General features: G+C 72.5%; 52 protein-coding genes, 1 tRNA gene and 3 pseudogenes (1 of these 56 only partly in view). 27 read left to right on the top strand and 29 right to left on the bottom strand.

What is annotated here, in order from left to right; all coding sequences use genetic code 11:
* Window positions 1–469 precede the first annotated feature (469 nt).
* The 7 genes from ACZ4SV_RS23625 to ACZ4SV_RS23595 all read left to right on the top strand — a co-directional run bounded on the left by ACZ4SV_RS23625 (window position 470) and on the right by ACZ4SV_RS23595 (window position 5,541).
* Window positions 470–709: a chaplin gene (locus ACZ4SV_RS23625; RefSeq protein WP_397939754.1), complete on the top strand. Its 240-nt coding sequence runs from the start codon at window positions 470–472 to the stop codon at window positions 707–709.
* A 172-nt stretch (window positions 710–881) separates the two neighbouring features.
* Complete coding sequence (locus ACZ4SV_RS23620; RefSeq protein ID WP_468006269.1) at window positions 882–2,027, top strand: hypothetical protein; 1,146 nt, start codon at window positions 882–884, stop codon at window positions 2,025–2,027.
* Between the two features lie 194 nt (window positions 2,028–2,221).
* Window positions 2,222–2,509 (top strand): hypothetical protein, encoded by a 288-nt coding sequence (locus ACZ4SV_RS23615; RefSeq protein WP_365871429.1) that lies wholly within the window; start codon window positions 2,222–2,224, stop codon window positions 2,507–2,509.
* A 220-nt stretch (window positions 2,510–2,729) separates the two neighbouring features.
* Window positions 2,730–3,233 (top strand): DUF5949 family protein, encoded by a 504-nt coding sequence (locus ACZ4SV_RS23610; RefSeq protein WP_468006268.1) that lies wholly within the window; start codon window positions 2,730–2,732, stop codon window positions 3,231–3,233.
* Between the two features lie 157 nt (window positions 3,234–3,390).
* The gene (locus ACZ4SV_RS23605) at window positions 3,391–3,912 is read left to right on the top strand and encodes a hypothetical protein (RefSeq protein ID WP_468006267.1); all 522 of its coding nucleotides are present in this window, start codon (window positions 3,391–3,393) and stop codon (window positions 3,910–3,912) included.
* 239 nt (window positions 3,913–4,151) lie between these two features.
* Window positions 4,152–4,691, top strand: coding sequence for a tyrosinase family oxidase copper chaperone (locus ACZ4SV_RS23600; RefSeq protein WP_468006266.1), 540 nt, complete (start codon window positions 4,152–4,154; stop codon window positions 4,689–4,691).
* On the top strand, window positions 4,675–5,541 hold the full coding sequence (locus ACZ4SV_RS23595) for a tyrosinase family protein (RefSeq protein ID WP_365872627.1): 867 nt from the start codon (window positions 4,675–4,677) through the stop codon (window positions 5,539–5,541). The genes ACZ4SV_RS23600 and ACZ4SV_RS23595 overlap by 17 nt, the downstream gene beginning before the upstream one ends.
* Window positions 5,542–5,625: 84 nt before the next feature.
* Here the strand turns inward: ACZ4SV_RS23595 and ACZ4SV_RS23590 are convergent, their stop codons facing one another.
* A complete protein-coding gene (locus tag ACZ4SV_RS23590; RefSeq protein WP_468006265.1) occupies window positions 5,626–5,934 on the bottom strand; it encodes a chaplin in 309 nt (102 codons plus the stop codon).
* Between the two features lie 303 nt (window positions 5,935–6,237).
* The gene (locus ACZ4SV_RS23585; RefSeq protein WP_468006264.1) at window positions 6,238–7,197 is read right to left on the bottom strand and encodes a D-2-hydroxyacid dehydrogenase family protein; all 960 of its coding nucleotides are present in this window, start codon (window positions 7,195–7,197) and stop codon (window positions 6,238–6,240) included.
* A gap of 627 nt (window positions 7,198–7,824) precedes the next feature.
* Between ACZ4SV_RS23585 and ACZ4SV_RS23580 the strand changes: the two genes are divergently transcribed.
* Together ACZ4SV_RS23580 and ACZ4SV_RS23575 are read left to right on the top strand one after the other, a co-directional pair.
* On the top strand, window positions 7,825–8,220 hold the full coding sequence (locus ACZ4SV_RS23580; RefSeq protein WP_468006263.1) for a hypothetical protein: 396 nt from the start codon (window positions 7,825–7,827) through the stop codon (window positions 8,218–8,220).
* Window positions 8,221–8,329: 109 nt separating this feature from the next.
* The gene (locus tag ACZ4SV_RS23575; RefSeq protein ID WP_468006262.1) at window positions 8,330–8,524 is read left to right on the top strand and encodes a hypothetical protein; all 195 of its coding nucleotides are present in this window, start codon (window positions 8,330–8,332) and stop codon (window positions 8,522–8,524) included.
* 107 nt (window positions 8,525–8,631) lie between these two features.
* Here ACZ4SV_RS23575 and ACZ4SV_RS23570 read toward each other — a convergent pair.
* Together ACZ4SV_RS23570 and ACZ4SV_RS23565 are read right to left on the bottom strand one after the other, a co-directional pair.
* Window positions 8,632–8,715, bottom strand: a pseudogene (locus tag ACZ4SV_RS23570) (VapC toxin family PIN domain ribonuclease); the annotation flags it as partial.
* A 31-nt stretch (window positions 8,716–8,746) separates the two neighbouring features.
* Window positions 8,747–8,878: a hypothetical protein gene (locus tag ACZ4SV_RS23565; protein WP_468006261.1), complete on the bottom strand. Its 132-nt coding sequence runs from the start codon at window positions 8,876–8,878 to the stop codon at window positions 8,747–8,749.
* A gap of 332 nt (window positions 8,879–9,210) precedes the next feature.
* Between ACZ4SV_RS23565 and ACZ4SV_RS23560 the strand changes: the two genes are divergently transcribed.
* Entirely contained in the window at window positions 9,211–9,408 is a 198-nt protein-coding gene (locus ACZ4SV_RS23560; RefSeq protein WP_468006260.1) for a hypothetical protein, read from the top strand.
* Between the two features lie 321 nt (window positions 9,409–9,729).
* Here the strand turns inward: ACZ4SV_RS23560 and ACZ4SV_RS23555 are convergent, their stop codons facing one another.
* A complete protein-coding gene (locus ACZ4SV_RS23555; RefSeq protein ID WP_468006259.1) occupies window positions 9,730–10,518 on the bottom strand; it encodes an SDR family oxidoreductase in 789 nt (262 codons plus the stop codon).
* A gap of 120 nt (window positions 10,519–10,638) precedes the next feature.
* Here ACZ4SV_RS23555 and ACZ4SV_RS23550 point away from each other — a divergent pair, with 120 nt between their 5' ends.
* A complete protein-coding gene (locus tag ACZ4SV_RS23550) occupies window positions 10,639–11,277 on the top strand; it encodes a TetR/AcrR family transcriptional regulator (RefSeq protein WP_468006258.1) in 639 nt (212 codons plus the stop codon).
* Window positions 11,278–11,502: 225 nt separating this feature from the next.
* Here the strand turns inward: ACZ4SV_RS23550 and ACZ4SV_RS23545 are convergent, their stop codons facing one another.
* Entirely contained in the window at window positions 11,503–12,201 is a 699-nt protein-coding gene (locus ACZ4SV_RS23545) for an SDR family NAD(P)-dependent oxidoreductase (protein ID WP_397939774.1), read from the bottom strand.
* 114 nt (window positions 12,202–12,315) lie between these two features.
* Between ACZ4SV_RS23545 and ACZ4SV_RS23540 the strand changes: the two genes are divergently transcribed.
* Window positions 12,316–13,251 carry a helix-turn-helix transcriptional regulator gene (locus ACZ4SV_RS23540; RefSeq protein ID WP_468006257.1) on the top strand — a complete coding sequence of 312 codons (936 nt, stop codon included), beginning with the start codon at window positions 12,316–12,318 and terminating at the stop codon, window positions 13,249–13,251.
* Window positions 13,252–13,338: 87 nt separating this feature from the next.
* Here ACZ4SV_RS23540 and ACZ4SV_RS23535 read toward each other — a convergent pair whose 3' ends face one another.
* The 4 genes from ACZ4SV_RS23535 to ACZ4SV_RS23520 form a co-directional block, all read right to left on the bottom strand.
* Window positions 13,339–13,815 (bottom strand): hypothetical protein, encoded by a 477-nt coding sequence (locus tag ACZ4SV_RS23535; RefSeq protein WP_468006256.1) that lies wholly within the window; start codon window positions 13,813–13,815, stop codon window positions 13,339–13,341.
* Window positions 13,812–14,126 (bottom strand): hypothetical protein, encoded by a 315-nt coding sequence (locus ACZ4SV_RS23530; protein WP_468006255.1) that lies wholly within the window; start codon window positions 14,124–14,126, stop codon window positions 13,812–13,814. The genes ACZ4SV_RS23535 and ACZ4SV_RS23530 overlap by 4 nt, the downstream gene beginning before the upstream one ends.
* A 23-nt stretch (window positions 14,127–14,149) precedes the next feature.
* The gene (locus ACZ4SV_RS23525; RefSeq protein ID WP_468006254.1) at window positions 14,150–14,677 is read right to left on the bottom strand and encodes a hypothetical protein; all 528 of its coding nucleotides are present in this window, start codon (window positions 14,675–14,677) and stop codon (window positions 14,150–14,152) included.
* A gap of 111 nt (window positions 14,678–14,788) precedes the next feature.
* Window positions 14,789–15,991, bottom strand: a complete 1,203-nt coding sequence (locus ACZ4SV_RS23520) for a helix-turn-helix domain-containing protein (protein ID WP_468006253.1) — start codon at window positions 15,989–15,991, stop codon at window positions 14,789–14,791.
* An 81-nt stretch (window positions 15,992–16,072) separates the two neighbouring features.
* Here ACZ4SV_RS23520 and ACZ4SV_RS23515 point away from each other — a divergent pair, with 81 nt between their 5' ends.
* Entirely contained in the window at window positions 16,073–16,741 is a 669-nt protein-coding gene (locus ACZ4SV_RS23515) for an HAD family hydrolase (protein ID WP_468006252.1), read from the top strand.
* Between the two features lie 44 nt (window positions 16,742–16,785).
* Here ACZ4SV_RS23515 and ACZ4SV_RS23510 read toward each other — a convergent pair whose 3' ends face one another.
* From ACZ4SV_RS23510 to ACZ4SV_RS23495, 4 genes and pseudogenes are all read right to left on the bottom strand, one after another.
* Window positions 16,786–16,932: a hypothetical protein gene (locus ACZ4SV_RS23510; protein WP_468006293.1), complete on the bottom strand. Its 147-nt coding sequence runs from the start codon at window positions 16,930–16,932 to the stop codon at window positions 16,786–16,788.
* 27 nt (window positions 16,933–16,959) lie between these two features.
* Window positions 16,960–17,520 (bottom strand): annotated as a pseudogene (locus ACZ4SV_RS23505) (HAD family hydrolase); the annotation flags it as partial.
* Between the two features lie 298 nt (window positions 17,521–17,818).
* Window positions 17,819–18,355 (bottom strand): GNAT family N-acetyltransferase, encoded by a 537-nt coding sequence (locus tag ACZ4SV_RS23500; RefSeq protein ID WP_468006251.1) that lies wholly within the window; start codon window positions 18,353–18,355, stop codon window positions 17,819–17,821.
* A gap of 33 nt (window positions 18,356–18,388) precedes the next feature.
* Window positions 18,389–18,544, bottom strand: a complete 156-nt coding sequence (locus tag ACZ4SV_RS23495) for an ATP-binding protein (protein ID WP_468006292.1) — start codon at window positions 18,542–18,544, stop codon at window positions 18,389–18,391.
* Between the two features lie 23 nt (window positions 18,545–18,567).
* On the opposite strand from ACZ4SV_RS23495, the gene ACZ4SV_RS23490 reads away from it, so the two are divergent.
* The 3 genes from ACZ4SV_RS23490 (at window position 18,568) to ACZ4SV_RS23480 (ending at window position 21,763) form a co-directional block, all read left to right on the top strand.
* Window positions 18,568–18,909: a VOC family protein gene (locus ACZ4SV_RS23490; RefSeq protein WP_468006250.1), complete on the top strand. Its 342-nt coding sequence runs from the start codon at window positions 18,568–18,570 to the stop codon at window positions 18,907–18,909.
* A gap of 909 nt (window positions 18,910–19,818) precedes the next feature.
* Window positions 19,819–20,820, top strand: coding sequence for a hypothetical protein (locus ACZ4SV_RS23485; RefSeq protein WP_468006249.1), 1,002 nt, complete (start codon window positions 19,819–19,821; stop codon window positions 20,818–20,820).
* Between the two features lie 529 nt (window positions 20,821–21,349).
* The gene (locus ACZ4SV_RS23480) at window positions 21,350–21,763 is read left to right on the top strand and encodes a hypothetical protein (protein WP_468006248.1); all 414 of its coding nucleotides are present in this window, start codon (window positions 21,350–21,352) and stop codon (window positions 21,761–21,763) included.
* Window positions 21,764–22,659: 896 nt separating this feature from the next.
* Here ACZ4SV_RS23480 and ACZ4SV_RS23475 read toward each other — a convergent pair.
* The gene (locus ACZ4SV_RS23475; RefSeq protein ID WP_468006247.1) at window positions 22,660–22,908 is read right to left on the bottom strand and encodes a hypothetical protein; all 249 of its coding nucleotides are present in this window, start codon (window positions 22,906–22,908) and stop codon (window positions 22,660–22,662) included.
* Between ACZ4SV_RS23475 and ACZ4SV_RS23470 the strand changes: the two genes are divergently transcribed.
* Window positions 22,898–23,101: a hypothetical protein gene (locus ACZ4SV_RS23470; protein ID WP_468006246.1), complete on the top strand. Its 204-nt coding sequence runs from the start codon at window positions 22,898–22,900 to the stop codon at window positions 23,099–23,101. The two genes, ACZ4SV_RS23475 and ACZ4SV_RS23470, sit on opposite strands and share 11 nt — an antisense overlap.
* A 136-nt stretch (window positions 23,102–23,237) precedes the next feature.
* On the opposite strand, the gene ACZ4SV_RS23465 is transcribed toward ACZ4SV_RS23470, so the two are convergent.
* Window positions 23,238–23,313, bottom strand: a tRNA-Arg gene (locus ACZ4SV_RS23465).
* Between the two features lie 321 nt (window positions 23,314–23,634).
* Here ACZ4SV_RS23465 and ACZ4SV_RS23460 point away from each other — a divergent pair.
* From ACZ4SV_RS23460 to ACZ4SV_RS23445, 4 genes are all read left to right on the top strand, one after another.
* Window positions 23,635–25,242 (top strand): dynamin family protein, encoded by a 1,608-nt coding sequence (locus ACZ4SV_RS23460; RefSeq protein WP_468006245.1) that lies wholly within the window; start codon window positions 23,635–23,637, stop codon window positions 25,240–25,242.
* Window positions 25,243–26,026: 784 nt separating this feature from the next.
* Window positions 26,027–27,934 (top strand): YfjP family GTPase, encoded by a 1,908-nt coding sequence (locus tag ACZ4SV_RS23455; protein ID WP_468006291.1) that lies wholly within the window; start codon window positions 26,027–26,029, stop codon window positions 27,932–27,934.
* Window positions 27,935–28,269: 335 nt separating this feature from the next.
* Window positions 28,270–28,755 carry a single-stranded DNA-binding protein gene (locus ACZ4SV_RS23450; protein ID WP_397939813.1) on the top strand — a complete coding sequence of 162 codons (486 nt, stop codon included), beginning with the start codon at window positions 28,270–28,272 and terminating at the stop codon, window positions 28,753–28,755.
* Between the two features lie 514 nt (window positions 28,756–29,269).
* Window positions 29,270–30,607: a Cys-Gln thioester bond-forming surface protein gene (locus ACZ4SV_RS23445; RefSeq protein ID WP_468006290.1), complete on the top strand. Its 1,338-nt coding sequence runs from the start codon at window positions 29,270–29,272 to the stop codon at window positions 30,605–30,607.
* A gap of 97 nt (window positions 30,608–30,704) precedes the next feature.
* Here ACZ4SV_RS23445 and ACZ4SV_RS23440 read toward each other — a convergent pair whose 3' ends face one another.
* Window positions 30,705–31,892, bottom strand: a complete 1,188-nt coding sequence (locus ACZ4SV_RS23440) for a cellulose-binding domain-containing protein (RefSeq protein ID WP_468006244.1) — start codon at window positions 31,890–31,892, stop codon at window positions 30,705–30,707.
* A gap of 265 nt (window positions 31,893–32,157) precedes the next feature.
* Window positions 32,158–32,829 carry a lytic polysaccharide monooxygenase auxiliary activity family 9 protein gene (locus ACZ4SV_RS23435; protein ID WP_397939816.1) on the bottom strand — a complete coding sequence of 224 codons (672 nt, stop codon included), beginning with the start codon at window positions 32,827–32,829 and terminating at the stop codon, window positions 32,158–32,160.
* A 229-nt stretch (window positions 32,830–33,058) separates the two neighbouring features.
* On the opposite strand from ACZ4SV_RS23435, the gene ACZ4SV_RS23430 reads away from it, so the two are divergent.
* From ACZ4SV_RS23430 to ACZ4SV_RS23410, 5 genes are all read left to right on the top strand, one after another.
* Window positions 33,059–34,141 carry a DUF1152 domain-containing protein gene (locus tag ACZ4SV_RS23430; RefSeq protein WP_468006243.1) on the top strand — a complete coding sequence of 361 codons (1,083 nt, stop codon included), beginning with the start codon at window positions 33,059–33,061 and terminating at the stop codon, window positions 34,139–34,141.
* 223 nt (window positions 34,142–34,364) lie between these two features.
* Window positions 34,365–36,059 carry an eCIS core domain-containing protein gene (locus ACZ4SV_RS23425; RefSeq protein WP_365881780.1) on the top strand — a complete coding sequence of 565 codons (1,695 nt, stop codon included), beginning with the start codon at window positions 34,365–34,367 and terminating at the stop codon, window positions 36,057–36,059.
* A gap of 384 nt (window positions 36,060–36,443) precedes the next feature.
* Entirely contained in the window at window positions 36,444–38,108 is a 1,665-nt protein-coding gene (gene ettA / locus ACZ4SV_RS23420; RefSeq protein ID WP_365881779.1) for an energy-dependent translational throttle protein EttA, read from the top strand.
* Between the two features lie 6 nt (window positions 38,109–38,114).
* Entirely contained in the window at window positions 38,115–38,528 is a 414-nt protein-coding gene (locus ACZ4SV_RS23415) for an acyl-CoA thioesterase (protein ID WP_365881777.1), read from the top strand.
* Window positions 38,525–39,202 carry a DUF8185 domain-containing protein gene (locus ACZ4SV_RS23410; protein WP_468006242.1) on the top strand — a complete coding sequence of 226 codons (678 nt, stop codon included), beginning with the start codon at window positions 38,525–38,527 and terminating at the stop codon, window positions 39,200–39,202. Before ACZ4SV_RS23415 ends, ACZ4SV_RS23410 begins: the two co-directional genes overlap by 4 nt.
* Window positions 39,203–39,230: 28 nt before the next feature.
* On the opposite strand, the pseudogene ACZ4SV_RS23405 reads toward ACZ4SV_RS23410, so the two are convergent.
* Window positions 39,231–39,497 (bottom strand): annotated as a pseudogene (locus ACZ4SV_RS23405) (ABC transporter ATP-binding protein); the annotation flags it as partial.
* A 198-nt stretch (window positions 39,498–39,695) separates the two neighbouring features.
* Window positions 39,696–40,100, bottom strand: coding sequence for a globin (locus ACZ4SV_RS23400; protein WP_365881773.1), 405 nt, complete (start codon window positions 40,098–40,100; stop codon window positions 39,696–39,698).
* 95 nt (window positions 40,101–40,195) lie between these two features.
* On the opposite strand from ACZ4SV_RS23400, the gene ACZ4SV_RS23395 reads away from it, so the two are divergent.
* A complete protein-coding gene (locus ACZ4SV_RS23395) occupies window positions 40,196–41,173 on the top strand; it encodes a methyltransferase domain-containing protein (RefSeq protein WP_468006241.1) in 978 nt (325 codons plus the stop codon).
* Window positions 41,174–41,179: 6 nt separating this feature from the next.
* Here the strand turns inward: ACZ4SV_RS23395 and ACZ4SV_RS23390 are convergent, their stop codons facing one another.
* The 9 genes from ACZ4SV_RS23390 to ACZ4SV_RS23350 form a co-directional block, all read right to left on the bottom strand.
* A complete protein-coding gene (locus ACZ4SV_RS23390) occupies window positions 41,180–42,952 on the bottom strand; it encodes an FHA domain-containing protein (RefSeq protein WP_468006240.1) in 1,773 nt (590 codons plus the stop codon).
* 56 nt (window positions 42,953–43,008) lie between these two features.
* Complete coding sequence (locus ACZ4SV_RS23385; RefSeq protein WP_468006289.1) at window positions 43,009–44,334, bottom strand: vWA domain-containing protein; 1,326 nt, start codon at window positions 44,332–44,334, stop codon at window positions 43,009–43,011.
* A 115-nt stretch (window positions 44,335–44,449) separates the two neighbouring features.
* Complete coding sequence (locus ACZ4SV_RS23380; RefSeq protein WP_468006239.1) at window positions 44,450–45,697, bottom strand: PP2C family serine/threonine-protein phosphatase; 1,248 nt, start codon at window positions 45,695–45,697, stop codon at window positions 44,450–44,452.
* 4 nt (window positions 45,698–45,701) lie between these two features.
* Window positions 45,702–48,176, bottom strand: coding sequence for a serine/threonine-protein kinase (locus ACZ4SV_RS23375; RefSeq protein ID WP_468006238.1), 2,475 nt, complete (start codon window positions 48,174–48,176; stop codon window positions 45,702–45,704).
* A complete protein-coding gene (locus tag ACZ4SV_RS23370; protein WP_365876798.1) occupies window positions 48,173–49,456 on the bottom strand; it encodes a coiled-coil domain-containing protein in 1,284 nt (427 codons plus the stop codon). Before ACZ4SV_RS23370 ends, ACZ4SV_RS23375 begins: the two co-directional genes overlap by 4 nt.
* A 54-nt stretch (window positions 49,457–49,510) precedes the next feature.
* Entirely contained in the window at window positions 49,511–50,527 is a 1,017-nt protein-coding gene (locus tag ACZ4SV_RS23365) for a glutamate ABC transporter substrate-binding protein (protein ID WP_468006237.1), read from the bottom strand.
* Between the two features lie 14 nt (window positions 50,528–50,541).
* Window positions 50,542–52,026, bottom strand: a complete 1,485-nt coding sequence (locus ACZ4SV_RS23360; RefSeq protein ID WP_468006236.1) for a hypothetical protein — start codon at window positions 52,024–52,026, stop codon at window positions 50,542–50,544.
* 194 nt (window positions 52,027–52,220) lie between these two features.
* Complete coding sequence (locus tag ACZ4SV_RS23355; RefSeq protein ID WP_468006235.1) at window positions 52,221–54,767, bottom strand: DUF6185 family protein; 2,547 nt, start codon at window positions 54,765–54,767, stop codon at window positions 52,221–52,223.
* Between the two features lie 136 nt (window positions 54,768–54,903).
* Window positions 54,904–54,943, bottom strand: the end of a protein-coding gene (locus ACZ4SV_RS23350) for an N-acetylglucosamine kinase (protein WP_468006234.1). 938 nt of this gene lie beyond the right edge of the window; 40 of the gene's 978 nt are visible here — the last part of the coding sequence; its start codon lies off the right edge, out of view; the stop codon is at window positions 54,904–54,906.

The following is a 54,943-nucleotide window of genomic DNA, read 5'->3' as shown; positions in this document are numbered from 1 at the left end:
GCGCTCGGGACTGCGGTCGTGGACGCGCCCGGGGTTCCGGGCGCCCACGGCGGTGAAGAGCGCGCGGACCCACGCCGCGTCCGCGTGCCAAACGAGCCGGGAGCCCGGCGGGTCACCGCCAGGGCACGCAGCCGGGCCTGGATGGGCCAGCGCGTGGACACCACCGGACGCGTCGGCGTAGACGGTCAGCCGCCTGACCGGTACATCACCCGGTGCGCCGACCGTGGGGCGCGCTACGTCATTCGGGGGAGCGGCCGGGCCGCCCGATGCGACCGGCGCACGCGGGGAGGCCGGAGCACCGGGAGCGCGAACCCGGCCAGCCGACCAACCGTCAAGTGCGCCGCAATCGCCCGGATGTCCCCGCGTACGTCACCCCATTGGCGGCACAACTCCCCGGCCGCGCCGCCCGTTGACACAGCGCCGGGTATCCCGCCCGGATGTCTGTGTCGATCCCAAGGAGCATTTCTCCATGTCGCGTATCGCGAAGGGCCTGGTCCTGACCTCCGCCGCCATGGCGGCCGTCGCCGGCGGTGCCGGTGTGGCCTCCGCCGACGCCGGTGCGGGCGCCGTCGCCGCCCACTCGCCGGGCGTGATCTCGGGCAACGTCATCCAGGTCCCGATTCACGTGCCGATCAACCTGTGCGGCAACACCATTGACATCATCGGCCTGCTGAACCCGGCCTTCGGCAACACCTGCGTCAACGACTGACGTCGGGACGCACCCCTTCGGCCGGCCGTCCGCCCCGCGCTCCTACCGCTGGGCGGACGGCCGGTTTTCGCGCTCCCTCGGACGGATCACCCGGGGCGGACGAGCGGTTGCGGCCCGCGATCGGTGAACAGACGGTGGGCTCAGGTCCCACTGTTCACCGAAAGGAACCCCCATGCGTGATCTGCCCGCCCGGCGTCTGGCGTCCACCGTCCTCTGCGCGTCCGTCCTGGTCGGGGTCACCGGCCCGGCGGCCCTCGCCGCCGACGCGGCCCGGGCGGACGGGCGCGCCGCGTCCGGGGCGTCCGTCCCGGCGGCGGCGAAGGAGCGGTTGCTCACCGAGGCCAGAGCCCTGGCCGCCGCGAACCCCGCGCTGAACCCGGTCGTCGACCTGCTCGCCCGGTCGCTGGAGCAGGGCAGGCTCCCCGCCGCCGAGGCCGAGCGGCTCGGCGCGGCGGCGAAGGCGGCGATCGCCGGAGCGGCAGCGGAACGGAAGCGGGCCACACCGGCCGAGCCGGCGTCGCTCACGGCACCGACGAAGCCTGCGACGGCCTCCCCGGCAGCGGCGTCACCGGCCCCGGTGTCGCCTTCCGCGGCTTCCCCGACGCCGGCGGCGAAGCCGGGCACGCCCACCGCACCGGCGTCGGCCGCGAAGCCCGCCACGCCGACGACGGCGGCCAAGCCGGCGGCCAAGCCGGCGACGAAGCCGGCCGCGGCGACCCAGCCCGCGTCACCCGCCAAGCCCGCGACGGCGACCCAGCCGGTGACCCCCGCCAAGCCCGCGACGCCGACCACGGCGGCGAAGCCCGCCGCATCCACCGCGCCCGCGTCCCCGACGGCACCCGCGAAGCCGGCGGCATCCACCAGCCCTGCCACGTCCGCGTCCCCCAGCGCACCGGCCACGTCCGCGTCCCCCACCGCTCCCGCGGGTTCCGGCGCCCCGCTGGCCCGCACCGCGCCGATGGCCGCGCGACACGGGCACCTTCGTGCGTCCCTGGCCGGCGACCCCCTCACGGACGTGCTCTCTGCGCTGCGGACCGCGATCGACAACCTGGTGAAGGCGGTCACGGACGGCCTCGGCGATCTCCTGTCGCCCGCCACCGATGTGGTGTCCGGCCTGGACGACCTGCTGGACAAGGACCTCGGCACGGACCTGTTGGGTACGGACCTCACGGGCACGGACCTCCTGGACGACGCCACGCCCACTCCCGGCGCCGCATCCCTGCCTTCCCTGCCCTCTCTGCCCTCTCTGCCCTCTCTGCCTTCCTTGCCGTCGCTGCCCGCCCTCCCCGCGCAAGGAACCCAGCCGGCGATCGGCTGACGCGGGACGGATCCCGGATCGGATCCGGAGCAGACGAGGGGCGAACCCGGAACGGACCCGGGACAGCCGCGGCACCGACACGGCACCGGCGGGGGAAATCCACGCGCACGGCGGGGTTTCCGGCCGGGCCGGACATCGTTGAGCAGGGCGTCAGAAAACCCTGGGTGACGTGAGTTGCCGAAGAAAGGAACACGATGAAGTCCCTCAAGGCTGCCGCCGTTGTCGCCGGTTCCGTGGCCCTCGCCGGCGTCGCCGCACCCGCGTTCGCCTACGACGCCCAGCACCTGCCGCCCCTGAGCCTCAACGGCGGCCTCTCCCACCTCGCCGCCCACCCGCCCGCCCTCCAGGACCTGATGCCGGTCCGGCACCAGTCGGACGCCCTCGACACCGAGAACAAGGACTCCGTGCTGAACGGCGTCAAGGGCGCCACCACCTCGCTGAACCAGCGCGGACTGCTCGGCGGCCTGCCCCTGGGGCACTGACGCCCTGCTTCCCGCCCCGTTTCCCGTCCGCGCCGGTGCCGCACATCCGCGGCACCGGCGCGGGCAGGTCCGCGACTGCTTTCCTCGATTTCCCTTGCTTTCCCTTGCTTTCCCTCGGTTTCCTTCGATTTCCCTCGATCGTGTGGCGCGCTTCCGGGCGCTGCTCCGGACGGGTGAGAAGCCGCCGGGCCGCACCACAGCCCGTCGGTATGGTCGCGCGGTGACCTCAGTACCCAGCGAAACCCGACCCTTCCGCGCCGCGGACATCGGCACGCTCGCACTGCTCGCCTGGATGGCCAGGAACGAGGTGGGCGACGGCCGGACACCCTGTCTGCTCGCCTGCTCCCTCGGCGACGGCCCGGACGGCCCGGAGGCCGCGTCCGCCGCCGTGGCCCGGCTCCTGCACGACATGGGCCTGCCCGTGGGCGGCGAGCCCGTGGACGGTACGACCCGGCCGAGCCTGAAAGTCAGCATGCTGGTCGTCGCCGGCCAGATCGTCCTGCAGATGCCGCAGATCAACAGCCAGGTCACGCCGCCGGCGGAGTGGGTGCGGGCGGTGCAGGAACTCGGTTACGCCTACTTCATGTTCACCACCCGGATCTGCCCGTCGATGGCGCCCCGCCGACCGGTCGTGGGGCAGGACCTGGCCCGGTTCGCCGGCTCCCCGGATACCACGAACGCCGCCGCGCACGTGTACCTGCCCGCGCGCGGGCTGCGCGCCTGACACCCCGCCGCACGGCCGGCCCGCTGCCCCGGCCGGTACCGCCCCTGCCGAGCCGACTATTACGGCACCCGGGGGAATTGCGACATGGGAGAGTTTTCCGCTCGTTACGCGGTACGGACGTCGAACTCCCGCACTTGTGAAAAGGACCGTGCCTGACATGAAGCCGATCACCCGAGGAACCCTTGCCGCCGTCGTGACGGGCGTCGCGGCCACCGTGGGGGCCGCCGGCCCCGCCGCCGCTGCCGGCACGGTCCCCGTCACGCTGCCCCTGGGCGGCGTCTCCACGGCGCTCGGCATGGAGGTGCCCAGGCTCGGCGCCGAGCTGCCGCTGCCGACACCCGGTGCCCCCGACGGGCCCCGGTACGTCACGGGCCGGCTCCTGCCCGACCGGACCCTGCCCCAGGTGCCGGTGAACAGCGGCCTGCCCGGCCTGGACGCTACGGCCCCGCTCCCGCACCTCCTCGGCGACGGCGGCTTCGACCACCTCGGCGTGGACGCGCCCGGCGGCGACCTGCGCGCGCTCGCCCCCGGCCTGTCGGTGGACGCCCCGCTGACCGCGCCCGACGGCGGCCACTCCGGCCTCCCCGGCACCAAGCTGCCCCAGGCCGGCCTCCTCGCCCCGGTCCTCCAGACCGACGCCGACGGCACCCTGGGCACGGGCACGGGCCCGGGCCGCTAACGGCGCCGGCCCGCAGCACCGCCGTAGCCACAGTGGCCGCCGTAGCCGCCGTAGCCGCGGAATCCGCCGTATCCGCCGTATCCGCCGGGCGTCCGTCCCGCCCGGTCCGTCCGGCCCGACCGCCCATCCGCCGTACCCGCTCCGCCTCCCGTACCCGCCGTATGGCTCTACGGCGGTGACCCCGCGCGCCCTCGGCCGGTTAGCCGGTACGTACATCTGAACCCGGACGAGGAGCGGATATGGTCACCGGTGTCGGCGACATGGCGGTCGGTCCCGAGCAGCAGAGCGGAACGGGGGCGGCCAGACGCTCCCGCAGGGAGGTGGCGCGGGGGCTGCTGGCCTCCGCGGCGGCGCTGGCGCTGACGCCGGTCATCGCCGCCTCCCGGCCCGCGCCCCCGTCCGAGGGAGCCGGTGACGGCTCCTTCGACGAGACGTACCGGGGCCGCCGTATCCGGGGTGTCCCGGTGTCCGCGGCGGACCAGGCGGCGGCCGGCGCCGGGTGGCGGATCACCGTCGACGGCCGCCCGCTGCACCTGATGCGCCGCGCGGACGGCACCTGGCTGAGCATGATCGACCACTACACGTCGTACCGGACACCACTGGAGGCGACCCGCGCGGCCGTGGACGAGATGGGGCCCGGCCGGCGGCTGCGCGACCCCATGCCGGGCCGGCCGGACGGACACGGCGGCCCCGGCCGCCACGGGTTCGGCGGCGACGGGTCCGGCGCCTACCCGGACGGTCTCACGTACCTGGAGGGACCGCATGGCGTACGTGCGTAAGAACGTCCGCGCCCTCACCGCCGGGGAGCGGCGGCGGCTCGTCGACGCGCTGCTGACGGTGAAGCGGCGCGGCGAGTACGACGAGTTCGTGCGGATGCACATCGACTACTACACCGCCGACGGCGAGAACGGGCTGCGCAGCGCCCATATGGCCCCGTCGTTCCTGCCCTGGCACCGCCGGTTCCTGCTGGAGCTGGAACGGGCCCTGCGCCGGGTCGACTCCTCGGTGACGGTGCCGTACTGGGACTGGACCCGGGACCGTACGACGGGCTCCGTGCCGTGGACGGCGGACCTGCTCGGCGGGAACGGGCGGCGCTCCGACCGGCAGGTGATGACCGGTCCGTTCGCCTACGCGGCGGGCCACTGGATCATCAAGGAGGGCGTCACCGACGGCAGGTTCCTCACCCGGGACCTGGGCCGCGCGGCCGCGCCCATCCAGTTGCCCACCAAGAGCGAGCTGCAGTGGGCGCTCGACGATCCCGTCTACGACGCGGCGCCCTGGGACTCGACCGTCCGCAAGGGCTTCCGCAACAAGCTGGAGGGGTGGGGGAGCGGCAGCGGCAGCGCCTCCTGGCGCAACCACAACCGGGTGCACCGCTGGGTCGGCGGTGTGATGCTCGGCGGCGCGTCCGTCAACGACCCGGTGTTCTGGCTGCACCACGCCTTCATCGACCTGCAGTGGTACCGCTGGCAGCGGGCGCACCGGGGACACCGCTATCTGCCGGCCGAGCCGCCCCGGGCCGGTGACGCCCAGCGCGGCCGGGTCGTGGCCCGGCACCAGAAGCTGCCGCCGTGGGACGAGACCCCGGACCGGCTGGAGGACATGAGCCGGATCTACCGTTACGCGTGACCCGCGTCATCGGGGTGACCGGCGTGAACGGCACGAGCCCCGGCGCTCGGAGTGCCGGGGCTCGTGCCTGGGTGTGCGGTCGGCTCAGTGGCCGTAACCGTCGTCGTTGTGACCGGGGCCGGCGTTGCCGGGCTTGCCGGACTTCTCGTGGCCGCCGTCGTTGACGCAGGCGTTGCCGAACGCCGGGTTCAGCAGCCCGATGACGTCGATGGTGTTGCCGCAGAGGTTGATCGGGATGTGGATCGGGACCTGGATGACGTTGCCGGACAGGACGCCCGGGGAGCCGATGGCGGCGGCGCCGGCGCCGGCGTCGGCCAGGGCCAGCCCGGCCCCGCTCATCATCACGGCACCGGTGCCGATGGCGACAGCGGTTGCCTTCGCGATGCGAGACATCACGTTCTCCTTTGTAGCTCGGGTGTAGCTCGGGGGAAGCACGCCGGCAGACCAGCCGTCGCACTCCCCGTTCAACGGCGGCACGCGAAGCGGGTCACGGTGATCAGCGAGGGATCACCCTTTCATCGGCAGCGCTCACCGGAGTGCCGCACCACCGGCTGTCCACGGAGCCGTCCTCCTGGCTTCCGGCCGGGGGCGTGGAAGAGGCCCAGGGACGGAGGGTGCCGGCGCCGAAGTGCCTTCGTGTGGGCGAGCGGGGGAGGTCCGGCTGGTCCGGTTGCCGACCTGGCCGCCGGCCGGACGTCAGGGCAGCAGTCGTACCGGCGAGCCCGCCAGATAGGCCTGGATGTTCTCCACGGCCTGGCCGTAGTACGTCGTGTAGTTCGCGTGGGAGACGTAGCCGAGGTGGGGGGTGGCGAGGAGGCGAGGCGCGGTGCGCATCGGGTGGCCGGCGGGCAGTGGCTCGGTGTCGAAGACGTCGATGCCGGCGCCGGCGATCCGGCCCGCGTGCAGCGCGGCCAGCAGCGCGTCCTGGTCGACGATGGCCGCGCGGGAGGTGTTGACCAGATAGGCGGTCGGCTTCATCAGGGCGAGTTCGGCGGCACCGACGAGACCGCGGGTGCGGTCGCCGAGGGCCAGGTGGACGGAGACGAAGTCGCTCTCCGCGAGCAGTTGCTCCTTGGAGGCGGCCAGTTCCACGCCGACCTCCTCGGCGCGCTCCCGGGTGAGGTTCCGGCTCCACGCGCCGACCCGCATCCCGAAGGCGAGCCCGACCTGCGCGACCCGGGCGCCGATCTTCCCGAGCCCGAGCAGTCCCAGCCGGCGGCCGTGCAGATCGGCGCCGACGGTCGACTGCCAGGGTCCTGCGGCGCGCAGGGCGTTGTTCTCCTGGACGATCCCGCGGGCGAGCCCGAGCAGCAGTGCCCAGGTCAGCTCGACCGGCGGGGTGCTCGAACTCGCCGTACCGCACACGGTGACGCCGTGCGCCTGGGCGGCGGCGTAGTCGATGACGCTGTTGCGCATCCCGGAGGCGATGAGCAGTTTCAGCCGGGGCAGCCGGGCGATCAGGGACCCGGGGAAGGGAACGCGCTCGCGCAGGGTGACGATGATGTCGAACTCGGCGAGGGCCGCGGCGAGGGCCTCCTCACCGTCGAGGTGCTCGCGCAGCGCGACCACCTCCACCCGGTCTCCGAGGACCGACCAGTCGGCCGATTCGAGGGCCACCCCTTGGAAGTCGTCCAGCACCGCACAGCGAAGTCGCACGTCATCTCCCTCCCGGGAAGGACTCTAACGACCGCCCCCACCACACCCCCACCCGAGGCACCCCCCGACACCGCTCACCTTCCCCGCCCTCCCCTCCGGGTCCCCCAGACCAGCCAACCCCACCGGGCGACCGCGCCTACCGCGAGGGCCACGAGAACGGCTCCCCAGTAGATGACGTGCGGAAGCCCGGGAAAGAAGACGAAGAACCCGAGGGTCAGCGCGACCCCGCCGACGAATACGGCACCTCCGACCCGTCGCCGCCGCACTTCGTCCGCCTGCTTCCGCCCGGTCCTCTGCTGCTGCTCGGTCATGCCTCACTCACACGCTGCGGCGGCCAGGGCTGGCGCCAGACGCTTGAAGTACGGCATGGCCAAGGGAGGTCCCCTTCCGGTGGGTGCCTGTTGGAACACCGGGGCAACCGGAGTCCGGGCCGGTCCGTTGCGGGAGAGCGGCACGCTTCACCGAAGTGAGGGATTGCAGGAAGACGGCGCTGACCAGGCGAAACGTTCCGGATGTCGGCGCGCGCACTCGCAGCCGTACGACCGCCCGCTGCCGCGCCCGATGCCTCCGCCCGCTCCCGCACCCCTCCCGCGCCTCGGCCCGGACCCGGCCTGCGAAAGTGGACCCGTGCTGCTCGATCCCAGGAACACGCTGTTCGTCCGCGGTGTCACGCCCGCGCTGCTGCTGGCTCAGGCGTCTGTCCACGACGCCTTGCCGCGCCTGACCGCGACGGCAGGGGAGCCGGGCCGGTGCGAGGGCTGGGGCATCCTGCCCCGGCTGACCTTGTGTGTCGTGGACGGTCCGGGTGACCACGGAGTCGTGGTCCCCGCTCTCGCCGCGCCGGTGATCGACGGAACGGGGGACGGTACGGCACCGGGGGACATGGCCGACTGGTGCGAGGACGCCGAACGGGCCGGCGGTGCGGTCGTCCTGTCGCTGGACCGGCTCCCCGAGACGCTCGACTGGCCGGCGCTGCTCGCCTCGGACACCACCCGCGGCGGCTTCCTGTCGACCCTGAGCTGACCGTCGCGCAGACGCCGTCCGACCGGGGCCGACAGCTTTCCCGCCAGCCCACCGGTTGCGTTCGGTTCCGACCGTTGAGCAGCGATTGGTGATCGTAAAGGATGGCCTCATGAGCCACGGCTTACGACGTATCAGCGGACTGGCACTCATGATCGCGGGCATCGCCCTGGGCACCTGGGTGGTCTTCGGCGCCCCACACCACTGGCACGGCACCAAGGCGCTCGGCCGCGCGACCCTGGCACTCTCCTCGCTGGCCTTGGTCAGCGGCTCACCCCGCTTGATCTTCCCCGACGAGCGGAGCTGAGCCGCGAAAGGACCCGGTCAGCGTTGCCGTCACGGACGCTATTGCCCTCGTAGGCGGAGGCCGTTGCCGTCCACGAGCCTGATCACGAAGACCTCGTCCAGGGCCCGAGCCGAGAGTTCCGCGAGGGTGATGGTGGTGATGGCCATCTCGGCGGGCAGCTCGTCGGCGTCGATCCACTCGCGCCAGATCACGACGCCGGTGTCACGTCACCCTTGATCGTGCTCAACGGGCATATGGGTCGCCCAACTCCTGTGCGACGACGGCGTCCTCGCCATCGGGGAAGGCGTCCAGCGAGATGTCGGCAGCGGTGCGCAGATCGCGCTGAGTGAAGGGGGCCTCAGCCCTCACGCTCATTCGAGTGAAAAACAACGAGATGTACTTGCGTGATTACAACGCGTCCACTATTGCGAGTGGGTCGATCAATAAGTCATACTGCCTGCACCTTGACTGAAGGTCAGTCGGGAATGACGGGGGCTCTGACATGTCTCGTATCTTCGAGATACGCACGCCGCAGATCTGATTGTTGATCATCTGCGGCTCCCGGGACGCACGCCCGAGTGGATCTCCATCAGGGCCTTGGGAGCACGTTGCTGCTGTAGGCAGCACGTTGTGACCAAGATTCTTTGCAGTGACTGACCCCAGCGGCTCAAAAGGGGCTGAACGCAGCGAAGTCCTGAGAGGCCCTCATGCAGCAGTTCCTGGAACTCGTCAGTCCCAAGCACCTCCTCGCGGCCCTGCGCATCCTGCCATTGATCATTGCTGTCGTGCTCCTCGCTCCGGCCTGGCTCTTCTGGATCTTCCTGCCCGACGCGCGACAAAAGCGGGTCATTGACCTGGTGAAACAGTTGATCGAGTGGACGAAGGCCACGCGGGATGAGCGCTGAACCTTGATGAACGTCACCAAGCCAACGGCTCACCTGGTGCCCGTCTCCCGCTCGCCGTGAATCTTGGCGACCTGTTGCCACTTGCAGGCGGTGCAGCGCTCTGGATGCGCGTATGGCGAGGCATTCGTGGCTTTGGTAGTTGCCATCGACGATCGTCGTGGTGGTGTCCGCGGCGGCCTTGGCGCCGGATTCCTCCCAGCCGCTGGCGATTGCCGTAGCGGTCGGCCGACCGCTACGAACGAGCGGATGACGGCGTCGACAACGACCTGATCGGCAGTCGGGTAGCGCCCGCGGCTACACGCTCCCCACCGCAATGCCGGCTCAAGCTGCGATGTCGGCCTCGGGCTGGAGTGCGGGGCCGAGCAGCAGGCCTCCGTCCAGGACGAATTCCGAGCCCGTGGCGAAAGAGGCGTCCTGGGAGGTGATGAAGAGCAACAGGCGGGTGATGTCGGAAGGTTCGGCGAGGCGGGGGATGGCGAAGGGATCGGGCGAGTAGAAGTCGGCGATGGCCGGCTGGCCTGCGACGGTGGGTTCGTTGATCAGCGGTGTGGAGACGACGCCGGGATGGATGGAGTTGACTCGGATGTTGTCCCGCCCCAGCTCCAGTGCGGCCGTCTTGGTCAGCCCGCGCACGGCCCACTTGCTGGCGGTGTAGGGGGCGTAGAACGCCGTGCCGACGTGGGCCATGGTCGAGGCGATGTTGACGATGGTTCCGCCACCGCCCCTGCGCATCGATGGAGCCACGGCCCTGATGCCGAGGAACTGGCCGGTGACGTTGGCGCTGAAGGTGTGTTCCCAGGTGCGGAGTTCGGTGTGTTCGATAGGGGCCGCCGGGTTCTGGACGCCCGCGTTGTTCACCAGGATGGTGATCGGCCCGAAGCGGTCTTCGACTTCTCGCGCCGCCGCCGCCCAGTCGTCCTCGCGGGCGACATCCAGGTGAATCGACAGAGCCCGAGGACCGAGTTGAGCAGCGAGATCGCGGCCGGCATCGTCGTCGCGGCCGGCGATGACGACGTTCGCCCCCTCGGCGTGGTAGCCCCGCACATGGCTGCTGCCCATGCCCCCGCTGCCGCCCGTGACGATGACGGTCTGACCATCAAAGCGTCCCATGATGCTTCCTTCCGGGCTTACGCCTAGTGGTGAGCCGAGTGACTCACCTCCTCTCAAGCTAGGGGCGTGACTAGATGCGAGTCAAGTGACTCGCCTCGCGGTGAGAGGCATACTGGGGGCATGACGGCACAGCCTTCGGATTACCACCGGCGCGTGACAGCGCAGAAGCGGACGTCCATCATCGAGGCGGCGACGAAGCTGTTCCTCGACTCCGGCTACAACGGCACCTCGCTGGCCCGCATCGCCGAGGTGGCCGGAGTGTCGAGGGCGACACTGTTCAAGCAGTTCGCCACCAAGGCGGCCCTGTTCGAGGCGATCGTCACCGAATACTGGAAGGTGGACGACGAGGAGGCGCCGCTTCCCGAGCCAGGGAACCTCCGGACGGGGCTTGAGACCATCGGACGCCGCTACGTGGCGCTGCTCACCCAGCCCGGCATGGCCGCCCTCTTCCGCATCGTCATCGCCGAGGTCCCGCGCTTCCCCGAGCTCGGCGAGACCCAGTTCAAGCTCGGCAAGATGCCCTACTTCGAATCGGTCCGCCGCTACCTGGAAGCGGAAAACGCCGCTGGTACAGCCCGCCTCGACGATGCGGAGACGGCGGCGACCCAGTTCCTCGGAATGATCTCCAACTACGTGTTCTGGCCACGGATGCTGCTCGCACGCTGGGAGCCCGACGACTCCGCCCTCGCCAACGCGGTCGACCAAGCGGTGCTGACCATGCTCGCCCGATACGGCACACCGGGGACCCACGGCGCCTGAGACACCGTGGCGCCCCACCGCTCCGCGTAACCACCCGATACCTTCCGCACAGGCAGGCCTCGACCCCGTCGAGTGCACCTTCGCTCACACAAGTGCCGGACCCCCTTGCGGCTGCCGCCTTCGCGACGGAGGCGCGCTCGATAGCCCACGCTGGAGCACCCCGGACACCGCAACGACTTCGCCATGTCCTCGGCCCCCGAAAGAGCTGATCCAGCGCGGCCGGTGTCAGGACCAGGCGATGTCGCCATGGCGGGAGACGAAGCGTCCGCTGCCGGCGCCGGGCGCCTCGGTGGCGAGGCGGACGATCGCGTCCGTGCCTTCGGTGACGGTTTGGGGGCCGCTGTGACCGTTGAGGTCGGTCGCGGTGTAGCCGGGGTCGGCGGCGTTGACGCGAATGCCCTCGAGCCCCTTGGCGTACTGCGTGGTCAACATCGTCAGCGCCGCCTTGGAGGCCGTGTACAGCGGCGCGACGACGTGCGACTCGGGTCGGTCGGGATCGTGGGTGAGGGCGAGGGAGCCCATGCCGCTGCTGACGTTGACGATCACAGGGTCGTCCGAGCGCCGCAGCAGCGGCAGGAACGCGGTGGTGGTGCGGATGACGCCGATGACGTTGACGTCGAGGACGCCGAGGGCGTCGGCGGCGGTGAGGTCGCCGGGGTCGCCGACGGGGCCGTGGACACCGGCGTTGTTGATCAGGACGTCGATACGGCCCTCGTGTCCGGCGACGTTCGCGGCCGCGGCGGCCACGGACGCGTCGTCGGTCACGTCGATGGGGACGTAGCGCGCGCCGAGCGCAGCGGCGGCTTCCTCGCCCTGCTCGCGGTTGCGCGCTCCGACGAGCACGGTGTGGCCGCACTCGACCAGGCGGCGGGCGGTCTCGCGGCCGAGACCCTTGTTGGCTCCGGTGATGAAGGTAATCGTCATGCACTAGATGCTGATCGCCACGAGGGAGGCGGACCAGGGACGCTTCGACGGTAGGAAGACCAGTACCACCTTCGGGCCCGTCCGCACGACCGGGGATGCAGGAGGATGGAGGGCATGTCGGCGATACCCGGAACCGGACTGGGCGTGATGATCCGCACGTGGCGGGACCGGCTGCCCCCGTCGGCCGCCGGGCTGCCGGCCGCTCGCAGCCGCCGGACGGCCGGGCTGCGCCGCGAGGAACTGGCTGACCTGGCCGGGATATCGGTCGACTACGTCGTACGCCTGGAGCAGGGGCGGGCCGCGACACCCTCGGCGTCGGTGGTGGCGTCCCTGGCACGCGCCCTGCAACTGTCCACCGCCGAGCGGGACCACCTTTACCGGCTGGCCCAGCTCGTACCGCCGGCGGACGGCACGATCGCCGACCACCTCCCGCCCGGCCTGCAACGGGTGCTCGCCCGCCTCGGGGACGTGGCGGTCGCCGTGTTCGCGGCGGACTGGCAACTGGTGTGGTGGAACAGCGGATGGGCCGGCCTGCTGGGCGATCCCTCCGCCTCGCCGCCGCGGCTGCGCAACTTCGCCCGCGACAGGTTCCCGGTAGACGCCGGGCCCGCCCGCCTCGCGCTGTGGCCGGTGGCCGAGACGGACCGCGACGCCACCGACGCGGCCGTCGTCTCCGACCTGCGCCGCGCCACCGGCCGCTTCCCCCAGGACAGCCGCCTGGCCGCGCTGATCACGGAGCTGAACGCGGGCAACAGGAGGTTCGCCGAGCTGTGGACGACCGGAGAGGTGGCCGCGCACCGCGAGGACCACAAGACCATCGACCACCCGTCGGTGGGCCCGGTCACGGTGGACTGCGACGTCCTGACCGACGGCGACTCCGAGCTCAAGATCGTCATCATGACCGCCGTACCCGGCAGCGAGGACGAAACCAAGCTACGGCTCACCACCATCGCCGGCCCACCGGCCACCACACGCGCTGTGTCCCTCAATGATCTGGATGGAAGCCCTCACACCGGACCACCGACGATCACAACTCGACATGCGCCCTAAGGCTGAGTTGCCTCGCCTTTTTGGTCCAGGCGGTGATGAACGGGATGGGCTTGCCGTTCCAGTACGTGACGGTGCGGACGGGGCTGGTCATCGGCTGCCCGGCCTTTCGGTCAGGCAGCGGACGTGGGCGTAGCCGAGGCGGGGTGCGAAGGTCGTCGGGCTGTGCCACAGCAGCGGTGCGACCCTCTCCACCGCGATCAGCGGGCCCCGGCAGGGGAAGCAGGTCGGCTGGGGTTTGTCGGCCGGGCCTGCCGTCTGTTCGTGCAGGGTGCGGCGGCCGTGGCCGACGTAGCAGGTTCGGCGCTGTTGGCAGAGGACGCAGCTTTGGTGGTGGTCGTGCCAGTCGTACCAGGTGACGTACCAGGCCAGCCGCGCCGAGTAGCAGGGCAGGCAGCCCCACCAGGGGAGAGCGGCCGACAACCTCACGGCGGTGGCGTCGGCCGGGGCGATGCACCAGACGCATGCCTCGCCGGCCAGGGCCGCCGGGGGCAGGGTCTGCGGGAACTCGTGTACGGCGATGAGCTGGTGCAGGCGCACCAGCTCACCGGCATCCTGCACAGTCACCGGCCCAGCTCCAGCAGAAGGTCGTGCAGGGCACGGCGGACCGGGCAGAGGTCGGTGACGCTCTTGCAGTCCGGGCAGTCACCCGGGTGCCGACCGCGAGCGGCCCGTACGGCACTGCGCAGGCACCGCCGGCAAGCCCGCGGGAACCAGTGCGCCCCGGTATCGGTGACGCGCTCGTTCAAGTCGATGGCGGTATCGGTGGTCAGCACCTCGCCGCCCCATACGCACTCCGCGCCGCGCATACGCGTATCGGACAACAGCTCCAGGCGCGGCAGCGGGATGTGCGGCACGAAGTCGACCGGGAGAACCATCACTACGGTAGTGCGAGCGGACCTCATACCGGGGTCTCCGCCGCCGCATCACGGCCCCGCTGGATGAAAGCGGCGACGGCCGGCAGCTCGCAAAGGTGGTCACGGCCGTAGGGCTGCACCACCCAGTAAGCGCCGGGCGGGGCGGTGATGCCGAGGTCCGGCACACCCAGGTACGTCCCGGAACCGAGCAGCGGTGTATCCGTGCCCCCGTCCCAGTCGGCGTCTGGGCGGTAGGACACCAACGCCCAGTAAGTCGGACCCAGAGCGGTGCGCACGTCCTGGATCACCGGACCGCACAACTGGTCCCGCACAACCTCGGCGACCCCACCGGGCTCATCGGTACCGACAGCCGCGTGCACGATGCCACCCGGCATCCGCACGGCACCGAGCCCGATGCGAAGCGGCACCACCGCCAAGCGCTGCATCGACCACTCCAGACGCACCTGACCGGTCGAGCCGTGCGCACCGGCCAGCCACGCACGGACGACCTCCGGAGCGTCGGCCTTCCTCTTGCTGAACGGCGGGAGCGGTGCCGCCGAGGGGTGTGTCATGCCAGGCATCGACGGTGCCTCCACGGTGTGTTGATCCAACTCACACACAAGACCGTAAAGAGGCACAGAGGTGGCCGCCCGAGCTGACAGCTCGGCTGAGCCACAGGCTCGCTAGAGCAGGCCGATCCGCTCTGCGAGTCGCTCCGCCTGCCGCGCGTGTATCGCTCGCGCTCGCCGAATCACGGTCAGCACCAGCTGGCGCGCAAGAGCGTTGCGCGCGAGATCTTCAGGCGCACGCGCTTCAAGACCGATGAGGGCCAGCAGCGTCGCGGCGTCATCCCGGCGCTGGCTGTGGCAGGCCGCCACCTCCAGGCCGAACGTGAACTCCCGCTCCAGGCTCGGCATGGCGCTGGTGTCGATGGCGTCAGCGGTGTGCAGGGCCTCGCTTGTTTCGCCGGCCTCCATCTCGATGGACAGCGCGTGAAGTGCCACGTTGGTGGGTCCGAAGACGGTCCGGCCGACATTGCTGCGGTCGGGCACGGCGCGAGCTGCCTTCGCCGCGTGCTCCCGGAGCCGGTGGCGGGCGTCCCACCATCGCCGTTGGCGAGCCGCGCCGACGACGGCGACGAGCTGTAAGGCGCCGCTCATCGCCGTACGCTCGGCTTCCGGCATCTGCACGGCATCCACCTGCTCGGCTGCCCGCAGTGCCAGCTCTTCCGCCTCGCCGGGCTGGCCGGCGGCGAGGAGCACGTGTCCGAAGTTCCACTGGGCGGCTGCGATGCGCAGTGGGTCGTCGGCGTCTTCGGCGGCGCGCATGGCGCGGTCGGCGGCCAAGGTGGCGAGGTCCACACGGCCGGTACGCCGGAGGTAGGAGCGGAGGAGACAGTAGAGATCTGCGGCAGCCCGGAGCACGGCGCGCCGCTCGGTCGCGTCCGTTCCGGTGCGTGCGGCGCGCGCGGCGTGGGCCATGTCGGCGACCAGGCCGGGCAGTGTCTCGGCGGCCTGGGTGAAGCGGTCGCCGTCGTTCTGCCAGCTCTTCCAGGCGGCTTCCACCCGTTCTCGTAGTACGGCCGCAGGCACGGTCGCCGTACTGCGGGCCGGTCCGTAGCCGAGCAGCGCTCGGCCTACGGCGGCCTCGGCGGTGTCCGTTGACTCCTGCTCGGCCGGCGGATCGTCGGACAGCAACGCGGCGGCGGGTACGCCCAGCTCCTGGGCGAGCGCGTACAGGATCGGCAACGACGGCACCTTCAGGCCGCGTTCGATCTGGGACAGGTAGTCCGGCGAGATACCGACCAGACCCGCGACGGCGTCTTGCCGGCGCCCTCCGCGGTAATGCCGGATGCGGTCCCCGATGGGGAGATCTGCTGCAACCATGCGCTCACTCCTCGCTACTGGGTCCGAGCGTAGGGTGCCGGATGCGCGGGGACCCTGTTGTTCTGACGAGAGGAGGCCCCGGTGCTGGAGTTGGTGCTGTGGGACATCGACCACACGCTGATGGCAACGCGCGGATTCGGCCGGGAGCTGTGGGCTGAGGCGTTCGAGCAGGTGACGGGCGTGGCGCTGCGGGAGCAGGCGTCGGTAACGGGATCGACGGAGCGAGTGATCCTGCGCGAGACCGCACGGATGCATGATGTCCCTTTCCGCGAGGACCTGTTCGTCCGTTTCGCTGACGCGCTGGGCGCCGGGCACGTCCGGCGGGCGGCCGAGCTGCGGGAGCGGGGGCACGCGCTGCCCGGTGCCGCGGCAGTCCTCGCGGCCGTCGCCGAGCGAGGCGTACGGCAGTCGGTGGTGACGGGCAACGTACGCCTGGCGGCGGAGGTCAAGCTGGCGACGTTCGGGCTGGACTCGTACCTGAGCCTGGACAACGGGGCGTACGGCGAGGACGGAGAGGAGCGGCCTGAGCTGGTGCGCGAGGCGCTGGCACGCGCGGGTGTGGCGGCGCCGGCGGCGGTGTTCCTCGGGGACACTCCGGCCGATGTCGCGGGCGGCCGGGACGCCGGCGTACGGGTGGTGGCGGTTGCGACGGGAAAAACACCGACGGCCGAGCTGAGGGACGCGGGAGCCGACATCGTGCTGAACGACCTGGCCGACACGAAGCAGGCTCTGGCCGCGATCGGGGCATGACGGAAGGACCCTCGCCCGCCTGAAGGCGAGAGAGGGCGTGGTGCTCACGGGTGCTTTCGGGGCTGTGGAACGAGGCTCAGCGCGACCCGATCCGGAGAAGGGCTCGGGCTCGGGTCGACGGCGAGTGCCGCGGCGATCGAGTCGAGCGTGTCGTCGCTCGGGGAGCGGGCTCCGCGCTCGAGGCTTTGGATGGTGGGGAGGGAGGTATGGCCGTTCCTCTACTGGGTGAGGAGCGCGGGCAGTTCCGTGAGGTGATCGATCCGCCAGTCCGCAGTCGCCGCGACGTCCGGAGCGTCGGCCCACAGGTGCCCCCAGGGGCCACGCCGGAGGTGAGCGGTACGCAGGCCGGCCGCCGCCGCTGGGAAGACGTCGTTGGCCGGGTGGTCGCCGACGTACAGCGACTCGGCGGGCGCCGCCTGCGCCGCTTCGATGCACCGCTGGAAGAACAAGGGGTCCGGCTTGGCCACGCCCCACTCTCCGGAGGTCACCACCAGATCGGTGGGCAAGTCCAGAGACCTCAGCAGATCTCCCGCGCGGGCGGTCTGATTCCCGGCGATGACGACCCGGACGCCGAGCTGACGCAGCTCGCTGAGCACGGGACGCACATCGGCGTACAGATCGCGCTCGTCCAGGGTTTCGCCGCGACCGGCGGCTTCGCGTGCCTGGTACGCGGCTGCGACGTCGATGTCCGGGCGGACGAGACGCAGAGCGTCGGCGTTGTCGCGGCCCTGGGCGACGACGGCGCCGACGAGGACGCTTGCGTTGGTATCACTGGGTACCCCGCAACGAAAGCGATTGTCGGTGGTCGTTGGCCGTTAGGTGTGCGAACGGCTTGATTTAGCCGGATCATTTGGGCACCACGTCTTAGGTGACGGTGGGTGCCAGTGTTGAGCTGTTCGTGGTGGGGATGTACTTGGTGCGGTGTTGTGATTTCCGGTGAGATTGGGAGCCACTGATCGGGTGACCTTCCCCGGTGGAGCGGAGTGTCCGGAACCGGGGCTGTGGGGGTATCGATGTCTTGTGAAGGTGGTCCCTAGGCTGCCTCTCTGGCAAGGCGTGGCCGGGGCCCGCCTCTGTTCAGGCCTCGGGTGTGAAGGTCTCCTCGTGGATATCCGCCGGTGAGATGTCGTGGGCGGGGAGGCACTCCATGAGTAGCTGGCTCCCCTGCTGGCTGACCGGGCGGAAGCCGGCCTTTGTCCAGGCCCGGATGGCGTGGGTGTTGGACGCTTCGGGGTCGACAGTCACCTGCTTCCAGCCCACCACCGTATGAAGATGCCGGACGAGTGCGCGGGCGGCGTCGGGGCCGAGGCCTTTGCCCTGTGCCTGAGGCAGGAGGACCATGTCGATGCCGCCCTGGCCCGGGCCGGTGGTTGCGTACTGGGTATAGCCGACCGGGATGGTCTGGGCGAGGATCAGGAAGGACTCCACGTCGGGGCGGCGTCTTCCCGTGTACTTCGCGGCCACTTCCTCGCGGGTGAGAGGCTGCTCGCCCCAGTTCCGCACGAATTCGGGGTCGGCGAACCAGTGGGCGAGCAGTGCCAGATGTGCTTCGGTGGCTGGGATGAGGCGGGTCAGATCGCCTTCGATGACGCCGTCTTCCGGCTTGCCGTGCATTGCTGTGCCTCTCCCTGCGGGTGCTCTTCGGGTTCATTGTCCCGGGAAGAGGGTGTCCTGGGTGGCCTGGGAGCGGTAGGACTCGGTGCCGGTCTGGATCGGGGTGCAACGGAAAGTGATCCGGTCGGCGATGGCCGCGCAAAGACGCGCGTCGCCGAAGGTCTTGTCCCATTCCGTGAACGGGGTCAGTGGTCGTGGCTAGGGTGACGATCATGAGTCTGACAGCAGCGATGGTCACGGTGGACTGTGCGGAACCGCAGGAACTGGCCAAGTGGTGGGCCACTGCGTTGGGAGGCGTAATCGTCCAGGACCACGGCGACTTCGTCATCGTCAGAGCGCAGCCTCTGGCACTGGGTTTCCAGCGTGTGGCCGAAGAGCGGCGGGGCAAGAACCGCGTGCACATCGACTTCGCTGCCGCGCCCGGCACGGGCCTGGCGGGGGAGGTGGAGCGGCTGGTCGCTCTGGGTGCGAGCGTCGTCGGCGAGCACAGCGTTCCGGGCCTCACCTGGACGGTGCTGCAGGACCCGGCCGGCAACGAGTTCTGCGTCCACTGAGGGGCGTTGCCACCGTGCTGGTCGCAGCCACTCGTTGATGACTGCGACCAGCACGGTCGCCTCGTAGCGGACGGCGAGCTTGCCGTACCTGAAGGGGGGCGCTGCGCTTTTCTCAGAGGCTGAGGCAGCTTCCTCTGCTGCGGCGGTTGCGTGCGCCCTGAGATGCCGGTCTCCTGTACTACCGGCCTCGCCGAACAAGAAGGTCGACGAAGCCCACGGTTCTGAAGATCACGCTGTGGGCTTCTGTCATTGCTGGGCGTCCTCGGACGGTCCGGAGAGGGCTGGGCTGGAGCAGCGCGTCTCCGCTTTGCCATCGCCCTGGTCGCGGCTTGCGTCGTGAGCCGGAGCCACGACTGGTTGCCGCTGTTTGGGGTCGCGGATGTCAACGTCGTCTGTCAGTGGAACAGTCCTGGGAGCGGGCAGACCTCCAAAGGCTCGTCTGGCCGGTCGGCCCAGCGCCACCAGACGTGTCGACTGGTGCACCTCCATAGTGTTCGCAGGTCCGCTGACCGTCGTCCTCCCGCTCCGGAGAGAACAAGGCCGCCCGACCGCATGGGTTGGTCGCACTCGGGACAGGCTGGGGTGTCGGTGGTCATGCAGCGCACCTTAGGTGCGCGATCGCTTCGTCCCGAACTACTGGCTGAAGGGGTAGGTGGGCTGATCGGGAGGTCACCTGTGTGGATTGGCGGTCGGCTGCGGCCGGGGTGGTTGCTGTACTCCGCTGCTGTACAGCAGCCCTCAGAGAAGTTGTTCAGCTGGTCGTATTCGGCAGCCTTGAACGTGGCTCGTAGATGGCGGTGGGTGGATGTTGCTGGCTGCCAATCGCGCAGAATCTCTCCTACAGATCACGTCTCGTGGTGACGGCTCTGAGTCCACTACGGTGGATCACCCTGTCGGAAGGGGAACCCGATGCCTACGCTGCTCTACTACCCTCTGGTCAGACCGCCTCAGGAGGTCCTGCACCAGGCGTTGTTGTACTGGGACGACGTGGCGTCCGTGGTGCCGATGGATCCAGAGGTATACGAGGGTGCAGTCTCGGATGAGCTGAAGGATCTCAGGGAACGAGGGCTCTACCATCCCATCGTCCTGGGTACTCAATACCGTCAGCCACTCGATGACATGCTTCATCTTGAAGTCTTGACCCGGGAACTACGCGAGTTTTCTGCCGGGCCGCCTAGTCCTCAGGTTTTTGTCATGGATGCCTTTCTCTTCCGCTCGAAGCTCGGACACTTTCTGGAAGAAGAGATCATCGGCCTAGGTCTGGGGCGAAGGCTTGAGAGCTCGGAGAGGTGGCGTGGCGCCGGCCTGGCCGTGTCTAGTGAGGTGCGCCTCCTATTACTCGGCACACTGGCGCAGGAAGTGGCTCTTACGACTGACACTCGCGCCTACACGCCGTACACCGATCAACGATCCGCCCATGAGACGTCGCTTCGGCCGATGGCTCCTGGCTTTGGTGTAGCAGCCTGGCGAATTGAGCTTGGCCGCCTGTTGCCCATGCCAGCACCGGGCACCCCCACATCAGAGGTCCTGGCTTTTCGTGACAGGTATGCCGACGAGCGGGAACGCTTGATGGGTGCCACTCAGACCATGCTCAGCGATTTGCGCCGCGAATGGGAGCACCCGGCCGATGTGCTGGAACGCATGCGAGTGGCGCTGAAACAGGCGCGCGAAGACTACCAGGCGGCTGCCCAAGCCAGCCGTATGGCCTGGGTGCAGAGGTCCATCTCGGTCACGGTTGGAGTGGCTACAGCTGCTGTGGGTGCGTTGGTTGTCCCAGAGTTCGCCTGGGTAGCCGGCATAGCGGGCAGCATCGGGTTCAATATCGCAACCCGAGAGGTCCGTCCGCTGTTCCGCGCGAGGAATGGGCACCCGTTCAGTTATCTGCACCAGGTTGATCGCGAGCTGGCGTGACGATAACTGCCGTCTGTTTTGCATCTGTGGTATGGCACCTGAAACAGTAAAGGGCTGACTCGGGAGAAACCTCTTTGAGGCGGCCCTTCTCGCTGTGCCTCCGGTACTTCTCGACCCTGCGACACCCGCCTTAGGAGCGAGGTTGGACGGCTGCCGATGTGACCTGCGTGTATCCGCAGTGCGACAAGTTCCGGCGTGTACCCGTCGTTGCCGCTGACTCCCCGTGGCTCCCCGCACGCTCCGGAACGAGAGTGGCACGGCCCTGCGGTGGTGGTGAGGCAGCCGACCGTATCGCACCCCGGGTCGCGGCCTTTACCGTGCGGACGGCCTCACCACTTGGCAGGGTACGCCTTCCGATCCGTAGTTCTATGTGGGCCGGTCAGTCAGGGTCATACCGGTCGTGTGACGGCCTTACAAGGATGCTGTCGTCTGGGGCCGGTTGCTGTAGTTGCTGTACATCCCTGCTGTACCGCTACCCCTGCACGGAAACGGGATGTCTTCCGTCAACTGAGTGCCTACAGTCAGCCTTGTGAACAAGAAGACAGAGGGTGATGTAGCCAGAGGTCTGGGGCAGGTCGCTGCGGCAAGTACGGGTGCAGCCGTTGGCGTAGCAGTCGGCGGTCCAGCGGGAGCGCTTGTTGGCGCCGCAGTTGGGCCCGTCCTAGCCACTGGTTTCGAGATGGCTGCTGATCGGATCGCAGCGAACCGCGCGGCCAGGCGCGGCGAACTGATGAGTGAGGTTACCCGCGTCCTCGGTATCGAGGCCAACGAGCTTCAGCAGCGGCTCCTTACCGATGAGAGGTTGCTTGAGTTCGCCGGTAGGGTCGTGGGCGCTGCGCAAGACATCTCACTCACCCAGAAGCGGCGGGCGCTCTCCCGTGCTCTAGCTGCGGCGATTGCAGATCCGACGCCCGCACGCCTGGATATCTGGGAGCTTCTGTAGGCAGCCATCCGAGAGATCGATGCTCCCCACACGGCATGACCTTGGAGCAGGTCTGCGAGATCGACCCCGGTCTGGGCCTGGGAGGGCATGCGATCTTGCAGAAACTTCTCTCTCTTGGGCTGATCGAAAGCTCGCTCCATGGCGTGCTCTGGAGCGGGACTCACCGGCCGTACGCTCTCTCTGGCCTGGGGCAATGCTTGATGACGCTACTGGAATCAGACAGCCCACCAGCCTCGTAAGTTGACTTCGGCGGCGATCTCCCAGCAGGTGCCCACTTCCTGTACTTACCACCCTCCCCAGCTCCCATCCCGTCCGCCGTCGACTCACACACCGTGGAGCGGGCGTGGTTCAGGGGCGTCCAGGTGGAGCGCGCCACTGTACGAACGACCTGGACGCCCTGGGCCGCGTCTGCTCGGCTCTGCCTGGGGCGGCGGTGGTCGGGATGGGAGCACCCTACGCGCGCCCCAACGTGCCCGCGGCCGGCGACGGCGTCCCCTCCATCCCGGTGCCGGCCGACCCCCCGCCGGAGGCATCGTCTTTGACCGTGCCCCGTTCTACGCGGTGATCGACTCATGGCTTCCGGCCCTATCCACATGCGAGCGCGCGTCGGTGCAGCGCGGGCGGAGCGGGCCGAAGGCAGGAGCGGCGCCCGGAGCGCAGCTGGGGCTTGATGATGGAGAGAAGGTTTTATCCCGCTGGGGTGAAACGCTTTCCGTCGGGGCTTCGCACGTATGGGCCGTTGTCGTCGCGGATCCTCAACGTCGCCAGGAGTACGCGATCCGGCGGCGCATCCTGCGGACCAACTCCCTACCTCCGACCCGAGGAAGCCGTGGCCATGCGCGTGGAGGACCTGATGCTTCAGGAGTCGGACGCCGACGATCAGTAGTGCGAGCTGCTCACGTGAGCCGGAGGGCCGTGCTGAGGGTGAGACGCGCGCGGTGCCCCGGTGTCCGGCTCTCACGCGCATCCTGCGGCAGCACATCCAGGACGAGCAGCTCCAGCCGGGTGATCTGCTCTTCCCGGGTGAGTCCGGTGGCGTCCTCGTCGGCTCCGTCATCCGACGGGCGTGGCGCAGCGCGCGTAAGGCCGTGCTGCCGCCCCAGCACGTCTTCGACTCGCCAACCTTGCGGCGCGGTGTACGACATCCGGCGCACGCGCCTGACGGAGTGGCTCACCGGTGGCATCCCGCCCGCTCAGGTGGCCGAGTGGGCCGGGAGCAGTGTTGCCGTGCTGCTGGCGACGTACGCCCGGTGCGTCGACGGGCAGCTGCCGGACCTGAAGCGGCGGCTGGAGGCCGCGGGTGACCTTCCGGAGGGGGAGGTGCCGGGCGCTGGCTGATCTTTCCCTGGGAGAGGACCTCGACACCGCCACCCGCGTCTGCCCTTGATCGTCAAGTGGGCGCCCGGGGCTTCGTCGTACCCGCTGACAGCCGCTCTGACCAGCGAAAAGCCCTCCCGGGCGGAAGGGCGGTGCCTGGCGCCCCCGGCAGGACTCGAACCTGCGGCCAAGCGCTTAGAAGGCGCCTGCTCTATCCACTGAGCTACGGGGGCCGGGTGGGGTGGCCTCGTGCCTGGTGCCCTGGTGGGGGCGGATCCGTGACGTTGCCGGGGACAAGGATAGGGCTCCCGGTTCCTTGACCCTGTCGCTTCCCCTCCGTGGCTCGATGTGGAGGTTCGGTGAAGCGGTCCTGATAATCGCAGGCAGGTGCGAATCGTGCACCGCTTTTGGCCTCTGACGCACCGGGTGTTGTGCACTCGTTATGCCTGGCCTGCCCCCTTGTCCCGGTCATCCCTTCCGTCCGTTGTGTTCTGTCGGCGCGCAGACATGTCCATATGCTTCAGAATTCCCCTAAAATTGGGCATTCTTCGCATGTGGTGACCTTGGACGTACGGCCTCAGCTGCTCGACACACTCTCCGCTCTGCGCGACCGTGTCGCCGCCGCACGCTTTCCGCTGCCCCTGGCCGGGGCCCCACGCGCGCGTGCCAACCGCGACGAACTCCTCGCGCAGCTCGACGACTATCTCGTACCCCGATTGCGGCACCCCGAGGCGCCCTTGCTGGCCGTCGTCGGCGGTTCCACCGGCGCGGGCAAGTCGACGCTGGTCAACTCCCTCGTCGGCCGGCGGGTGAGCGAGGCGGGCGTGCTCCGGCCGACCACCAGGACACCGGTCCTCGTCTGCCATCCGGAGGATCATCACTGGTTCAGCGGCATGCGCGTGCTCCCCGAGCTGACCCGCGTGTGGACGCCCCACCGGGACCCCGCCGACGATTTCCCGGGCGCCGACGACGAGCCCGCGCGCGTGCTGCGCATCGAGACGGCCGACACCCTCCCCCGCGGCCTCGCCCTCCTCGACGCCCCCGACGTCGACTCCCTCATCGCGGACAACCGCGTCCTCGCGGCCGAACTGATCTGCGCCGCCGACGTCTGGATCATGGTCACCACGGCCGCCCGCTACGCCGACGCCGTTCCCTGGCACCTGCTGCGCACCGCCAAGGAGTACGACGCGGCCCTCGTCACCGTCCTGGACCGCGTGCCCCACCAGGTCGTCTCCGAGGTCTCCCGGCAGTACGGCGCCCTGCTCACCAAGGCCGGACTGGGCGACGTACCCCGCTTCACCGTGCCCGAGCTGCCGGAATCCGCCTGGGGCGCCGGACTGCTGCCCGCCACCGCCGTAGCGCCCCTGAAGAGCTGGCTCACCCACCACGCCCAGGACCCCGCCGCCCGCCAGCAGGTCGTGGCCCGTACGGTCCACGGCCTCCTCGACTCGCTCAAGTCCCGGCTGCCCGAGCTGGCCGGTGCCGCCGCCGCCCAGTACGCGGCGGCCCTGCGGCTCACCTCCGCCGTGGACACCGCCTACGACAGCGAGCACGCGCGCGTACGCAGCCGCCTGCAGTCCGGCGCCGTACTCGCCGGGGACGCCCTCAAGCGCTGGCGCGCCTTCCCTCTGGACTGCACCGCCGGGGAACTCCTCGACGCCCTCGTGGAGAGCCTGGCCGCCCTGCTGCTGTGCGCCGTCACCGCCGCCGACGAACGCGTCGACGACGCCTGGCGGCGCGAGCCCGCCGCCCGCGCCCCCCAGCTCGCCCGCCGCGGCACCATCCTGGAGAGCGCCGAGCACCGCATCGGCCTCGCGGCCCGGCGCTGGCGGCGCGAGCTGGAGGAGTACGCCGAGGACGAGGTACGGGTCCTGGAACGCACCGGCGCACCCGACCCGGAGATCGTCGCCGCGCTCGTCGCCACGGCGGTGCTGGGCGGGCGCCGGGCGCGTACCGCGGGTGAGGGGCTCGCCGAGCGGCTCGGCGCGCACGGCGTACTGCGGCTGCGCGACCGGGCCGGCCGGCTGCTCGCCGAGCACGTGGACCGCGTCATGCACGCCGAACGCGAGCGCCGCCTCGCCCCCCTCGACTCGCTGGACGTCCATCCCGAGCCCCAGGCCGAACTCATCGCCGCGCTGTCCGTACTGCAGAAGGAGAGGTGACCCGGTGACCGCCATCACTGACCAGGACCACACGGAGCACACCGACCACACGAGGCGCCCCGACAGCGGCAGCGGCGACACCGGGGCCCGGGAGCACGGCGGCCACGCCGGCCCGGGCGCCACGGACGGCACCGAGCACACCGGCACACCGGCACGGGCGCGCTCGAACGCGGCGGCGGAGGGGGCGGCCGGCTACGACGGCTCCGGTGCCGGTAGCGGAGCCGGCAACGGCGGGAGCGGGGGCGGGGGCGGCGCCCAGCACACGCGCGGGGAAGCGGAGAGGGCCGGCCGCGAGCACGCCCACCCCGCCGACCGCGACCCCACCGACCGCCGCCACGCCGACCAGCGCGGCGCCGGGCACGACCATGATCGTGACTCCGGCCACGGTCGTGATCGTGCTTCCGGGTACGGCCATGATCGTGACCCCGGGCAGGGTCGTGACCGTGATGCCGGACAGGGTCGTGACCGTGATCCCGGGCAGGGTCGTGACCGTGATGCCGGACAGGGCCGTGACCGTGATGCCGGACAGGGCCGCGAGCGTGCTCCCGAGCGCGACGGCCACGCCCCACGCGACCGCGACCGCGATGGCGACCGCGAGTCCAGTCACAGCCGTGCGTACGACGCCGACCGGGGCCGTAGCTCCGATGGCGCCCGGGAGCACAGTGCCGGCAGTGACCGTGGCGGCGAAAAGTACCTCCCCGCGCGCGGGCGTACCGGCGAGGACGGCGTCTCGGTCCCCCGCCCGCACCCGTACTCCCCGACGCCCCGCCCCGCGCTCGGCTCCCTGCCCGCCCCGCCCGCCCCGCCCGCCACACCGGCCACGCCGTCCAAGGCCGCCACCCCCTCCACGGCCGCCGCCGGCACGCCGACCGGCCCCGGCGAGGCGGCAGACCCCGCCCCCACGGCCGGCCCGGCCCCCGACACCGGCTCCACCACCGATACGGCCGCCACGGACACCGCGGCCGGCTCCCCGGAGACCTGGGACGACGGTCTCATCGCGCGGCGCGTCACCGAGGCCACCTCCGCCGCCCTCGCCGCCGAGCGCGCCTCCGCCGCCGAGCACCCGCACCGGAAACCGAGCAGCCAGCCCCCGGTCCCGCTGGCGTACGACGGTCCGCTGCGCTCCCGCCTGGACGCCCTGCGCGAACTCGTCGGGCTCTCCCGCGCGCGCCTGGACAGCCGTACGCTCGCCGAGGCGGGCCGGGTCCTGGACGAGGCCGCCGCCCGCCGCAAACTCTCCGGCCGGCACACCGTCGTAGCGCTGGCGGGCGCCACCGGCAGCGGCAAGTCGCAGCTGTTCAACGCGCTCGCCGGAGTGGCCATCTCGGAGACCGGGGTGCGCCGCCCGACCACCGCCGCGCCCATCGCGTGCAGCTGGAGCGACGGCGCCGCGGGCCTCATCGACCGGCTCGGCATCCCGGGCCGGCTGCGCCGCCGCCCGATGCACAGCCCGGACAACGACGGGCAGTTGCGCGGACTGGTCCTGATCGACCTGCCCGACCACGACTCCGCCGCCGTACAGCACCGCGAACAGGTCGACCGCATCCTGAAACTGGTCGACGCGGTCATCTGGGTGGTCGACCCGGAGAAGTACGCCGACGCCATGCTGCACGAGCGCTATCTGCGGCCGATGGCCGGCCACGCGGAGATCATGTTCATCGTCCTCAACCAGGTGGACCGGCTCCCCGGCGACGCCGCCGACCAGGTCCTGGACGACCTGCGGCGGCTGCTCGACGAGGACGGCATCGCGCTCGGCGAGCACGGCGAACCGGGCGCCACCGTCCTCGCGCTGTCCGCGCTCACCGGCGAGGGCGTCGGCGACCTCAGGGAGACGCTCGGCCAGTTCGTGGCCGAGCGCGGCGCGGCGGGCCGCCGGGTGGCCGCCGACGTGGACGCCGCCGCGAGCGGCCTGCGGCCCGTGTACGCCACCGGGCGGCGGGCCGGACTCACCGAGGAGGCGCGCGAGGAGTTCGCCGCGCGGCTCGCGGACGCGGTGGGCGCCACCGCGGCGGGCGAGGCCGCCGAGCGCGCCTGGCTGCGCAACGCCAACCGCGCCTGCGGCACGCCCTGGCTGCGACTGTGGCGCTGGTACCAGGGGCGCGGCGACTCCACGACGGGCCGCCACGCCGTACGCGCCCAGGCCGACGAGGAGGCCACGGCCCGCCAGTGGGTCGAACAGGCGGTCCGTACGGTCTGCGACCGGGCCTCGGCGGGGCTGCCCGCACCGTGGGCGCAGGCGGTGCGCGAGGCGGCCGTACGCGGCTCCCAGGGGCTCTCCGAGGCGCTGGACGACCTGGTGGCGCGCGCCGGGCTCCCGCCGGGCCGCCCGCCGAGGCCTGGCTGGTGGCCGGTGGCCGTACTGGTCCAGGCGGCGATGACCCTGCTGCAGATCGTGGGCGGCGGCTGGCTGGCGGGGCAGATCGCCGGGCTGATGGCGCCCAACCTGGGTGTCCCGGTGCTGCTGATGGTGTGCGGGATCGTCGGCGGGCCGCTCGTGGAGTGGGGCTGCCGGATCGCGGCCCGGGGGCCCGCGCGGCGCTACGGCCAGGAGGCGGAACGACGGCTGCGGCAGGCGGCGGCGAGCTGCGGCCGGGCCCGCGTGCTCGATCCGGTGGCGGCGGAACTGCTGCGCTACCGGGAGGTGAGGGAGCAGTACGGGAGGGTCGCCCGGAGCAGGGCGGGGGTGGTGTGAGGGAGGCAGGAGACCTGGCGGGCCCGGGAGGGTGGTCGGGAGGCGCTCGGGGCTCGGGGGAGGGGTGCGGGTCACCCGTGGGGGTGGCGGAGTTTTCCCCAGGCGGGCGGCCGTCCACAGGGCTCAGCGGGCCCGGCCCGGCGGAGGCAGTCTGAGGCCACGGCGATCGCACGGCTGGTCCGGCCGCACAGGCGGCGGACGGCGCGGGCGGTCGGCGGGACGTGCGGGCGCGTACGGCAGTCGTACGCGCCGGCACGGCAGACGCGCCGTACGGGACGGGCCCGTACGTGTGTCCGCCCGGCCGGAACGGGACGGGCGGGGAGGGGAGCGAGGACATGAACGAGACCATCGTCTGCGCGGTGGGCAACGTGGCGACCCAGCCGGTCTACCGCGAGTCGGCGGCGGGGCCGTCGGCCCGGTTCCGGCTGGCGGTGACCGCGCGCTACTGGGACCGCGAGAAGAGCGCGTGGACGGACGGGCACACCAACTTCTTCACCGTGTGGGCCAACCGCCAGCTCGCGGTCAACGTGGCCGCGTGCGTGGAGGTGGGCCAGCCGGTCGTCGTCCAGGGCCGGCTGAAGGTCCGCACGGAGACACGGGAGGGGCAGCAGCCGTGGGCCTCCGCCGACATCGACGCCGTGGCGATCGGCCACGACCTGTCACGCGGTACGGCGCTCTTCCAGCGGGCGGCCCGGCCGGAGACACCGCCCACCGCGGCCCGCCCGGAACCGAACTGGGAGACACCGAGCCCGGCGGACCGGCGGGAGGGCGACGACGGGCCGGCGGAGCAACAGGCGGATGAAGTCGCGGCGGTGACATGACGTCGGCCACGACGGACTGACTGACGCGAGGCCGCGGCCGCCATTCGTGATTGCCATCCGCGGCCGCCACCGCGACTCCACCTACGACTGCCATCGCGGCGGCCACCCAGGTCGGCGGTCTGCCGGATCCATGGCCGGCCGGGGCGGTGGCCCGCCAGGTCGGCGGCCACCCGGGTCCGTAGCCTGCCGGCTCGGCGGTCGCCCAGGGGCGCCCTGCCGCCCGAACCGCCGTACCCACCGGTGGATTTGTCGATATCGACAGTTCGAGGACCGTCCCGGCGATAACGATTACGGATCGGATCGGCCGTCCGATGATCCGACCGCCGGGTCGGACTCCGGGTGATCCATAGGATGCCGAGCGTGCCCCTAGGGGCTGCCGATTCTGCTGGTGGGACCGTCCCCCACGTCCAACGGGTCCTGCTCGAAGGGGAATTCTGTGCTTGCTGCGTTCACTGGGCTGTGCCGCTCCACCGGAACGGCCCGTCTGGCCGCCGCCGCCACGGTGTCCGGCCTCATGGCGGCCGGCGTGCTGTCCGGCGCCGGTACGGCGGTGGCCGACGACACACCGCGGCCCCAGGGCGGGGCGACGGCCACGACCAACGGTCTGAAGACCTACGGCGAGGCGGTGATCCACGAGGACGGCGCGGACCAGCGGGTGGCGGCGGGCCTGTTCGAGATGTCCGTGGACGGCGGCGGCACCCTCCAGACGTACTGCGTCGACCTGCACAGCCCGACCCAGCGCGACGCCATATACCAGGAGACACCCTGGAGCAGCACCTCGCTGGGCACCAACAAGCACGCGGGCCGCATCCGCTGGATACTCGAGCACTCCTACCCCCAGGTCAACGACCTCGCCGCACTCGCGCGGCAGGCGGGCACGAGCGGGCTGACCGAGCAGGACGCGGCGGCCGGCACCCAGGTGGCCATCTGGCGCTACTCCGACGGCGCCGACGTCGACGCCGTCGACCCGCAGGCGGAGAAGCTCGCCGACTATCTGGAGAAGAGCGCCCGGAGCGCCGGCGAGCCGCAGGCGTCGCTCACCCTGGACCCGCCCGCGGTCTCCGGCCGGCCGGGCGCTCGGCTGGGGCCGGTGACCGTGCACACCAACGCGAGCGCGGTCACGGTGAGCCCGCCGGCGGACGCGGCTGCCAGCGGGGTGCGGATAGTCGACAAGAACGGCAAGGTGACCACCTCGGCGAAGGACGGCAGCCGGCTGTTCTTCGACGTCCCCGAGGACGCGGCGGACGGTACGGCCGAACTGACCGTGCTGGCGTCGACGACCGTACCGGTGGGCCGCGCCTTCGCCGCCGAGAGCCGCAGCCAGACACAGATCCTGGCCGGCTCCAGCGAGTCCACCGTCTCCGCGACCGCGACGGCCGGCTGGGCCGCCGAGGGCCCGATACCGGCGGTGTCGGCCCGCGAGAACTGCGCCAAGAGCGGTCTGGACATCACCACGGTCAACAAGGGCGACCAGCCGTTCACCTTCCAGCTGATGGGCGCCGCGCACACCATCCCCGCGGGCGCCTCCCGCACGGTGACCGTGCCGCTCCAGGAGGACCAGGCCTACGACTTCACGATCACCGGACCGTACGGCTTCAGCCACCGCTTCACCGGCGTCCTGGACTGTGCGACCCAGGGCGCGATCACGACGCAGACGGCCCAGCTCACCACCGAGCCCAGCCCGGCCTCGGTCGGCGGCAGCGCCACGGACACCACCACCACCACCGACCTCGCCGCGACGGGCGGCTCCGCCATCACTCCCCTGATCGCCGGGGTGGCCATCGGCCTGGTCGTGATCGGCGGCGCCGTCCTGATCGTGCTTCGCAGGAAGGACACGCCCCCCGGGGCCTGACGGAGGACCCGGGCCGGAGGCCGGCCGCGGACCCTCGTCTACCGGCCGCGGACCGGCGGCCGGCTGCGGATCCTCGTCGACCGGCCGCCGACCCTGGTCAGCAGCCGATCGGTGCCGAACCGACCGCCACGTCGTCGAACCACAGGGTGTCGTCACCGGTGCCGTAGCTCTCCCAGCCGAGGCGCAGCGCGGTCGGCCGGGGCGGCGTGGTCCGCGACAGCCACTGCTGGTCGACGTCCTGGGTCGGTACGCCGTCGGCGTGCAGGCCGGGCACCTGCTCGTCGTTGAGCCAGGTGTCCAGCTTGGGCGCGGAGGTGTCGACCGCGAACCGCAGGCACTGCCAACTGCCCGTCGGCAGCGGCCTGCTCAGCGCCACCCCGGCCGGGCTCTGCGCGGGCAGCGTGGCGTCGTCGCTCTCCCGGTTCCACTGCAGGGCGCCGTTCTGGCCGCCGACCCGGAGCGCCCGGCCGCCCTGGGAGCTGTCCGGCATGGACACGAAGGCGACGTGGGCGGACGGGAGCGCGGTGGTGTGCCGGACCCACAGGCGGACGTACAGCACCGGGCCGACCGAGGACAGGTCGGTGGTGGCGGCGACGAAGGCGTGGTTGCAGTACCCGGCCCGCCCGTCCACCCGCAGCGACTTCGTGCCGCTGTGCGCGACGGCCGTGTCCACGGTGGCCGTGCCCGTGCCCTGGCAGTCCGGTGCGGTGAAGCGCCAGTTGCCGGACGGGGTGGTGCCGGCCTGGTCCTCGAAGTCGGAGCAGAGGGCCGCGCTGCCGCAGTCGGCGGGCGGCTGGGTGGGAGGAGGGGTGCCCGGAGTGGTGGGCGGTGTGGTCGGTGGCACTGTGCCGTCGTCGGAGCAGGACACGCCGTTCAGGCTGAAATCGGTGGGCTTCGGGTCGGCGGTCCCCCAGGTCCCCTGGAGGCCGAAGTCGGCTCCGGCGCCGCTGGGCAGGGCGGCGTTCCAGTCCGTGCCCACGGCGGTCACGGCGCGGCCGGTCTGGGTGACGGTGGCGTTCCAGGCGGAGGTGACGTGCTGGTCACCGCCGTAGGTCCAGGTCAGCCGCCAGGCGCTCAGCGCGGCGCCGAGGTTGGTGACGCGGATCTGGGCGGTGTAGCCGCCGGTCCACTCGTTGACGGTGTAGTCGACCCGGCATCCGGCGGCGCTGCCCGCGCCGCTGGCCGGTGCGGCGATCAGGAGGGACACCGCCAGCGCGAGCAGGGCCACGGCTGCCGTCCAGGGTCTGCGTACCCAACGCGGGCATCGCACGGGCAGTGAGGGCATGTACGCCTCCTGGGAGCGGGGAGCGGGGAGCGGGCGGGGAGGGGGAGCGGGGAGGGGGTGGGGACGGGGGATAAGGGAGTTGCTGGCTGACTGCGGGCCCCGGGAGCGCTCCCAGTGGGCGGGCGCAGCCCGGTCCAGTCGAACCCGGCCCGGTTCAGTCGGCGTCGGGCCGGGTCAGTCCGCGTCGGGCCGGGTCCGTTGGAGGGTGAGCGGGTCGAGCGGATGGGGCGGGTGAGTGGATGGGCTGACGCGACGGCGGCTCGGGTCAGCGGAAGTTCACGTCACTGCACAGGAAGTAGGTCTGGTCCATGTGCGAGGCCTGCCAGATGGTGTAGACGACGTGCCGGCCGCTGTAGCCGGACGTGGTCACGGGGATCGAGTAGTTCTGGCTGGGCGCGTACTTGCCGGTGCGGGTGACGAGTTGCAGATCGTTCCAGGTCAGCGGCTGGGTGGTGGGGTCGAAGCCCTGCCGGGTGACATAGACCAGGAAGTAGTCCGCGCCGTGGCTGGCCTGGTCGTACAGCTTCACGGTGAAGTTGGAGCCGATGTCCGTGGTCTTCCAGGGGCCGACGGCGTCCAGGGAGTTGTAACGGCCGCTCTCGGTCTGGCCGCCGCTGCACAACTGGCCGTTCGGGATGACGGCCTGGAAGTTGCCGGCGGAGCCGTTGCGGTAGAGGCCGTTCCAGTTCCACATGGCGTTGGGGTTGGCCTGCCAGGCCTGCCAGCACATGGGGTCCTGCTGGGCCATCGCCGGGTTCTGGAAGTCGCTGCCCCAGCGCTGCCAGCAGCCGTAGTTGCGGGAGGCGGGGTCGATCACCGAGCCGTGCGCGGAGGCGGTGCCGCCCCAGGTGATCAGGCTGACCAGCACCGCGACGAGGGTGCTCAGGACGAGCATCAGCCGACGACCGGTACGACGTTCATGCTCATGACAATGCATGGGTGTTCTTCCTGTGGGGGAGTGGTCTCACTGTGGGGTTGGGGTGCGGAAAGCGTGGGAGCGCTCCCGCGCCTCCAAGGCTGCGCGGCTCACCCCGAAGCGACAACGGTTTGTTTCCGCCAAACCTGAACGGCATCACTGCGGGTGGCGAAGTGGCACAAAAGGCGGTGAATGGCTCCGCACCCCGACAGGCTGAGCGCGTGACTTGGTCCGGCCCTAGGGTGGATACATGACGCGGTTGATCGTCGCAGCGGGAGGCGGGGGCGACGCCGTCGCCGCCGTGATGCTGCACGCCGCCCTCTACGGCGACGGGGACCCGGTGGTGATCTTCACCTATGCCTGGGACCGCCTTCTGATCGACCCGGTCCCGGGCCCGCGCGGGCCGGGGAACTTCTCGGGACTCGAACCGGTCACCCGCTCCGTGTGGTCGGTGCCGGCCACGGCCCGGCCGGTCGCGCCGGCCGGCTCCACCCTGCCCCGGCTCGCGGCAGAGCTGCGGCACACCTTCGCCCTGCTCGATCCGCACCACGGCGCGGAAGGGATCACGCGCCAACTCGAAGAGCTGGTGGAGCACCTGAGCCCCAGGTCGGTCGATCTGCTGGACGTCGGCGGAGACATCCTCGCCGAGGGTGACGTACCCACGCTCAGGAGTCCGCTCGCCGACGCCCTCACGCTCGCCGCCTGCTGCCAGGTCAACGCGCCGATCCGGTTGCTGGTCGCCGGACCGGGACTCGACGGCGAGATCCCGGCCGATGAGCTGCGGCCCCTGCTCGGTTCCCTCGTCCACACCTTCACGGCACGGGACGTGGAGGTGATCGGCGACGTTCTGGAGTGGCACCCGTCCGAGGCGACAGCGATGCTCGCCGCGACGGCCCGGGGAGTCCGCGGCGTCTGCGAGGTGCGCGACGCCGGCCTGCCCGTGCCCCTCACCGACGAGGGACCCACGGTGCACGAAGTCGACCTCGACGAGGCGGTCGGCCGCAACCGGCTCGCCCGCGCCCTCATGACGACCGCGGCGCTGGACGAGGCCGAGGCGTACAGCCGTGAGATCTGCGGCTTCTCGGAGATCGACTACGAACGTGACAAGGCGGCACGCGTTGCCGAGCAGCCGCCCATGAACCTCGATCCTGCCGCCGTCTGGTCCCGGCTCGACGCGTTCGAGACGCAGGCCCGCGCCCGGGGAGTCACCCACACGACGTTCCGCCGCCTCACGGAGGCCCTGGACCTCAGCGGCTCCCACCGGCATCAGCTGCGCCGACTGCTCGTCGACAGCCGCCCGGAGCGGTATGCGGCGCCCTTGTGGCGCATTTGATGTGGCGCATGTGATCCCGCGTGCACTTCCGCAACGGCGTCGTACGGCCGAGGCGGGCAGCGAGTGCAGCCGAGGCGGGCAGTAAGTACAGCCGAGGCGAGCCGTCAGTACATTCGGGCAGGCAACTTTCCTCCCGTCCTGCCCTCTTCCTCCTTCACGCCGGCCGGGCGGCGCGGCAGCATGGGTGCCTGACCTGTACGTGGATACACGAGAGGAAGCGGCCATGCGTGCCGACAGACAGCAGCGTCTCGCCGAGCCGGACGACAAGCGGGCGCTTCCTCGGCAGGCCGACCGGGCCCCGGCCCTCCTCCGAGGCGGCCCCGCTGCCGCCGGACGTACCGGCCGGATGTCCCCCGCGGCCGCTCGCTCCCTCCAGCGGACGATCGGCAACGCCGCGGTCGCCCGTCTGATGGAACCCGAGCGCCACCAGCACGACGCGGACTGTGGTCATGCCCCCGCCACGCAGAGGCTGGCCGAGGACCTGACGGTGCAGCCCGACGCCATGGCCCGGGCCGAGGCCGTGACACGGACCGCGGGCAGCCCGATGCGGGCGGACGTCCAGCGCAAGATGGAAGGCGATTTCGGCGGCGAGGACTTCAGCGACGTCCGCGTCCACGTCGACCGCGACTCGGCCGAGGCCCTCGGGGCCAAGGCCTACACCACGAACACCAACCGGATCGTGTTCCGCAGCGCGGCCGACATGGACGACCACACCTTGCGGCACGAGTTGCAGCACGTCCGCCAGCAGCGGGCCGGACGCGTCCCCACGGGTGTCAGCCACCCCGCCGACGCCCTGGAACGTGACGCCGAGAGCACGGCGGCCCAGCTGGGACGCCAGCCGAAGGGTGTGCAGCGTTCCACGGCTCCGGAACACCGCACCACGCCGGTGGCGGCCGGGCCCCGCACCGGCGTCGTGCAGCGCGTGCTGTCGAAGACCTCGCAGGCCTTCTTCCAGCAGTGGGCCGGAGCGGGCAGCCCTCGTCTGAACCTCACGCAGAAGAACTGGGTGTGGCAGAAGCTCATCGAGATCAACAAGCACGAGGCGGTGGTGAAGCAACTGACGCCCGCCAAGGCCCTGGAGCAGCTGGCCGAGCACAACGTGACCGTCACCGCGATGGAGGCCGCGATCGGCGGCGCGTCGACGGCGCAGGCCACCGCGCCGCCGGAGTCCATGGAGCAGTACGAGGAGCGGGCGGCGAACACCGTTCTGGACGCCGATCGCACTTGGCGCAAGGGACAGCCCGAGATGCCCAGGCTGGAGAGGCGAACCTTCGACATCGAGGGCCTGGGCCGGGGTACGGTCGCTCTGCTCAAGAGCGCCTCGGGACCGAAACACTCCGACATGCTGGCGTGGTTCTCGCACGGGTACGAGGACAAGCATCCCATCGCCGTCGGCACGCCACGGCAGTACGGCTTCGCCGTTCAGTCGGAGCAGAGCCTGAACCGGGTCGGGGCCAACGCCGAAGTCTTCGCGTCGCTGCCCGACGCCCTCGCGAACGCCGGGGTGGAGCCCACCACCGACGCACCGGGTGAGTACGTCCAGCCCCACCACGCCACCGAACTCTCACTGGAGATCGACCGCGTGACCGGCTTGGTGGACTACTGCGACGTGGCGGTCCTGCTGGACTTCCAATGGTCCGACAAGGTCGCCGACGCCTTCGCCGAGGCGAGGAAGGCCGAGACCCCGCCGCTGGCCGTCATCATCGACAGCGCGCCGGCGTTCAGCCGGTACAAGTCGCTGCTGATCTATGCCTGCCGGACACCCTGGTCCGTCAACGCGGCGGCCGAGGGCAGCAGCAAGCTCAAGGCGGCCCTGCAGAAGGAACTCATGAGCCAAGGGCTCTCCGCGGCCGAGGCGCTGGCGAAAGCCCAGGAGAAATACGAAGGCTCACCCCAGGAGGGCAAGGTCTACCAGTGACCGGACGGCGATCCGGACGGGAGGGGCGGACCGTCCACGTCGGGGAAGAGGAGCGGGCACCCCGTCACGCTTGACCCGGCGGGCACGTCGGCCCGGCGCGCGGCCGGGGTGGCCCCAGCCCCCGGGCCGCCCCCGGGCCGTACGCGCACGCCCGTGGCCGGCCGACGACGACCCGCAGTGATGCCGGTGGCCGACCGGCGACGGCCCGCAGTGATGCCGGTGGCCGCCACCGGCGACCCGCAGTGACGGACGAGCCGCCGCGCGCGGCTGCGAACCCCCAGGTCAGCGCGCCCGGGCCGGATGGGTTAACACCCAAGGCTGGCGTTCAGGCAAGATGGGGTGTATCTGCCCACTGCCAGATTTCAAGCTGCCGGACGGTTTCTCTTGGCTGAGTTCATTTACACCATGCGCAAGGCGCGCAAAGCGCACGGCGACAAGGTGATCCTCGACGACGTCACCCTGAGCTTCCTGCCGGGGGCGAAGATCGGTGTCGTCGGCCCGAACGGTGCCGGTAAGTCGACCGTGCTGAAGATCATGGCGGGGCTGGAACAGCCGTCGAACGGTGACGCCTTCCTCTCGCCCGGTTACACCGTCGGCATCCTGCTGCAGGAGCCGCCGCTGACCGAGGACAAGACCGTCCTGGAGAACGTCCAGGAGGGTGTCTCCGAGATCAAGGGCAAGCTGGACCGGTTCAACGAGATCGCCGAGCTGATGGCGACCGACTACTCGGACGCGCTGCTGGAGGAGATGGGCAAGCTCCAGGAGGAGCTGGACCACGCCGAGGCCTGGGACCTGGACGCCCAGCTCGAGCAGGCCATGGACGCCCTGGGCTGCCCGCCCGGCGACTGGCCCGTGACCAACCTCTCCGGTGGTGAGCGCCGCCGTGTGGCGCTGTGCAAGCTGCTGCTCCAGCAGCCCGACCTGCTGCTGCTCGACGAGCCCACCAACCACCTCGACGCCGAGTCCGTGAACTGGCTGGAGCAGCACCTGGCCAAGTACCCGGGCACCGTCGTCGCCGTCACCCACGACCGGTACTTCCTGGACAACGTGGCCGGCTGGATCTGCGAGGTCGACCGCGGCCGCCTCCACGGCTACGAGGGCAACTACTCCAAGTACCTGGAGACCAAGGCGGCCCGCCTCAAGGTCGAGGGCCAGAAGGACGCCAAGCGGCAGAAGCGGCTCAAGGAAGAGCTGGAGTGGGTGCGGTCCAACGCCAAGGGGCGGCAGGCCAAGTCCAAGGCGCGTCTGGCGCGGTACGAGGAGATGGCCGCCGAGGCCGACAAGATGCGGAAGCTGGACTTCGAGGAGATCCAGATCCCGCCGGGCCCGCGGCTGGGCAACGTCGTGGTCGAGGTCAACGACCTGCACAAGGGCTTCGGGGAGAAGATCCTCGTCGACGGGCTGTCCTTCACGCTGCCGCGGAACGGCATCGTGGGTGTCATCGGCCCGAACGGCGCCGGCAAGACCACCCTGTTCAAGATGATCCAGGGGCTGGAGACGCCGGACTCCGGTGACATCAGGGTCGGCGACACCGTCAAGATCTCCTACGTCGACCAGAGCCGCGAGAACATCGACCCCAAGAAGACGCTGTGGGAGGTCGTGTCCGACGGGCTCGACTACATCAACGTCGGCCAGGTCGAGATGCCGTCGCGGGCGTACGTGTCCGCGTTCGGCTTCAAGGGCCCGGACCAGCAGAAGCCGGCCGGTGTCCTCTCCGGCGGCGAGCGCAACCGGCTCAACCTGGCGCTGACCCTGAAGCAGGGCGGCAACCTGCTCCTCCTCGACGAGCCCACCAACGACCTCGACGTGGAGACGCTCTCCAGCCTGGAGAACGCCCTGCTGGACTTCCCCGGCTGCGCCGTGGTCGTCTCCCACGACCGGTGGTTCCTCGACCGGGTCGCCACGCACATCCTCGCCTACGAGGGCGAGTCGAAGTGGTTCTGGTTCGAGGGCAACTTCGAGTCGTACGAGAAGAACAAGATCGAGCGGCTCGGTGCGGACGCCGCGCGCCCGCACCGCGCCACCTACAAGAAGCTGACCCGGGGCTGATCGGTCTTGCGTCACGTCTACCGCTGCCCCCTGCGCTGGTCCGACATGGACGCGTACGGCCATGTCAACAACGCGGTCTTCATCCGGTACCTGGAGGAAGCCCGGATCAACTTCCTGTTCCGCCCGGACAAGGAGTTCCGGCAGGGGTCCGTGGTGGCGCGGCACGAGATCGACTACAAGCGGCAGCTCGTCCACCGGCACCACCCGGTGGACATCGAGCTGTGGGTCACCGAGATCAAGGCCGCGTCCTTCACCATCGCCTACGAGGTGAAGGACGACGACGTGGTCTACGTACGGGCCTCGACGGTGGTCGTGCCGTTCGACTTCGAGGCCCAGCGGCCCCGCCGGATCACCGCGGAGGAACGCGAGTTCCTCCAGCAGTACACCGACGGGGCCGGCGAGGAGGCCGTCGCCGCATGACGGTGCTGCACCTGGCCGACGAGACGGAGGCGGCGGACCTCGCCGCCTTCCTCTCCCGGCTGCTCCACTACGACCGTGGGGCCGCGGTGCGGCTGCAGGCCGCCGGCACCGCCCTCGCCGTCTTCGGCCGGCCGCCGTCCTTCGAGGTGCTGGCCGTCCGCGCGGTGCGGCTGGCCAAGCCGTACGAGGACGGGCTCGAGGCCGCCCTCGACGTGACCGTCTCCGCCGGTGAGCTGCTGGAGTCCGTGGACGAGCGCGCGGTCACCGCCGCCGTCCCGGGCGCGGTCACCGGACCGCCGTGGGCCGGGGTGCTGCCGCCGCGCGGGGGCTGGCGGCCCGAGCCCGGACTGCCCGCGCCGGACGCGCTGCGCGCCGCCGTCGCCGCCGCGGTCGCCGAGTTCCGCTCGCGCACCGGGGACCTGCCGGCCGAGGCGCGCACCCGTGCGGAGCTGGACCGGATCGGGCGGGACATCTGGTCCCGGCGGATCGGGTCCACCGGGCTGCCCGTGCGGGCCGTGCACGCGGCCCAGTCGCTGGGTTTCCTGCGGCCGGGCACCGGGCCCGGCGACATCGCGCTGCTGACCTGCGGGGCGTGGCTGCGGCTGCGGACGCCGTACGGGTCGGTGGCCGTGCGCGAGAGCGGACTCGGCTCCTTCGGCCTCAGCGTCCGCTGACCCACCACGCACCCGGCTGGGTGCGTTGTCACTCCGTTGCGTCCGGCCATACGCCGATGTGGCCGGACTCCGGTTCCAGGGCCACGCGGTCGCGCAGGTGCAGGGCGTGGAGGTAGTCGGCGGGGAGTTGCAGGCGGCCCGCGCGGTCGAGCGTGGCGTACTCGCGGGCGACGACCGGCTCACGGCCGGTCGCCGCGTCGATCTCGCTGCGGCGCAGCACCTCGGTGGAGGTACGGCCGTCGCGGATCGCCACCGTGCGGCGGACCTCGCCCGCCACCGCCTGGTCGTGCGGGACGTCAGCACCCCGCGGCCGAGCAGGTCGTCCAGCCGCCAGTACGGTGCCGTGACCGGGGCGGGCCGGTACACGCCCACGACCCGGACCCGGACCGCGGGGCCCGCCAGCCGGTCGGTCAGGGTGAGCCGGGCGCCGGGCGGGGCCGGGCGGGCCGGCCGGAATCCGGGGTTCCGCGGCCCGGCGTCCGGGCGGGCGGCCTCAGCCGGGGGAGTTCACCATCGACGCGGCGGCGTACGTCAGGTAGTTCCACAGTGTCCGCTCGTGCTCCTCCGACAGCCCCAGCTCCTCGACGGCCGTCCGCATGTGCCGCAGCCAGGCGTCGTGCGCCGCGCGGTCCACGGTGAACGGGGCGTGCCGCATCCGCAGCCGGGGATGGCCGCGGTTCTCGCTGTAGGTGGTGGGGCCGCCCCAGTACTGCATCAGGAACAGCACCAGCCGCTCCTCGGCCGGCCCGAGGTCCTCCTCCGGGTACATCGGCCGCAGGACCGGGTCCTCGGCGACTCCCTGGTAGAAACGGTGGACGAGCCGGCGGAAGGTCTCCTCCCCGCCGACCTGCTCGTAGAAGGTCTGCTCCTGAAGCGTGCCGCGCCGAATCTCATTCACCCCTCCATCGTCTCAGACCCGCCGGCCCAGGACTCCAGGCTTAGGACCGGTCCCGCCCCACCCGCCCGGGGACCGCCCGCACCTACTGTGGAGCCATGGGCGCCTACGACACCGGGACCGAGCGGCTCGGCGCCGAGGCGCGGGCCGAGCTGGTGCGGCGGATCGGCGCCGAGGGCGTCTGGGACGCGGACCCGGTGTGGCGGGAGGCGTTCGCGGCGGTGCCCCGGCACCTGTTCGTGCCGTACTACTACGTCCCCGGGCCGCGCGGCTACGAACGCCGCTGGGGCGAGAGTCCCGAACCGGCCGCGCGGGAGCGCTGGGTGCGCGGCGCCTACGCCGACGAACCGCTGGCCACCCGGCTGCGCGACGGCGAGCTGCTCTCCTCCAGCAGCCAGCCCTCGCTGATGGCCCGGATGCTGGTCGCCCTGGGCGTCCAGGACGGCGACCGGGTCCTGGAGGTGGGCGCCGGCACCGGCTACAACGCGGCCCTGCTCGCCCACCGGCTCGGCATCGACGACCTCGTCACCACCGTCGACCTGGAACCGGAGATCACCGAGTCGGCCCGGCGGCACCTGGCCGCGGCCGGCCGCCACCCGGCCGTCGTCACCGGCGACGGCGCCCGCGGAGTACCCGGACGCGCGCCCTTCGACCGGATCATCGCCACCTGCGAACTGCCCACGGTGCCGCGCGCCTGGCTCGCCCAGTGCCGCCCCGGCGCACACATCCTCACCCCGCTCGCCACCGGGCTGCTGGCCCTGACCGTGCGGGACGCGGAGCACGCCGACGGCCGCTTCCTGCCCGGTGCCGCCTTCTTCGTGCCGCTGCGCGGCGAGGGCGGCACGCGGCCCGCCGGCCTCCGCCTGACCGGGCTGCCCGGCCGGGCCCGCGAGCAGGAAACGCTCCGCTTCCTGCTCGCGCTGACCCGGGACGCCCTCGACCCGTGCGAGGCGTACGCGCTGTGGCAGCGCACCGGCGAGCCCGGCCGCGGCCGCTACGGCGTCACGGTCGACGGCGGGCACGCCCGGGTCTGGCTGGACGACCCGGACGGGCCGTACGCCTGGCCGCTGCCGTGAGTGCGGTCAGCCCCGGCGGACGGTGATCGTCGTCCAGGCGCCCACGTGCACCCGGTCGCCGTCCTGGAGCGGGACCGGCACGAACGGCTGGATCGGCTCCTCGGACATGTTGACCGTGGTGCCGTTGGTCGAGTTCTGGTCGACGACCGCCCAGCCGCCGCCCGGCTGCTGCACCAGCACCGCGTGCTGGTGCGAGACGCCCGGGTCCTCCGGCGGCACCGACAGGTCGATGTCCGGGGTGTCGCCGGTGGAGTGCCGGCGGCGCCCGATGGTGACCTGGTTGCCGGTGAGCGTGCGCTGCTGCTCGGGCGAGTACGCGGGCAGGTTCAGGCCCGCGGCCTCGGGACCGGACCGCTGCATCATCGCCATGAAGTACGCGCGGTCCGGGCCGATGGTCGCCGTCCAGGTGTCCGGCTGGGCCGCCGGCGGGAAACCGCCGGGACCGGCCGGGACCTGGCCCGTGCCGGGCTGCGGATAGCCGTATCCGCCGCCCTGGCCGCCGGGACCCTGCCCCTGGCCGTGACCCTGGCCTTGGCCGGTGGACGGCGGGGGGAGCACCCAGTCGTCGTCACCGCCGCCGAAGGAGGGGTTGCCGGGCGGGCCGCCGGCCGGGGGCCGGCCGGTCTCGCGCGGGAACGCGGTCGGCGCCGGCGCTCCCGCCTGCTGGAACGCCTGCGGGGCACCGCCGGGACCGCCGGGACCGGCGGGCGGGGTCGGGCCGGGCGGCGGGGGCACCGGCCGCGAGGGGTCGGCGCCGAAAGAGGGCCCGGCCGGAGCAGGGCCGCCGGGACGCGCGGGGCCACCAGGACCGCCGGGGTTCTGGCCCTGGCCGCCGAAGCCTCCGCCGGGACCCTGACCCTGACCCGGGCCGCCGAAGCCACCGCCGAAGCCCTGGCCCGGGCCCTGACCCTGGCCCCGGTCGCCGCCGAACCCGGCCGGACCCCCCGGACCGCCGGGACCCTGACCCTGACCCTGACCCTGACCGCCGAACCCGGCCGGCCCGGACGGACCACCGGCACCCGGACCCCGGCCCTGACCCGGACCCCGGCCCGGACCCGGACCCTGACCCGGGCCCTGGCTCTGCCCCGGGCCCTGGCTCTGCCCAGGACCCTGACCCTGTCCGGGACCCTGACCCATGCCCTGCCCGGGCCCCTGACCCTGCCCAGGGCCCTGGCCGTGACCCGGACCCTGGCCGGGGCCTTGACCCTGCCCGGGACCCTGTCCCTGGCCGGGGATCTGGCCGAAGCCCTGGGGCGGTGCCGGAGGGCGCCGGCCGCCGGGGCCGAAGGCGGGCGGGCCCGAGGGGCCGGGGACCTGCGGCGGGGCGGACGGGGCGCGGTGGGCGCCGAACGGTGTCGGGCCCGACGGCTCGGCGCCGAAGGACGGGATCGGCTCGGCGGGCCGGTTCACCTGCGAGGGCCGCGAGCCCTGGTACTCGTACCCGTCACCGCTGCCGTACGTCGCGCTGGGCGGCTGGAACCGCGACTGCGCCGGGGGCGGCGCGGCCGGGGTGTAGGAGGTGGCCGTGTTGGTCAGGAAGTTCCACCGGCACTCCTCGCAGAAGGGCGCGCCGCCCTCGCGGGGCGTGCGGCACTGCGGGCACAGCTCCGGCTCGGGGTCCGTCCCGGGCCGGCCGGCGGCGCCCGCGGGCGGCGGGAAGCCGTAGCCTCCGGCGGCCGGGGGCGGCGGGGGCGGAGGTACGGCACCGGCCATGCGGTGACCGCAGACCTCGCACCAGTCGTCGGAACCCGACTGGTGTCCGTTCGGGCAGGTCGGCATGTCGGGGCTTCCCCTTCTCCTGAGGGTCCGTCGCGCTGTCGCCGGTCGCGGCGGCCTCACTTCTTCACACGAACAGTCTTGGTGGACCGGGTCTCCAGAGTCATCTCGTCGGCCTCCGCGACCCTCGTCTTCAACCGCACAGTACCTGTCGCGGCGTCGACCACGTCCACCACCTTCGCAAGCAGTTTCGCAGTATCGGCGTTCCCCGAGCGGCTCGCCAGCTGAACCGCACGGCCCAGTTTGGCCGTTGCTCCATCGGAATCACCCGCTTTGCGGAGATCGAGCCCTTGTTGGATGACCTGGGCGAGTTCCGCCTGCCCGGTGTAGTGGGCGACCTGGGGGCTGATCCCGGTGGAGGAGGCCAGGTCGTCGGTCCACACCGCCCGGACGAGCCCCTGCGCGCCGAGGTTCTGCACGGTTCCGTCCGTCTCCGGCGCCACCAGGGAGACCCGCGCGGCCAGCATCTCCTGGCCGAGCCCGGCCGGCGGGACCGTCACGCACAGGTGGTAGTCGCGGGACTCCTCGCCCCAGGACCCGGTCGGGTAGTCCCCGGCGCGCGGCCCGGCCTCGCTGCGGCGGCCGGTCAAGTCCGCGACGGCCGGTGCGACTTGCTTGAGGAACCGGATCGTCGTGCCGACCGGCGTCCACACCCGCAGCCGGACGTCGGCGACCTCCTTGCCCATCGCCGTCTCCATCATCCGGGTGAAGTCGGCGGCGAGACCGGCCGGATCGGCGACGATGTCGGCGGTGCCGAGCAGCGCCGAGGCGATCGCTGTGACTTCTTTCACGTCCCAGTCCGTGCCCACGCCCCGCGCGTCACAGGTGAACCGCCCGGCGCAGGCGTCCAGCGCGGCCCGCAGCTCCTCGGGCGACTCGTGTTCGTTGCGGCCGTCGGTGAGCAGGATGCCGTGCCGCAGCGAGGCGTCCGCCGCGGACAGCAGCCGGTCGGCCAGCCGCAGCCAGGTGCCGATGGCCGTGCCGCCGCCCGCGCTCAGCCGGCGCAGCGCCTGCTTGGCCTGCTCCCGGGTCACGGCGTCGGCGACCGCGAGCCGCCCGCCGCCCGGATAGACCTCCCGGGCCACGTGCGTGCCGCCGATGACCGCGAAGCGGGTGCCGTCGCGCAGGGTGTCGATCGCGGCGGCCGTGGCCTCGCGGGCGCCCCGCATCTTGGCCGGCGGGTGCTCCATGGAACCGGAGCAGTCCACCATGACGGCCACGGCGGCCGGCGCCCCGCCCGGCGGATACCCGGGCGCGGCCCCGGTGCCGCCGGTCGCGGTCACCGTGACGATGGCGTCGACCCGGTCGCCGCCCTCGGGCAGGTACGCGTTCTGGTAGACCTCCACCGCGAACCGCGGCACGTTCGGCTTGGCGAGATTGGCCATGCTTGTTCGCATCCCCCTCGGACACCTCGCCGGGGCGAGGCGCTGACTGTGAGCGGACCGGTCCCCTCCGGTCCGCCCCGGCTTCCCCGTGCCGCAGGCCCGTCCGCCCCGGCCGTCAGGCCGATCCTGCCCCCGGCGACGGCGCCGGGAACGGCAGCACCGCCACTGTTACGTTGTCGTGGCCGCCGCCGTCCAGGGCGTGCCCGACCAGCACCCGGGCGCCGTGCAGCGGACGGGCGGCCGCGTCCGGCGGGACCACCTCGGACATCTCCTGCGCGGTCTCGGCGTAGTTCCACAGTCCGTCGGTGCACACCACCACCGCGCCGGGCCGGTCCGGGGTGAACGACGCGGTGTGCGGCTCCAGTTCGTAGGCGTCCGCGCCGAGCCAGCCGGTGATGGCGTGGGCGCGCTCGTCGGCGTACGCCTCGGCCTCGCTCATCAGGCCGGCGGCCACCATCTGCGCGGCCCAGGAGTCGTCCTCGGTCAGCCGGGCGGGCGGCGCGGAGCGGTCGGTGGGCACCCAGTAGACCCGGCTGTCGCCGACCCAGCCGACCACCAGCAGCCCCGGGGTGACGACCGCGCCGACGATCGTGCAGGCCGGCGCGTTCTGGTGCGGGGCGTGCTCGCGGGCCGTGGCGGGTTCCCCGGCGAGCGCGTCGACGGCCCGCGCGGCGGCGACGATCGCCTCGTGCATGGCCTGCTGCGGGTGGGTGCCGTGCGGCAGCGCGGCCAGCAGGGTGTCGCCGGCCGCCTGGGAGGCGGCCTGGGAGGCGGCGTCGGGGCGGGTCGCCGAGGACACGCCGTCGCAGACGACCGCGAGCGCCGCCGGGGTGCCGTCGGGCAGCGTGGTGTGGCCCACGGCGAAGGCGTCCTCGTTGCGGTGGTGGCGCAGCCCGCGGTCGCTGACGGCCGCCACCGGGCCCGACTCCCGCTCCATGTGGTCGCGTTCGCGGGGCTGGGCGTGTCCGCAGTTCTCGCAGTAGCCGTCGTCGTCCACCCGGCCCGCCCGGCAGGCCACGCACAGCCGCGCCGCGCCGGCCGGGGCGGCACCGCCGGCGGCCTGCCGCGGGTCCGGGGCCTGCAACGGATACTCGTCGGGCTCCGCCGGCGCGTCGAACCGCACCCCGGTCCCGGATGGCTGCCCGGCCCCGGACGGCTGCCCGTCCGGCACGGGCCCGGGAGCACCGGCGCCGTTCCCGGGCGGGGCGGAACCGGTCAGGGGGAGCGCCGGACGGTCCGGCGGCGGCGCGGGCACCACCGAAAGGTCGTACCCGCACGCTCCGCAGAACAGGTCACCCGGCTCCACCGGCTCCGCGCAGCTCGGGCACTTCGGCAGTGCGGTCTGCTGGGGCATCTGCGACATCGACTTACACCCACGTCCGGGGGCGGTAACGGTTGGCCCGTTCCACCAGCTCGATCCTCTCCTCGCCGCCGGGCGCCAGCCGGGCCAGCGCACGGTAGGCGCGCTCCAGACCGAAGCGCAGCCCGCGCTCGTCCAGACCGCTGCCCAGCAGCACCCGGCCGCCGGCGGCGGTCCCGGTGCCCTGGCCCCCGGAGAGTATCCAGTCCAGCGCGCTGCCGAGCACCTCCGCCGACAACAGCTCGCGCCGCACCGGGTCCAGGCCGTAGGCCCGGAGTGCTTCGACCTGCCCGGCGGCGACCGTCAGGTCGTCCAGGAACGGTACGTCACCGGCGCCCGCCGTGCGTCCTCTGAGCCGGGCGCGGACGGCGGCGACCCGGGCGGCCGTGTAGTGGATGGACGACTCCGGCACCGACTCCAGCGTCTGTACGGCGCCCGGCCGGTCGCCGGCCGCGAGCCGCACCCGGGCCAGCCCGAACGCGGCGCTGACGAAGCTCCGGTCGGCCGTCCACACCAGCCGGTAGTACTCGGCCGCGTTGTCGAGCTGGCCCAGCAGCTCGGCGCACAGGCCGAGGGCCAGCTTGGGCGCGGCCTCGCCGGGGAAGGCGTCGTAGACCGCGTCGAAGGCGAGCGCGGCGCCCTCGACGTCACCGGTGACCAGGCCGGCCACGCCCCGGCACCACACCACCCGCCAGTCGTCGGGCCGCTCCTCCTCCAGCGCCGCCAGGCCGGTCAGCGCGCCCGGGTGGTCACCGCTCTCCAGCAGGGCGCGGAGCCGGCGGAGCCGGGTCTCCACGGTCCGCGCGGGGGCCGCGGCCAGCGCGCTCAGCAGCTCGGCCGGCGCGGAGGCGACCAGCCCGGCGAGGAACCCGGCGCCCGGGTCCTCCGGGTCGACCAGCGGGACCGGCAGGGCGAGCGCGGCGGCCGGGGCGTCCACGGGCCGCACGAGCGCCGCCGGCGCGGGCACGGGCACCGCGCCCGCCGCCTTGCGTACCTTGCGCGCCGGACGCGCCCCCAGCCGGGACACCTCGCCGTGCCGGCGCGGGAACAGCTCCGCGTCCGTGACCGTCACCTCGGGCCCGAACAGCGTCGACAGCGCGGGCCGTGCCTGCCCGGTCTGGAGCGCCACCACCTCGCGCAGCACCCCGGTGAGCTGCTCGGCCATCTCCTGCGCGGAGCCGAACCGGCGGGCCGGGTCCGGGTCGGTGGCGCGCACCAGGAGCCGGTAGAAGGACTCGTAGCGGCGGAAGACGTCGATGGTGTCGGGGTCGGGCAGGGAGTCGGCGTAGACGGTCGTGTAGCCGTGGAAGTCGAAGGCGAGCACGGCCAGGGTGCGGCCCACCGTGTACAGGTCGCTGGCCACCGACGGGCCGGTGTCGGCGACCTCGGGCGCCTGGTAGCCGACCGTGCCGTAGATGGCCGACTCCTCGTCGTCCATGCGGCGGACGGCGCCCATGTCGATCAGCTTGAGCTGGTCCTCGGTCTGCAGGGCGTTGTCGACCTTGAAGTCGCAGTAGAGCAGGTTCCGGCTGTGCAGGTGGCCGAGCGCCTCCAGCGCCTCGATGCCGTAGGCGCACGCCTGTTCCACCGGCAGCGGGTCGCGGCGGCCGTCGGGCGCGCGGCGCGCGTTGGCGATCTCCTTCAGGGACTTGCCGCCGACGTACTCCATGACGATGTAGCCGTCGAGGGAGCCGGTGCGCTGGTCCAGGTGCTCCACGAAGTTGTAGATCCGCACGATGTTGGCGTGCTCGATCTCCGCGAGGAACCGCCGTTCGGAGATCGCCGCGGCCATCGCGTCCTGGTCGCCGGTGTCCAGCAGGCCCTTGAGCACCACCCAGCGGTCGGCGACGGCCCGGTCCACGGCGAGGTAGATCCAGCCCAGCCCGCCGTGCGCGAGGCAGCCCGCGACCTCGTACTGGCCGTGCACCACGTCCCCGGACCGCAGCTTGGGCACGAAGGAGTACGGGTGCCCGCACTTGGTGCAGAAACCCTCCGTGCGGCCCGGCCGGTCGCCCCGGGCCCGGCCCACCGGCGCCCCGCAGTCCGAGCGCGAGCAGAACCGCTTGCGCTCGGGCACCTCCGGGCGCTCCAGCACCATCGCGCGCGGGTCGGGCCGCGGCACCTGCGGCACGGAGACCAGCCCGGCGCCCAGCCGGCCGCGCGTGGAGGCACCGGAGGAGGAGCCCGAGCTGCGCACCGACAGCGAGCGGCCGGTGGACTTCCCGGACACCGACCGCGACAGCCGCCCGGACACCGAGCGGCGCGAGCGCGCCGACTGCGAGGCCGTACGCGAGCCGCCCGAGCCGCGGGAACCGCCGCTGTCCGCGCCCCGGGTGACCCCGGTGGCCGGCGAGCCCACCAGCCCGGTCGCCGACACCACCGGTGCCAGACCGCAGGTGTCGCAGTACAGCTCCCCGCCGCCGACGTCCTCGTACCCGCCCCCGCAGCCCGGCCGCTGGCAGTCCTGCCCCGGCTGACTCATGACGGATCCCCCTCACGGTCCTGCGGCGCGCCCGCGCCGCCGGTCAGTTCGGCCGCGGCCTGCTGGTAGCGCAGGACGGCCTGTTCGGCGACGCGCAGGTCGCAGGGCGCGCTCCACAGCATCCGGCGGGCCGCGTCGTACCGCTCCACCAGCAGCGGGTCCTCGGCGAGGCCGTGCCGGGCGACCTTGGCCCGGTAGGCGTCGAGCCGGCCGCGCAGCTCGGCGCGGACCGCGAGCGGGGCGGTCACCGCGGTCAACTGCTCCCGGGCGCGCAGCAGTTCCTCCTCCGCCTGGTGCTCCAGGGACTCCAGCAGCGGCGACAGCCGGTGCCAGCGGGCCTGTCTGCGGTACTCGGCGGCGGTCGCGAGCTGCTCCTGGAGCGCGGTCGGCGGCCCGCCGACCACCGGCACCTCGGTGGCGGCGATCTTCGCCAGCACCTCGCCGCGCGCGGTCCGGGCCTCGGCCAGGGTGCGGTCCGCGCGCGAGAGCACGTCCCGCAGCCGGATCAGCCGGGCCTCGGCGTCCTGGCGGACCGTCAGCACGGCGTCGATCTCCCGGCGCACGTCCTCCAGCGCGCGCGCCTCGCGGTCGTACACCGTGGTGTCCGGGCGGCCGCCGCCGGGCGCCGAACTGCCCTCGGCCGGCACCCAGAACGCGAGCGGGTCGGCGACGACGTCCTCGCGCAGCCCGGTCAGCGTGCGGGTGATCCGCTCCAGGTCGTCACCGGCCGGGTGCTCGCCGGGGCGGACCCCGGCGGAGTGCGCGAGCTGCCGGGTGCGCTGGAGTTCCGCGGCGAGCAGATCGATCCGCGCGGGCAGCGCCGACCACACCGCGTCGGCGGCAACGATCACGTCCAGGCTCGTCGCGTACAGCTCGTTCATCCGGCCCACCAGCGCGGCCGGCGTGAACGTCTCGCTGAGCCGGCCGTCCCGGCCGTCGCCGGGGACGGTCACGGACTCGCCGCGCAGCAGTCCGGTCAGCTCCGCCAGGTCCTCGCGGCTGGACCAGCGGCGCCGGGCGCGGATCTCGCGGGCGCCGCGCAGCACGGCCGTGTAGGCGTCGAAGTACGTCCACAGCCGGGTGATCCGGGCCTCGGTGGCCTGCCAGCGTTCCCGGGTGACACCGGTCAGCGCGGCGCCTTCGAGGAGTCTGCGGCCCGCGTGGTCCTGGAGGGCCAGCAGCGAGGTCTCGATCGCCTCGTGCTCCTGGCCGAGCCGCGCCAGCGCACGGTCCACCTCGTCCCGGTCCAGCACCGGCCCGGCGGGGTCCGTGACGCCCATCGATCACCTCTCGCTCGCTGTGTTCCGGTCGGGTGTGTCTCGACTGCCGCGCGGCTACCGCGGCGCGGGCGGTTTCGACGCGGCCGGATCCCTGCCCAGTGTCGCCGCCAGCCACGCGTCGTACGACGCCTGCCAGCCGTGCGCGCGATAGTCCACCAGCACACGATTGACCCGGCGTACCAGATCGGTGGCGTCCTTCTTCATCGCCACGCCGTAGTACTCGGTCGTGAACGTCTCGCCCTTCAGTTCGACGGTCGGGTCCTGCGCGGCCTGGCTCGCGGCGAGCGCGCCGTCGGTCACCACCGCGTCCACCTCGCCGAGCTGCAGCCGGACCAGGCAGTCCAACTGGTTCGGGACGGTGGTGGAGATGTCCGTGGAGGCGGGCAGCCGGCCGTCCCCACGGTCGGCGTCCAGCTTGGCGTAGGCGGTCGAACCGGCCGCCGTGCACACCTTCTTGCGGGCCAGCGAGCCGTCGTAGCCGGTGATGTCCGAGGACTTGGGCGCGAGGACCTGCTGGCCGGTCCGGAAGTAGGGCGCGGAGAAGGCGACCTGGCGCAGCCGCTCGCAGGTGATCGTCATGGTCCGGACGACCATGTCGACCCGGCCGTCCTCGATCGCCGGTATGCGCTGGCTGGTCGGGATCGCCTTGAACTGCACCGCGTCCGGGTCGCCGAGGATGTCCTGCGCGATCCGGTGCACCAGGTCGATGTCGAAGCCCTCCAGCCGGGCGCCCTCGGTGTTGGGGTTGCGGTAGCCCCAGTGGTAGCTGTTCTGGTCGACGCCGACGACCAGTTTGCGCTTGGCGCCGGTACGGGCCTTGATCGCCTCGGTCGTCGGCCCGTCCGCGCCGGACGGGGCGAGGGTGTGCTCGTGCGCCGTGGCGTCCACGCAGCCGTCGGCGCGGGCCTGGATGCCGGCGGCGGTCTGCCGCCCGGCCCGCTCCGGGGCGGGCGGTGTCCTCTGGGTGCACGGCAGCAGCAGGACGAAGGCCAGTGCCAGCGCGCACAGCACCGCCATCGCGGCGACCCCGCCCCAGCCCCGCAGCGCGGCCCGCGCACGGCTCACGTCCATCGCCTCGCCCCTTGTCACCGGTACTCCGAAAGCCTGCGCCCGATGCCGGCGACGGCACCCGCCGCGCCCAGCACCCCGAGGACGGCGGCACCGGCCGGCAGCCCGGTCAGGGCGTCCCGCCCGTCCCCGGCGGCCCGCCGGAACTCGGCCCGCTCGTGGCCGATGGCCCGGGCGAGGCTGCGGTCGACGCCGTCGAAGCACGCGCCGGTCGCGCCCTCGGCGCCGATCACCTTGTCCAGGGCCTGCTGGTAGTTGCCGTTCTCGTCCTCGGTGCGGGCCGCGGTGTGGCGCTGGCGCCACACCGCCAGATCGTCCCCGGCCGCCTTGACCGGCGCGGCGCCCTCGGGGTCGTCGGCGAGCCGCCGCGCCTCGTCCAGGCTCCGGCCGAGCACGGCCAGGTCCTGGTCGAAGGCGCGGTAGTAGGCGTCGTACGGCTTGCCGTCGACCGTGACGGTCTCGGCGCCGCGCGCCACCAGGCTCAGGTTCTCGTTGCCGCGCGCCTTCAGGGAGGCGATCCGGGCGTCGTGCAGCACGTTGAGCGACCGGATGCCGTGCTCGTAGGAGCCGTCGAGCGCGCAGCGGGCGACCGTGTGGCCGACGACCAGCCACAGCAGGGCGGCCGTGGTCGCGGCGGTGGCGGCGGCCAGGCCGTGGTTGAGGACGCGGTTGGTGCGCCGGTACACGCGGTGCTGGGCCCAGCCGAGCGCGGCCAGGGCGAGCAGCCCCAGCCCGATCGCCACCCACGGGTACGGCGTCGCGTCGCCGTAGTCGGCGGTCAGCCGGCGGTTCTCCGTGGTGTAGAGCGCCTCGGCGGCCGGGAGCATCCGCTTCTGCATCTTGTCGTTGGCGTAGCGCAGATAGGCGCCGCCCACCGGGTAGCCCTGCCGGTTGTAGGTCCGGGCCCGCTCGATGAGGCCCTTGTACTCGGGCAGCAGCCGGTTCAGCCTGATGACGGTCGCCTCGGCGGCGGAGCCGGGTTCGGCGTTGGCGGCGGCGCTGACGAGGCCGGCGGCGGCCGCCCGTATGTCCTTCTCGTAGCGGTCCCGCGACTGCGCGTTCTCCTGCCCGCCGGCCAGGAACCCGCTGGAGGCGGCGGTGTTGGCGTCGGCCAGCGAGCGGTAGATGCCGGCCGCCTGGAAGCTGAGCGGCTGGCTGCGGCGCAGGACGTCGTCGGCGGCGGCCGAGCGCGCGCTGGTCTGCCAGGCGGTGGCCGCGCCGAACGCGACGACCAGCAGCGCCAGCACGGCGCCGATGATCCGCAGCCGTCCCGGCTCGGTCGTCGCGGCGGCCCGGATCCGCTCGGCGCCCTCGGCGAAGGCGGTGCGGCGCGCGGGCGGCCCGGCCGGTGCGACGGCCACGCGGCGGCCGGAGGGACCGGGGGGAGGGGGCGGGGCGGGCTGGGCGGGGATGCCGGGGGCGCCGGCGGCACCGGCCGCGGCGACGGCACCGGCGGCCCCGGCCGCGGGCGGCGGCGCGCTGCTCTTCGGCGGGTGTGTCACTCGACCTCCCCCATGGTCATCCGTTCGGCGCCCAGTATCACCGTCCGCGCGGCCGTCCGCACCGGCCTTCCCGCATCGTGATCCAGAGCGCGCGGGGCGCGCGGCACCGCGCCCGCCGGACCCCCGTCCTGGAACACGCCGGGCAAGGGTGTTCGGTTCCGTCCGGCGGGCCCCGGCTCGTGCGCCGGCCGGTCTCAGCCGTGCGAGCCGGCGGCGTCGCCCTGCGGGCCGACCTGCGGGGAGGGCGGGCCGCCGGAGTCGGCGAAGAACTGCCACAGCGTGAAGAACGCGACCAGTTGCGCGAGGACGTAGGCCACCTGGAGGGAGAAGGAACGCATCTGGTAGACGGACAGCAGCAGCCCGAGCCGGCTCTGCCAGTAGCGGCGCTCGCCGCGGAACGTCTCCACGTCCATGGCGATGCCGGTCACGGTCAGGACGAGCAGCAGGGACACGGCGTAGAGGGCGAGGTGTTCCTGGCCCTGGCGCGCGACCTGGTTGCCGACGGCGTCGACGGCGATCGGCAGGGCGTAGGCCGCCGCGACCGGCAGGCTCCGTACCGGCCCGCGCCGTCCCGGGAGCCGGGTCCACAGCGCGCCCAGCAGGAAACCGGCCGCCACCCAGGTGGTCTCCCAGTACACGATGTCCGCCACCGCGTCCGGCAGCCCGAACGGGTCGAACAGCGTGGTCGTGAGCGCCTCGCCCCGGACCAGGTCGGCCCACACGGTCAGCGCGGTGGCGGGCAGGCCGACGACCGCGGCGGTGCGGGCGGCGTACCGGCCGTTGCCCCACCACGTCCCGCGCGGGCCGAGGGCGAGCGCGACGTCGACGACGGAGACGTCGGCGGGCAGCCGTTCGGTGCGGCCGGACGGCGTCCGCCAGCGGTGCAGGGCGCGCAGTTCGCGCTCGTAGGCCCGGCGGGTGCGCGGGGTGTCGCCGGCCTGGCCCTGGTCGAGGCGGCGCAGCTCGGAGTGGATCTCCCGGAACCTCCTGGCCCGGTCCAGCACGCGCGGGCGCCCCGGCCCGTCGATCGCCCGGCCGAGCGGCGTGCCGGAAGCGGGCAGCGGTTTGTCCAGCACCGCCCGGCCCGCGCAGCCGGCGAGGACGAGGCCGAGGGAGAGGAGGTTCAGCAGGAACCAGAACCCTTGCAGCGAACCGTTGTTCGCGTAGGTGCCGAGGACCAGCCCCACCAGGACGGGGAAGAGGAGCAGCAGCCACAGCAGGTCCGCGGGCGACGGCTCGGACAGGCCGGTCCCGCGGGCCCGGGCCGCCCGGGCGCGGAGCACGCCGAGCACCACCAGCCCCGACAGCAGCCAGAGCTCGCCGGCCCACCAGTTCTGCGCGTTCGCGGCGAACCAGACGAGATCGCTGCGCAGATCCCGGAGGTGCTGGGTGCCGTACGCGGGGCTCGACCGGTCGCTCAGCCAGGAGGCCCGCTGCCAGTCCCGCTCGTAGGCGAAGGCCGCCCACAGGCCCGTCAGCGTCACCGTGAGGACGACCGGCGGCGCCAGGTACCGCAGGGACAGCTCGCGGGGCCGGCGGGCCGCGCCGCCGGGCGTCACCGGTGCCCGGGCGGGTATGAGCCCCGCGGCCCGGGCCAGCCGCCAGCCGGCCGCCGCGTACCCCGTGCACAGCAGCCCCAGGGAGCAGCCCGTGGCGGTGAAGAGGGCGAGTACGGCACGGTCCGGGGCCTCCTCGGTGAGGAAGCCGTACGGGGTCAGCCCGAAGGACCCGGGCCGCAGCGCCACCGCGACGGCGGGGACGGCCAGGGCGGCGCCGGCCAGCCACACGGTGAACCGGCGCGGCAGGCCGTAGCACAGCAGCACCCCGCCCAGCAGGGCGTTCAGCACGAGGGCGGACCGGGCCTGCGTCTCCTCCCAGTGGCCGTGCGGCCAGTGCCGGAGGGCGAACCGGAAGAACAGGTCGTCGCCGGAGGTGAGCAGCAGCAGCGCGAGCAGGATCCCCGCCCACTGGACGGCCGCGCGCAGGGCGTCGCGCTCCCGTGCCGTCGCGACGCCCTCCCGCCGGGTGCGCCGGACCGCCCGGAGCGACAGGGCCGCCAGCGACAGTCCCCAGACCATCCCGCCGGCCCCGTCGGACAGGAAGAAGCGGAGGCGGTCGTCCTGGGCCGCCCACGAGTGCTGCCAGGCCGGATCGACCGAGACGTCCACCGCCGGCATGGTCTTCGTCCGCGGCCTCCACACCAGGGCGGACCGGCCCTGCCTGGTCGTGGGCGGCGGCGTGGCGCGCAGCGCGCTGGCGCTCCCCGGGTCGACGACGACCGACGACCAGCGCACCCGCCGCAGGGCGGGCGGGGCGTCGAGCCGGACCCGCCAGTGGTCGTGGCCTATCTCGACGTCCCACGGGCCTATCCAGGTGGTCCCTTCGTCGTCGGCCCAGCCGTAGGTGTCGATCCGGACGGCCAGGCCGCCCTTCTCCGGGGTGATCACGGGGCGGTGCGGGCGCCACTCGTCCCACGACTGCCACTGCGGGGCCGGGCCCCTCGCCAGACAGCGCATCGCCAGCCGGTAGCCGTCGGCGTCCTCACCGAGCAGCAGGCCCCCGGTGTGCGCCCACCGTGCCGGGACGTGGACGGTCAGCCGGCCCGCGATCCGGGTCTGGGAGCGGTGGCGGTCCTCCAGCCTGAGGGCGGCGCTCGCCCGGGCCCCCGCGAGGCCGCCGGTCGCGCAGACGTCGGTCCGCGCGTGCGCCGGCCCCGCACCGGCCGCCGTGCACCACACCACGATCAGCAGTACAACCGTCCACGCCCTCAACGCCCGCCCCCCGCTTCGACGTTCCGTCGCCAGACATCATGCGGCGGGAGGGATCCGGCGTGCCAGCGGTCGTCGCGGGCCGTGCCGTTCCCGGGGGCGCCGGGGCTCAGCCCCCGCTCTCCCAGTGCGTCCGCGCCCGTTCCAGG

Source organism: Streptomyces sp. NPDC027672, from assembly GCF_055566335.1.
Note: the sequence above shows the minus strand (reverse complement) of the source record. Positions and strands in the feature narration are given on the sequence as shown.

Excerpts from the sequence above, each read along its gene's own strand:
- ACZ4SV_RS23530 (WP_468006255.1), bottom strand. The coding sequence starts at position 14,126 with ATGGTTCTCCCGGTCGACTTCGTGCCGCACATCCCGCTGCCGCGCCTG.
- ACZ4SV_RS23560 (WP_468006260.1), top strand. The coding sequence starts at position 9,211 with ATGCAGCAGTTCCTGGAACTCGTCAGTCCCAAGCACCTCCTCGCGGCC.
- ACZ4SV_RS23390 (WP_468006240.1), bottom strand. The coding sequence starts at position 42,952 with ATGCCGACCTGCCCGAACGGACACCAGTCGGGTTCCGACGACTGGTGC.
- ACZ4SV_RS23605 (WP_468006267.1), top strand. The coding sequence starts at position 3,391 with ATGAAGCCGATCACCCGAGGAACCCTTGCCGCCGTCGTGACGGGCGTC.
- ACZ4SV_RS23550 (WP_468006258.1), top strand. The coding sequence starts at position 10,639 with ATGACGGCACAGCCTTCGGATTACCACCGGCGCGTGACAGCGCAGAAG.
- ACZ4SV_RS23540 (WP_468006257.1), top strand. The coding sequence starts at position 12,316 with ATGTCGGCGATACCCGGAACCGGACTGGGCGTGATGATCCGCACGTGG.
- ACZ4SV_RS23615 (WP_365871429.1), top strand. The coding sequence starts at position 2,222 with ATGAAGTCCCTCAAGGCTGCCGCCGTTGTCGCCGGTTCCGTGGCCCTC.
- ACZ4SV_RS23365 (WP_468006237.1), bottom strand. The coding sequence starts at position 50,527 with ATGGACGTGAGCCGTGCGCGGGCCGCGCTGCGGGGCTGGGGCGGGGTC.
- ACZ4SV_RS23385 (WP_468006289.1), bottom strand. The coding sequence starts at position 44,334 with ATGGCCAATCTCGCCAAGCCGAACGTGCCGCGGTTCGCGGTGGAGGTC.
- ACZ4SV_RS23410 (WP_468006242.1), top strand. The coding sequence starts at position 38,525 with ATGACGGTGCTGCACCTGGCCGACGAGACGGAGGCGGCGGACCTCGCC.
- ACZ4SV_RS23595 (WP_365872627.1), top strand. The coding sequence starts at position 4,675 with ATGGCGTACGTGCGTAAGAACGTCCGCGCCCTCACCGCCGGGGAGCGG.
- ACZ4SV_RS23450 (WP_397939813.1), top strand. The coding sequence starts at position 28,270 with ATGAACGAGACCATCGTCTGCGCGGTGGGCAACGTGGCGACCCAGCCG.
- ACZ4SV_RS23545 (WP_397939774.1), bottom strand. The coding sequence starts at position 12,201 with ATGACGATTACCTTCATCACCGGAGCCAACAAGGGTCTCGGCCGCGAG.
- ACZ4SV_RS23395 (WP_468006241.1), top strand. The coding sequence starts at position 40,196 with ATGGGCGCCTACGACACCGGGACCGAGCGGCTCGGCGCCGAGGCGCGG.
- ACZ4SV_RS23555 (WP_468006259.1), bottom strand. The coding sequence starts at position 10,518 with ATGGGACGCTTTGATGGTCAGACCGTCATCGTCACGGGCGGCAGCGGG.
- ACZ4SV_RS23490 (WP_468006250.1), top strand. The coding sequence starts at position 18,568 with ATGAGTCTGACAGCAGCGATGGTCACGGTGGACTGTGCGGAACCGCAG.
- ACZ4SV_RS23370 (WP_365876798.1), bottom strand. The coding sequence starts at position 49,456 with ATGGGCGTCACGGACCCCGCCGGGCCGGTGCTGGACCGGGACGAGGTG.
- ACZ4SV_RS23520 (WP_468006253.1), bottom strand. The coding sequence starts at position 15,991 with ATGGTTGCAGCAGATCTCCCCATCGGGGACCGCATCCGGCATTACCGC.
- ACZ4SV_RS23500 (WP_468006251.1), bottom strand. The coding sequence starts at position 18,355 with ATGCACGGCAAGCCGGAAGACGGCGTCATCGAAGGCGATCTGACCCGC.
- ACZ4SV_RS23425 (WP_365881780.1), top strand. The coding sequence starts at position 34,365 with ATGCGTGCCGACAGACAGCAGCGTCTCGCCGAGCCGGACGACAAGCGG.
- ACZ4SV_RS23380 (WP_468006239.1), bottom strand. The coding sequence starts at position 45,697 with ATGTCGCAGATGCCCCAGCAGACCGCACTGCCGAAGTGCCCGAGCTGC.
- ACZ4SV_RS23430 (WP_468006243.1), top strand. The coding sequence starts at position 33,059 with ATGACGCGGTTGATCGTCGCAGCGGGAGGCGGGGGCGACGCCGTCGCC.
- ACZ4SV_RS23475 (WP_468006247.1), bottom strand. The coding sequence starts at position 22,908 with ATGTCGTACACCGCGCCGCAAGGTTGGCGAGTCGAAGACGTGCTGGGG.
- ACZ4SV_RS23440 (WP_468006244.1), bottom strand. The coding sequence starts at position 31,892 with ATGCCCTCACTGCCCGTGCGATGCCCGCGTTGGGTACGCAGACCCTGG.
- ACZ4SV_RS23600 (WP_468006266.1), top strand. The coding sequence starts at position 4,152 with ATGGTCACCGGTGTCGGCGACATGGCGGTCGGTCCCGAGCAGCAGAGC.
- ACZ4SV_RS23590 (WP_468006265.1), bottom strand. The coding sequence starts at position 5,934 with ATGTCTCGCATCGCGAAGGCAACCGCTGTCGCCATCGGCACCGGTGCC.
- ACZ4SV_RS23575 (WP_468006262.1), top strand. The coding sequence starts at position 8,330 with ATGAGCCACGGCTTACGACGTATCAGCGGACTGGCACTCATGATCGCG.
- ACZ4SV_RS23485 (WP_468006249.1), top strand. The coding sequence starts at position 19,819 with ATGCCTACGCTGCTCTACTACCCTCTGGTCAGACCGCCTCAGGAGGTC.
- ACZ4SV_RS23375 (WP_468006238.1), bottom strand. The coding sequence starts at position 48,176 with ATGAGTCAGCCGGGGCAGGACTGCCAGCGGCCGGGCTGCGGGGGCGGG.
- ACZ4SV_RS23525 (WP_468006254.1), bottom strand. The coding sequence starts at position 14,677 with ATGACACACCCCTCGGCGGCACCGCTCCCGCCGTTCAGCAAGAGGAAG.
- ACZ4SV_RS23435 (WP_397939816.1), bottom strand. The coding sequence starts at position 32,829 with ATGCATTGTCATGAGCATGAACGTCGTACCGGTCGTCGGCTGATGCTC.
- ACZ4SV_RS23625 (WP_397939754.1), top strand. The coding sequence starts at position 470 with ATGTCGCGTATCGCGAAGGGCCTGGTCCTGACCTCCGCCGCCATGGCG.
- ACZ4SV_RS23445 (WP_468006290.1), top strand. The coding sequence starts at position 29,270 with ATGGCGGCCGGCGTGCTGTCCGGCGCCGGTACGGCGGTGGCCGACGAC.
- ACZ4SV_RS23620 (WP_468006269.1), top strand. The coding sequence starts at position 882 with ATGCGTGATCTGCCCGCCCGGCGTCTGGCGTCCACCGTCCTCTGCGCG.
- ACZ4SV_RS23565 (WP_468006261.1), bottom strand. The coding sequence starts at position 8,878 with ATGAGCGTGAGGGCTGAGGCCCCCTTCACTCAGCGCGATCTGCGCACC.